The sequence below is a fragment of the Nostoc sp. GT001 genome, assembly GCF_030382115.1.
Taxonomy (GTDB): domain Bacteria; phylum Cyanobacteriota; class Cyanobacteriia; order Cyanobacteriales; family Nostocaceae; genus Nostoc.
The window spans coordinates 3,083,097-3,140,767 of the sequence record NZ_JAUDRJ010000003.1 but is presented as its reverse complement, the minus strand read 5'-3'; the positions used below and the strand labels follow the sequence as shown (position 1 = coordinate 3,140,767).

Annotated in this window: 45 protein-coding genes, 4 tRNA genes and 3 pseudogenes; 25 read left to right on the top strand and 27 right to left on the bottom strand. The window is 40.5% G+C overall.

Annotated features, from left to right (window positions below; translation table 11 throughout):
* The first annotated feature begins 183 nt into the window (after positions 1-183).
* Complete coding sequence (locus tag QUD05_RS16275; RefSeq protein WP_289796965.1) at positions 184-1,488, top strand: glutamate-5-semialdehyde dehydrogenase; 1,305 nt, start codon at positions 184-186, stop codon at positions 1,486-1,488.
* Positions 1,489-1,624: 136 nt separating this feature from the next.
* Here the strand turns inward: QUD05_RS16275 and QUD05_RS16270 are convergent, their stop codons facing one another.
* The gene (locus QUD05_RS16270) at positions 1,625-2,371 is read right to left on the bottom strand and encodes a class I SAM-dependent methyltransferase (RefSeq protein ID WP_289796964.1); all 747 of its coding nucleotides are present in this window, start codon (positions 2,369-2,371) and stop codon (positions 1,625-1,627) included.
* A gap of 135 nt (positions 2,372-2,506) precedes the next feature.
* Complete coding sequence (locus tag QUD05_RS16265) at positions 2,507-3,922, bottom strand: isochorismate synthase (RefSeq protein WP_289796963.1); 1,416 nt, start codon at positions 3,920-3,922, stop codon at positions 2,507-2,509.
* 309 nt (positions 3,923-4,231) lie between these two features.
* Between QUD05_RS16265 and menA the strand changes: the two genes are divergently transcribed.
* The 3 genes from menA to QUD05_RS16250 all read left to right on the top strand — a co-directional run bounded on the left by menA (position 4,232) and on the right by QUD05_RS16250 (position 7,583).
* Positions 4,232-5,128: a 2-carboxy-1,4-naphthoquinone phytyltransferase gene (menA, locus tag QUD05_RS16260; RefSeq protein ID WP_289796962.1), complete on the top strand. Its 897-nt coding sequence runs from the start codon at positions 4,232-4,234 to the stop codon at positions 5,126-5,128.
* Between the two features lie 65 nt (positions 5,129-5,193).
* The gene (locus QUD05_RS16255; protein WP_289796961.1) at positions 5,194-6,216 is read left to right on the top strand and encodes an o-succinylbenzoate synthase; all 1,023 of its coding nucleotides are present in this window, start codon (positions 5,194-5,196) and stop codon (positions 6,214-6,216) included.
* On the top strand, positions 6,201-7,583 hold the full coding sequence (locus tag QUD05_RS16250) for a 2-succinylbenzoate--CoA ligase (RefSeq protein WP_289796960.1): 1,383 nt from the start codon (positions 6,201-6,203) through the stop codon (positions 7,581-7,583). Before QUD05_RS16255 ends, QUD05_RS16250 begins: the two co-directional genes overlap by 16 nt.
* Here QUD05_RS16250 and QUD05_RS16245 read toward each other — a convergent pair.
* The 4 genes from QUD05_RS16245 to QUD05_RS16230 all read right to left on the bottom strand — a co-directional run bounded on the left by QUD05_RS16245 (position 7,576) and on the right by QUD05_RS16230 (position 9,547).
* Positions 7,576-8,022 carry an acyl-CoA thioesterase gene (locus QUD05_RS16245; protein ID WP_289796959.1) on the bottom strand — a complete coding sequence of 149 codons (447 nt, stop codon included), beginning with the start codon at positions 8,020-8,022 and terminating at the stop codon, positions 7,576-7,578. The genes QUD05_RS16250 and QUD05_RS16245 overlap by 8 nt on opposite strands.
* Positions 8,023-8,222: 200 nt before the next feature.
* Positions 8,223-8,684, bottom strand: a complete 462-nt coding sequence (locus QUD05_RS16240) for a type II toxin-antitoxin system VapC family toxin (protein WP_289796958.1) — start codon at positions 8,682-8,684, stop codon at positions 8,223-8,225.
* Positions 8,681-8,947, bottom strand: coding sequence for a FitA-like ribbon-helix-helix domain-containing protein (locus tag QUD05_RS16235; RefSeq protein WP_289796957.1), 267 nt, complete (start codon positions 8,945-8,947; stop codon positions 8,681-8,683). The genes QUD05_RS16240 and QUD05_RS16235 overlap by 4 nt, the downstream gene beginning before the upstream one ends.
* Before the next feature lie 159 nt (positions 8,948-9,106).
* The gene (locus QUD05_RS16230; protein WP_289796956.1) at positions 9,107-9,547 is read right to left on the bottom strand and encodes a helix-turn-helix domain-containing protein; all 441 of its coding nucleotides are present in this window, start codon (positions 9,545-9,547) and stop codon (positions 9,107-9,109) included.
* Between the two features lie 474 nt (positions 9,548-10,021).
* Here QUD05_RS16230 and QUD05_RS16225 point away from each other — a divergent pair, with 474 nt between their 5' ends.
* Together QUD05_RS16225 and QUD05_RS16220 are read left to right on the top strand one after the other, a co-directional pair.
* Positions 10,022-10,447, top strand: a complete 426-nt coding sequence (locus QUD05_RS16225) for a hypothetical protein (RefSeq protein ID WP_289796955.1) — start codon at positions 10,022-10,024, stop codon at positions 10,445-10,447.
* Between the two features lie 101 nt (positions 10,448-10,548).
* On the top strand, positions 10,549-10,752 hold the full coding sequence (locus QUD05_RS16220; RefSeq protein ID WP_289800149.1) for a hypothetical protein: 204 nt from the start codon (positions 10,549-10,551) through the stop codon (positions 10,750-10,752).
* A gap of 152 nt (positions 10,753-10,904) precedes the next feature.
* Here the strand turns inward: QUD05_RS16220 and QUD05_RS16215 are convergent.
* Together QUD05_RS16215 and QUD05_RS16210 are read right to left on the bottom strand one after the other, a co-directional pair.
* Positions 10,905-10,989 (bottom strand) — tRNA-Ser (locus QUD05_RS16215).
* Between the two features lie 131 nt (positions 10,990-11,120).
* Complete coding sequence (locus QUD05_RS16210) at positions 11,121-12,041, bottom strand: TIGR04168 family protein (protein ID WP_289796954.1); 921 nt, start codon at positions 12,039-12,041, stop codon at positions 11,121-11,123.
* 149 nt (positions 12,042-12,190) lie between these two features.
* On the opposite strand from QUD05_RS16210, the gene nadA reads away from it, so the two are divergent.
* From nadA to QUD05_RS16195, 3 genes are all read left to right on the top strand, one after another.
* Positions 12,191-13,165: a quinolinate synthase NadA gene (gene nadA / locus QUD05_RS16205; protein WP_289796953.1), complete on the top strand. Its 975-nt coding sequence runs from the start codon at positions 12,191-12,193 to the stop codon at positions 13,163-13,165.
* Between the two features lie 123 nt (positions 13,166-13,288).
* A tRNA-Tyr gene (locus tag QUD05_RS16200) sits at positions 13,289-13,374 on the top strand.
* Positions 13,375-13,455: 81 nt separating this feature from the next.
* Positions 13,456-13,527: transfer RNA gene (locus tag QUD05_RS16195), tRNA-Thr, on the top strand.
* A gap of 809 nt (positions 13,528-14,336) precedes the next feature.
* Here the strand turns inward: QUD05_RS16195 and QUD05_RS16190 are convergent.
* The 7 genes from QUD05_RS16190 to QUD05_RS16160 form a co-directional block, all read right to left on the bottom strand.
* Positions 14,337-15,275 carry a hypothetical protein gene (locus QUD05_RS16190; protein WP_289796952.1) on the bottom strand — a complete coding sequence of 313 codons (939 nt, stop codon included), beginning with the start codon at positions 15,273-15,275 and terminating at the stop codon, positions 14,337-14,339.
* Positions 15,247-15,765 carry a hypothetical protein gene (locus QUD05_RS16185; RefSeq protein ID WP_289796951.1) on the bottom strand — a complete coding sequence of 173 codons (519 nt, stop codon included), beginning with the start codon at positions 15,763-15,765 and terminating at the stop codon, positions 15,247-15,249. Before QUD05_RS16185 ends, QUD05_RS16190 begins: the two co-directional genes overlap by 29 nt.
* 279 nt (positions 15,766-16,044) lie before the next feature.
* The gene (locus QUD05_RS16180) at positions 16,045-16,854 is read right to left on the bottom strand and encodes a competence protein CoiA family protein (protein WP_289796950.1); all 810 of its coding nucleotides are present in this window, start codon (positions 16,852-16,854) and stop codon (positions 16,045-16,047) included.
* A 384-nt stretch (positions 16,855-17,238) separates the two neighbouring features.
* Positions 17,239-18,342 (bottom strand): VapE domain-containing protein, encoded by a 1,104-nt coding sequence (locus QUD05_RS16175; protein ID WP_289796949.1) that lies wholly within the window; start codon positions 18,340-18,342, stop codon positions 17,239-17,241.
* 512 nt (positions 18,343-18,854) lie between these two features.
* Entirely contained in the window at positions 18,855-20,048 is a 1,194-nt protein-coding gene (locus QUD05_RS16170; RefSeq protein WP_289796948.1) for a tyrosine-type recombinase/integrase, read from the bottom strand.
* Between the two features lie 611 nt (positions 20,049-20,659).
* Complete coding sequence (locus QUD05_RS16165; protein WP_289796947.1) at positions 20,660-21,355, bottom strand: group I intron-associated PD-(D/E)XK endonuclease; 696 nt, start codon at positions 21,353-21,355, stop codon at positions 20,660-20,662.
* A 72-nt stretch (positions 21,356-21,427) separates the two neighbouring features.
* A tRNA-Arg gene (locus tag QUD05_RS16160) sits at positions 21,428-21,500 on the bottom strand.
* A gap of 357 nt (positions 21,501-21,857) precedes the next feature.
* Between QUD05_RS16160 and QUD05_RS16155 the strand changes: the two genes are divergently transcribed.
* The 4 genes from QUD05_RS16155 to cutA all read left to right on the top strand — a co-directional run bounded on the left by QUD05_RS16155 (position 21,858) and on the right by cutA (position 24,873).
* On the top strand, positions 21,858-22,520 hold the full coding sequence (locus QUD05_RS16155; protein ID WP_289796946.1) for an Npun_F0813 family protein: 663 nt from the start codon (positions 21,858-21,860) through the stop codon (positions 22,518-22,520).
* Positions 22,521-22,660: 140 nt separating this feature from the next.
* Positions 22,661-23,512 carry a hypothetical protein gene (locus QUD05_RS16150; RefSeq protein ID WP_289796945.1) on the top strand — a complete coding sequence of 284 codons (852 nt, stop codon included), beginning with the start codon at positions 22,661-22,663 and terminating at the stop codon, positions 23,510-23,512.
* Between the two features lie 21 nt (positions 23,513-23,533).
* On the top strand, positions 23,534-24,535 hold the full coding sequence (locus QUD05_RS16145; RefSeq protein ID WP_289796944.1) for a helix-turn-helix domain-containing protein: 1,002 nt from the start codon (positions 23,534-23,536) through the stop codon (positions 24,533-24,535).
* 5 nt (positions 24,536-24,540) lie between these two features.
* On the top strand, positions 24,541-24,873 hold the full coding sequence (gene cutA / locus QUD05_RS16140; RefSeq protein WP_289796943.1) for a divalent-cation tolerance protein CutA: 333 nt from the start codon (positions 24,541-24,543) through the stop codon (positions 24,871-24,873).
* Between the two features lie 42 nt (positions 24,874-24,915).
* On the opposite strand, the gene QUD05_RS16135 is transcribed toward cutA, so the two are convergent.
* Positions 24,916-25,860, bottom strand: coding sequence for an ADP-ribosylglycohydrolase family protein (locus QUD05_RS16135; protein ID WP_289796942.1), 945 nt, complete (start codon positions 25,858-25,860; stop codon positions 24,916-24,918).
* Positions 25,861-26,253: 393 nt separating this feature from the next.
* Here QUD05_RS16135 and QUD05_RS16130 point away from each other — a divergent pair, with 393 nt between their 5' ends.
* The 5 genes from QUD05_RS16130 (at position 26,254) to QUD05_RS16110 (ending at position 33,333) form a co-directional block, all read left to right on the top strand.
* On the top strand, positions 26,254-26,793 hold the full coding sequence (locus QUD05_RS16130) for a putative outer membrane beta-barrel protein (protein WP_094348642.1): 540 nt from the start codon (positions 26,254-26,256) through the stop codon (positions 26,791-26,793).
* Positions 26,794-27,032: 239 nt separating this feature from the next.
* On the top strand, positions 27,033-28,949 hold the full coding sequence (sir, locus tag QUD05_RS16125; RefSeq protein ID WP_289796941.1) for a sulfite reductase, ferredoxin dependent: 1,917 nt from the start codon (positions 27,033-27,035) through the stop codon (positions 28,947-28,949).
* Between the two features lie 87 nt (positions 28,950-29,036).
* Entirely contained in the window at positions 29,037-29,744 is a 708-nt protein-coding gene (locus tag QUD05_RS16120; protein ID WP_289796940.1) for a 16S rRNA (uracil(1498)-N(3))-methyltransferase, read from the top strand.
* 68 nt (positions 29,745-29,812) lie between these two features.
* Complete coding sequence (locus QUD05_RS16115; RefSeq protein WP_289796939.1) at positions 29,813-30,877, top strand: tetratricopeptide repeat protein; 1,065 nt, start codon at positions 29,813-29,815, stop codon at positions 30,875-30,877.
* A gap of 158 nt (positions 30,878-31,035) precedes the next feature.
* Positions 31,036-33,333: a VIT domain-containing protein gene (locus tag QUD05_RS16110; protein ID WP_289796938.1), complete on the top strand. Its 2,298-nt coding sequence runs from the start codon at positions 31,036-31,038 to the stop codon at positions 33,331-33,333.
* Between the two features lie 34 nt (positions 33,334-33,367).
* Here QUD05_RS16110 and QUD05_RS16105 read toward each other — a convergent pair whose 3' ends face one another.
* The gene (locus tag QUD05_RS16105; protein WP_289796937.1) at positions 33,368-33,931 is read right to left on the bottom strand and encodes a hypothetical protein; all 564 of its coding nucleotides are present in this window, start codon (positions 33,929-33,931) and stop codon (positions 33,368-33,370) included.
* Positions 33,932-34,423: 492 nt separating this feature from the next.
* On the opposite strand from QUD05_RS16105, the gene QUD05_RS16100 reads away from it, so the two are divergent.
* Positions 34,424-35,059: an esterase/lipase family protein gene (locus QUD05_RS16100; protein ID WP_289796936.1), complete on the top strand. Its 636-nt coding sequence runs from the start codon at positions 34,424-34,426 to the stop codon at positions 35,057-35,059.
* A gap of 55 nt (positions 35,060-35,114) precedes the next feature.
* Here the strand turns inward: QUD05_RS16100 and QUD05_RS16095 are convergent, their stop codons facing one another.
* Positions 35,115-35,549 carry a VOC family protein gene (locus tag QUD05_RS16095; RefSeq protein WP_289796935.1) on the bottom strand — a complete coding sequence of 145 codons (435 nt, stop codon included), beginning with the start codon at positions 35,547-35,549 and terminating at the stop codon, positions 35,115-35,117.
* Positions 35,550-35,951: 402 nt separating this feature from the next.
* Here QUD05_RS16095 and QUD05_RS16090 point away from each other — a divergent pair, with 402 nt between their 5' ends.
* From QUD05_RS16090 to QUD05_RS34425, 4 genes and pseudogenes are all read left to right on the top strand, one after another.
* The gene (locus QUD05_RS16090) at positions 35,952-36,773 is read left to right on the top strand and encodes a DUF92 domain-containing protein (RefSeq protein ID WP_289796934.1); all 822 of its coding nucleotides are present in this window, start codon (positions 35,952-35,954) and stop codon (positions 36,771-36,773) included.
* A 369-nt stretch (positions 36,774-37,142) separates the two neighbouring features.
* The gene (locus QUD05_RS16085; protein WP_289796933.1) at positions 37,143-37,925 is read left to right on the top strand and encodes a peptidylprolyl isomerase; all 783 of its coding nucleotides are present in this window, start codon (positions 37,143-37,145) and stop codon (positions 37,923-37,925) included.
* On the top strand, positions 37,874-40,576 hold the full coding sequence (locus QUD05_RS16080) for a type I secretion system permease/ATPase (RefSeq protein WP_289796932.1): 2,703 nt from the start codon (positions 37,874-37,876) through the stop codon (positions 40,574-40,576). The genes QUD05_RS16085 and QUD05_RS16080 overlap by 52 nt, the downstream gene beginning before the upstream one ends.
* 613 nt (positions 40,577-41,189) lie before the next feature.
* Positions 41,190-42,362 (top strand): annotated as a pseudogene (locus tag QUD05_RS34425) (S8 family peptidase); the annotation flags it as partial.
* A 779-nt stretch (positions 42,363-43,141) separates the two neighbouring features.
* On the opposite strand, the pseudogene QUD05_RS16070 reads toward QUD05_RS34425, so the two are convergent.
* The 5 genes and pseudogenes from QUD05_RS16070 to QUD05_RS16050 form a co-directional block, all read right to left on the bottom strand.
* Positions 43,142-44,639: pseudogene (locus QUD05_RS16070) on the bottom strand (beta-barrel domain-containing protein).
* Positions 44,640-44,733: 94 nt separating this feature from the next.
* Positions 44,734-45,609 (bottom strand): SDR family oxidoreductase, encoded by an 876-nt coding sequence (locus QUD05_RS16065; RefSeq protein WP_289796930.1) that lies wholly within the window; start codon positions 45,607-45,609, stop codon positions 44,734-44,736.
* A gap of 1,084 nt (positions 45,610-46,693) precedes the next feature.
* Positions 46,694-47,782, bottom strand: a complete 1,089-nt coding sequence (locus QUD05_RS16060) for a fatty acid desaturase family protein (protein WP_289796929.1) — start codon at positions 47,780-47,782, stop codon at positions 46,694-46,696.
* Positions 47,783-48,211: 429 nt separating this feature from the next.
* Positions 48,212-49,114, bottom strand: a pseudogene (locus QUD05_RS16055) (S1 RNA-binding domain-containing protein).
* Between the two features lie 121 nt (positions 49,115-49,235).
* Positions 49,236-49,976 carry a dienelactone hydrolase family protein gene (locus QUD05_RS16050; RefSeq protein WP_289796928.1) on the bottom strand — a complete coding sequence of 247 codons (741 nt, stop codon included), beginning with the start codon at positions 49,974-49,976 and terminating at the stop codon, positions 49,236-49,238.
* Between the two features lie 277 nt (positions 49,977-50,253).
* On the opposite strand from QUD05_RS16050, the gene QUD05_RS16045 reads away from it, so the two are divergent.
* Both QUD05_RS16045 and QUD05_RS16040 read left to right on the top strand, forming a co-directional pair.
* The gene (locus QUD05_RS16045) at positions 50,254-51,237 is read left to right on the top strand and encodes a GntR family transcriptional regulator (protein ID WP_289796927.1); all 984 of its coding nucleotides are present in this window, start codon (positions 50,254-50,256) and stop codon (positions 51,235-51,237) included.
* A 54-nt stretch (positions 51,238-51,291) separates the two neighbouring features.
* Complete coding sequence (locus tag QUD05_RS16040; RefSeq protein ID WP_289799984.1) at positions 51,292-52,491, top strand: FAD-dependent monooxygenase; 1,200 nt, start codon at positions 51,292-51,294, stop codon at positions 52,489-52,491.
* A gap of 13 nt (positions 52,492-52,504) precedes the next feature.
* Here QUD05_RS16040 and QUD05_RS16035 read toward each other — a convergent pair whose 3' ends face one another.
* From QUD05_RS16035 to tig, 4 genes are all read right to left on the bottom strand, one after another.
* Positions 52,505-53,425 (bottom strand): alpha/beta fold hydrolase, encoded by a 921-nt coding sequence (locus QUD05_RS16035; RefSeq protein ID WP_289796926.1) that lies wholly within the window; start codon positions 53,423-53,425, stop codon positions 52,505-52,507.
* Positions 53,426-53,677: 252 nt separating this feature from the next.
* Entirely contained in the window at positions 53,678-55,018 is a 1,341-nt protein-coding gene (gene clpX, locus QUD05_RS16030) for an ATP-dependent protease ATP-binding subunit ClpX (RefSeq protein ID WP_104905917.1), read from the bottom strand.
* Positions 55,019-55,027: 9 nt separating this feature from the next.
* Positions 55,028-55,726 carry an ATP-dependent Clp endopeptidase proteolytic subunit ClpP gene (gene clpP / locus QUD05_RS16025; protein ID WP_104905916.1) on the bottom strand — a complete coding sequence of 233 codons (699 nt, stop codon included), beginning with the start codon at positions 55,724-55,726 and terminating at the stop codon, positions 55,028-55,030.
* A gap of 338 nt (positions 55,727-56,064) precedes the next feature.
* A complete protein-coding gene (gene tig / locus QUD05_RS16020) occupies positions 56,065-57,498 on the bottom strand; it encodes a trigger factor (protein WP_289796925.1) in 1,434 nt (477 codons plus the stop codon).
* Positions 57,499-57,671 lie beyond the last annotated feature (173 nt).

The window sequence follows — 57,671 nt, the reverse complement described above, 5'->3', positions numbered from 1 at the left end:
GCGGTAAACTTAGTACCTCTTTGTCCGTGTTTGATATTTAGAGAATAAATGTTTTCCACCCAGCCTTGCTTCACCCGATTAGAGTAATTATTGATTACCCAAACGGTTCACCCGATTGGAGGAAGACGAATGATGAACATCACCTGAGATTGATAAGATGAAGAAAAGGTAAAGATTTGTACTATGACTATTTTTGATATAGCTTCTCCCCTAATTGCGATCGCAGGACAAACCCGCCAAGCTGCAAGTAAGCTAGCGATTCTCTCCACTGAGGCAAAAAATCAGGCGATTGAGGCGATCGCTCAAGCTTTAGAATCAGCTAGAGATGAAATTTTACAAGCAAATGTTGCTGATTGTAAAGCTGCTACTGCCGAAGGTATTCCCCAACCGCTTTATAAGCGCTTGCAGTTAGATGAACATAAATTAAGAGATGCGATCGTTGGAGTCCGAGATGTTGGTAAGCTAGCCGATCCAATTGGTAAAGTGCAGATTCACCGCGAACTTGACACTGGCTTAATTCTGAAGCGCATCACTTGTCCTTTAGGGGTTTTGGGGATTATTTTTGAAGCCCGTCCAGAGGCGGCGATTCAAATTGTTTCTTTAGCAATCAAATCGGGAAATGGTGTAATCCTGAAATGTGGAAAGGAAGCTGTCCGTTCTTGTGAAGCGATAGTTAAAGCAATTAAACAGGGATTATCTCAAACTGCTGTTAACCCTGATGCGGTACAGTTGCTTACAACTAGAGAAGAAACTCTAGAACTTTTGAAGTTAGATAAATATGTAGATTTAATTATTCCTAGAGGTTCTAATTCCTTTGTCAGATTTGTACAAGAAAATACTCGTATTCCGGTACTAGGTCATGCTGATGGAATTTGTCATCTTTATATAGATAAAGCCGCTGATATTTCTAAAGCCGTTCCGATTACTGTAGATGCGAAAGCTCAATATCCTGCTGTTTGTAATGCAATTGAAACTTTGCTAGTTCACCAATCAATTGCTAGAGAATTTTTACCAAAAGTTGCTGAGGCTTTGCAAGAACGCCATGTGGAATTAAGAGGTGATCAACGCACCTTGGAAATTTTGCCTAACATTGCAAATGCGACAGAAATAGATTGGGAAACAGAATACAGCGATTTTATTTTGTCTATTAAGATTGTAGACTCTATAGAAGATGCGATCGCTCATATTAACGAATATGGTTCTCGTCATACCGATGCCATTATCTCTGAAGATCCAACATCTGTGGAAACTTTCTTTGGACTAGTAAATTCAGCGAATATATTCCACAATTGTTCTACCAGATTTGCTGATGGTTTCCGCTATGGTTTCGGCGCAGAAGTAGGAATTAGTACGCAACAAATGCCTCCCCGCGGTCCCGTTGGTTTGGAAGGATTGGTGACATACAAATATCAAATGACTGGTGATGGTCATATCGTTGCTACTTACACCGGGGCGAATGCTAAAGCTTTTACTCATCAGGATTTTTAGATGAATTTCTAACTCTGCAATTGTGCAAAAACAAATCATTTTAAATTGTATTTGACGAGTTTCAAGTACGATTTAAAGCCTCTTTTCTACAAAGAGAGAGGCTATCTATACAAATAATTCCACCAATCTTTTATGCTTATCGGTAAAAGCACAACAATTGTGTGGCATCGAGTGGATTGTTATACAGGCAATCGAAGCGAGTAAAATTGTATGTTTGTGAAATCTCATCAAGAGTTTTCTGAGTTTCAGGAAAATCACTTGAAGAAATATGATTTGCTAACATTAAATACTCTTGGGGAGTAATTAAAGACCAGTCCTTTTGTACATTATCTAAATAGCATTTAAGGTAGGTTTCTCGATCTTCTCCTTCTTTCCGGACAACATCAATGAGAATAAAAACACCTTTAGAGGTGAGAAGATGCTTAAGCTGACCAATAATCGAGTCCTTTTCTTCAAGGCTTAAATGATGGAGAACAAAAGAGCTTAAAATGACATCGAAGCTATTTTGCTGACTTGACATCAATTCAGGAACAAATTGGGAAATATTTCCTTGGGTAAAGGTTGTGTGGCATTGAATCTTTGCCATATTATTCTTAGCAATCTCTAGTGCAGGTATAGATAAGTCTATGCCTTGGTAGGAAGTAATCGTGCTATTTAACAAAGCTTGGGAAGTAAAGCTAGCATCGCCGCATCCCAAATCAAGCATCTTAAAGGGTTGTTGGAAGTGTCCAAGCAGCAACTCGCGCAGTGTAGAGTAAATTTCACGGTGTCCCATGTAATTGTTATCGAGTATTTTTTGGTAAAGTTTCCACTGCTCGTTAAAAAACTCTTGAGGCGGGAAAAGTTCTTCTTCGCTACTTTTAGAAAGCTTTATATCTAACATATTACTTATTTCCTTAGAATTTATAGTTGATAGGGGTTTCGTAAAAACCACAATATTTTCATATTATCCAATAAGTTGCTGTCTAGTACGTTGTTGCTAATAGCATTTTCTAGGTCAACTACTAAAGAATTAATTTTAAACTAATGCTTTCAGTAACGCCTGAAGTTTAAGCTGCACCTCTGCAAACTCCTTGTCAGGATCAGAGCCAGCCACGATACCAGCACCAGCATACAATCTCGCGCGATCGCCATCAATTAATGCTGAACGAATTCCCACAATAAACTCACAGTTACCCTGAGAATCTATCCAACCTAAAGGTGCAGCATATAAACCTCTCTCGAAGCTTTCGTAACGACGAATTTCGGCACAAGCTACATCTTGGGCTGCACCTGCAACGGCTGGGGTAGGATGCAATTGTCCGACAATCTTTAATGGGTGTATGTCAGCGGGAACCATAGCACTGATTGGTGTCCATAAATGCTGGATATTCGATAATTGTCGCAGTCGTGGTGCTAATATTTGCGGTAATAAACCTAACTGGCATAGTCGTTGTGTAATGAAATCAAGTACTAGGGAATGTTCGTGCTTTTCTTTTTCACTATTTAGTAAGCGATTGGCATTAGCTGCATCTTCAGCAGGGGTTTTACCTCGTGGCGCAGAACCAGCTAAAGCATCAGTGATTAACTGTTTATTATTAATACTAATTAATCTTTCTGGACTTGCACCAATAAAATTTTGTCCTTTGCCATTACTTGTAGAGAAGATATAACAATTAGGATGATTTTGTCTAAGATTATTTAATGATTTAACTAAGTTAAAGTGGTTACTTGATTTTACATCTAATATATCTGCTAGGACAATCTTACTTAAATGAGTTGACTGAATTTTTTCCAAAACAGATACTACTGAACGTTTAAATTGAGCAGAGTTGGTGACAGATTTTTTATATAAGTTTGTAGGAAAATAATCAATATTAGCAGAGTGATTTTCTAAAGTTTGGATAAATTCAATTTTATTTTGGATTTTCTCCAACCATCTTTCAATATTTACATTTGGATTGATAATTATATTTGTTACTAATATGCAACGCTGATTTTTTACAGCTACTTGCCAACGTGGAAGAAAAATGGTAGCAGATGGAAATGGATAATCTACTTGGGCATTTTTATCGAAAAAACTGAAATAACAAAAAAAGTGAGGCCTAGAAAAAGGTTGGTTTGCGTTACCAAAATTAATTATATTTTTTAGACAAGATTTGATAAAATACTCTGCTTGATTAAAACGGTCTGAGCCATCAATCTGTAATTTTGCTACAGCATCAATTGCTGCGATCGCTTCTCCTTTACCTCTGTCCTCAAAGTAAAAATTTATTTCATTTGCTTGTGTAAGTTTATCTAATACAAGTAAAGGATCAACTAAATCAATTTCTTGGGAGACACTGACAATTTGTCTGCAATTATTTTTGACGCACTTTTCTTGCACCGCTACCAGAAATTGATATAAATCTTTGTGCTTTACAAACAAGTTACTACGACATGGTGAAACTGTCATGGATCTAACGATAGTAAATTTTTTTAAGTTAACTTCCTAAAGTGTAATTAATCGTGGTCGTATTTTTACAGGTAACATATTAAGTTGCTATTTCACCAGGGTAGGGTTTGGCTTATTTGTGGTGTTCCCAGACCATGATAAGACAGTTTTGGACTGAGACTGCAACGTAAGTGTGAGTGTTAACAACACAAGGTTAACAAGCCATCATAAAAGTGACAGTTATTTGTATATCGCCCATATCTAGCGTCTCTTTAAATCATAAAATCTAAAGTGTGAGTAATATTCCGGCAATTTAATTAATCACGACTGATGACTACCAAGCAAATTTTATATCCCAACACTAAGTTATGGATGGCAGCGATTAAACCGCCAATGTATAGCGTTGCCATTATGCCCATTTGGGTAGGAACAGCAGTAGCTTATGCCGAAACTAAAATTTTCAATGCTGTAGTATTTTCTACTTTTGTAGCTGCGGCAATCTTAATTCTTGCCTGGGAAAATATCAGTAATGATGTGTTTGATTCTGAAACAGGTATCGATCAAAATAAGCACCATTCTCTGGTGAACTTAACAGGCAATAAGCCATTAATATTTTGGATAGGAAATTTGTGTTTAGGTTTGGGGTTGCTGGGCATACTAGCGATCGCATTTTGGCAACAAGACCTAACTGTGATTGGCATCATCCTACTATGCTGTGGTTTGGGCTATATGTACCAAGGGCCTCCTTTTCGCTTAGGATATCAGGGTTTAGGCGAGATTCTTTGCTTTTTTGCCTTTGGCCCCTTAGCAGTGGAGGCAGCATACTACAGCCAAACCCAAACTTGGTCAATGACAAGTTTAGCAGCCTCAGTCATTGTCGGGATTGCCACAACCTTAGTTTTGTTCTGCTCCCACTTTCACCAAGTTAAGGATGACATAGCCGCAGGTAAGCGATCGCCTATCGTCCGTCTCGGAACCCAAAAAGGGGCCCAAGTCCTAGTTTGGTTTACTGCTAGCATTTATCCCCTCACCTTGCTGTTTGTGCTATTGGGGATTTCTCCAGCTTGGACGTTGCTGAGTTGGGTGAGTTTACCCTTCGCTGTCAAATTATGCCGCCATGTCCAAGAAAATCACAACCACCCGGACAAAGTTAGTAACTGTAAATTCATCGCCGTAGCCGTGCATTTCTGGGCTTGCTCGTTGTTCGGCTTGGGATTTATTCTTTAGTTGGGCATGGGGCATGGGGCATGGGGCATTGGGCATTTAAACCAAGGGAAAATAACTAATGACTAATGACTAATGACTACAGATTTGAATTTCGTCCATATCAACGAAGATTTTTGCGATCGCTAACTACCAATCATGGGAAGTGGGATATTCGTGAAGGTATTATTCTTCGCCTTACCGATGAATCAGGTAAAGTTGGCTGGGGAGAAATTGCCCCAATTAGTTGGTTCGGTTCCGAAACCCTAGAACAAGCCTTAGATTTTTGTCGCCAACTCGCAGGAGAAATTACAGACGAAACGATTTTTTCGATCCCAGATGAGTTACCAGCTTGTCAATTTGGCTTTGAGTCAGCATGGGAGATGGGAAGCAGGGGAGCAGGGGAGCAGGGGGGCAGGGGAGCAGAGGAGAAGAATTTAAATTTATCCTCTGCGCTTCACTCCTTCTCCTATAGCGGCTTATTACCATCTGGGGAAGCGGCTTTAAATCAATGGGAAACTTTGTGGCAGCAGGGATATCGCACATTTAAGTGGAAAATTGGAGTGTATGCGATCGCTGATGAACTAGAAATTTTTGAGTCATTGATACACACCTTACCAACCTCTACGAAACTACGATTAGATGCCAACGGTGGACTCAGTTATGAAGAAGCTAACTTATGGCTGTGGACTTGCGACAATCTCAAGGAAAATCCAGAACTACCCCTAGAAATTGAATTTATCGAACAACCGCTACCCGTGGAGCAATTTCAGCAGATGTTGGAATTGAGTACGAGTTATAAAACTGCGATCGCTTTAGATGAATCTGTCGCCACGCTTAAACAACTCGCTGTTTGTTATCAACAAGGTTGGCGAGGGATTTTTGTGATCAAGCCTGGGATAGTCGGATCGCCATCTCGTCTGAGAAAGTTTTGCCACCAGCATAAAATTGATACTGTATTTTCATCAGTATTTGAAACTGCGATCGCTAGACTTGCAGCACTCCAACTAGTAACAGAATTATCCCAAAATAACCGGGCAGTTGGTTTTGGCATCGACCATTTTTTTGAACAAGAAGAAACGTGGCTTCAAAGTTTATGGAACGACCTTTAGACTGTCTTAATAACCTAGCTCAAAATGATTGGCTTATCGGTTATAGCAGCCATCAATTTAATCAAATAGCTCAAGAATTATATTTAGAACTAACACAATTATCAGCGTGTGGAACACCACCAAAAATCATCTTAGCTGAATGTGAACCATTAAAGTTTCTAGCAAGTTTTATTGCCGCTTGTGCAGCGAATTGTCCAGTTTTTCTTTGTAATCCCGATTGGGGAACACAAGAATGGCAACAAGTCTTTGATTTAGTACAGCCAGATATTATTTTGGGAATGGGGAATAGGGAATGGGGAATAGGGAATGGAAATAATTACCAATGCCCAATTCCCAATAGCATCATGATTCCTACGGGTGGTTCATCAGGAGAAATTAAATTTGCCATTCACACTTGGGAAACTCTCATCTCATCGGTACAAGGATTTACACAATACTTTGAACTAAAACAAGTCAATTCGTTTTGCGTGTTGCCCTTATATCACGTTAGTGGTTTAATGCAATTTATGCGCTCATTCACTACCGCAGGTAAACTATCTATTCAACCATTTAAAGCTGTAGAATCAGGTCAAATATTAAATATTAAACAATCAGAATTTTTCATATCTTTAGTACCAACGCAGTTACAACGCCTCCTACAAAATCCAGAATTAACTGAATGGCTATCCCAATTTAATACTGTACTTTTGGGAGGTGCGCCAGCATGGAACGAACTACTAGAAAAAGCCAGATTTCACCACATCCGATTAGCACCTACCTATGGTATGACAGAAACCGCCTCTCAAATTGCTACCCTCAAACCGGATGATTTTCTGAGTGGTAAAATTAGCAGTGGTCAAATTCTCCCCCATGCAAAAGTAACTATTTGCAATCAGCAAGGCGAAATTTTAAATTCCAATCAAATCGGAAATATCACCATTCACGCTCAATCTTTAGCCCTTGGTTACTATCCTAAAAATAGAGAAAATAAAACTGATTTTCAAGTAGATGATTTAGGTTTTTTAGACGAACAAGGTTATTTAAATATAGTCGGACGTAACAGCGACAAAATTATTACAGGTGGAGAAAATATTTATCCAGCAGAGATTGAATCAGCTATCCTATCAACTCAAATGGTTGCCGATATTTGTATCATTGGCCTCCCAGATAAACACTGGGGACAAGCTTTAACAGCGATTTACATTCCCAATAAATCAGATACCTCTGCCTTAAAAATCCAAACCCTACTTAAAGACAAACTCAGCAAATTTAAAATCCCTAAATATTGGATTCCACAGGAAAACTTACCCCGTAACTCTCAAGGTAAGATTAACCGCCAAAAGTTACAACAAATAGCCACAGAATTCCTCCATAATTCCATCACATAATCTCTCTCGACTTTCTTCTTTCTACGCCTTCAGCATCTCTGCGGTTAGTTTCCAACCATTGGATTATCTCTTCAGATAATTCCTGCTTACTTCTACTACTCACATCAATACAAACATGACGGGTAATAGCCTTAGCAACTACCACCTCACCCACTATAATCTCGTAAGTAATTTCAAACTTATCAACACCTATTTTTTGGGGAATTAAACTAATTAGCAACTTGTCCCCGACAAACATAGGGCGCAAAAAATCAACACTAGCATGAACAATCGGGAAAGCTACAGATGGATTAGTAAAAAAATCTTTGAGATTAATACTTGATGCTTCTAAAGATTCTTCATAAGCTTCATGGCAAATACTCAAAACGTTAGCAAAATAAACTACCCCAGCAGCATCAGTATCTTGAAAACGAACCGTGCGGTTATAAGTAAAAGACATTTTTGACAATTGAATATTAAAAAACAGCAGGTTTATTCCCTGCTTTACAAACTAATTTTATTGCAACTAAGATAAGTCAGTGATAAAAATTTAATTTCCCCAATTCTGAGTTTGTATCGATTTGTTTAGCCTCATTCAATGCTTTGGGGTTAAATATATGGCGAGGAAAGCGTAGGCATAGCCCGTCGAAGACATCGCTTCTACATTGACTCCAACGGCGGAACCTCGAAGTCATTAAACGAGGAAACATTGTAAGACGAACCAGCTAAAGCCTTTACCAGGTTGCCGTCTAGAGTCAGCAAAGTAGCGCCTACCTGCTGTGAAAGTGCGACATAAGAGCCATCGTAGGCGGAGATTCCATAATTTAATGCGATCGCAACTGCATCCGCCATCAAATCAGCCGTAGAGACAACACGCAAGGGGAAGTTTTTGAGAGTTGCTAAATCTGCTGGCACATCAGCAACAGTATAAAGTTTGGCGCGGACATACTTCCAAATGATGTTGCCACACTCAATGTAAAACAGGTCTGGGACATAGATCGCAGTTTGAGGATTGGCAAGATGAGCAAACAGTTGATTAACTTTCGGAGTTAGTGGATCATCTGGTATAAATTGCTTAATAGCTACACTTGCGTCTACAACACACCTGAGAGGGATAGTCATCTGTCTCGGTCTTCTCGGATTAACGCAGTACTATCAGGCCATTCCACATCAGTCTGGCGACTCTCACGACGAAGGCGAATTTCCTCTAAGAGTTTTGGGACATTTTTTCGCTTTTCCTCTTCGGTATGCTGTGCTTCAGTTTTTAAAGCTTGTTCTAACAAAGTTATAACTTGGGCGTTAATGGAACGGTGTTCAGATGCCGCTAACTCTTGCAGTTTTGCATACAAATCATCGGGTAAATTTCTTACATAAAGGGTAGCCATCGCTTTACCTCAAAGTAGGATTTTTCTTTATGCTAGCACGATGCAAGCAATAGGAGAGAGGAGCGATCGTACGACGCAATGAAAGATCAGTTTTATAGCGAAGCAATACTTATAAAATTGGTTTTGACAAAATTATATATGTGCATCACAGTAGAATATCTAAGACTCAATTGTTTCAGTCTCAGCTTCTATTTCTGAACCAACTGATGTTTTTGTAGAATTTCCTCCAATAGCTTTACGGATTTCGTCTAGCTCTTCTTTAGGAACCCAATCACTAACAGGTGTAACTCTATACTCATCTGTGCGCCCTGTACGCTTAGTTTGGGTAACAAAATTAGCCTTGATTAGAACTTTAATGCCCTGTTGAGCCTTGCGTGTACTCATTTTGCAAATCTCTGCTGTTTTTCGGAGACTTGCAAAGCAAACACCTTCAGGTTTGCCTCCAGTTCTGCGAACTATATGAGCGTACAGTCGAAACTCATAAGGGTCTAATCCATACTCATCAAGGAAATTATGGACAAAAGCCACCGAAGAGGGGAGAGAGTTCTCAGCAGCAGATGATTTAGATTGTTTGGATGAAACCCCTTCTTTCGTTGACATACTACAATACTGCACCTGGATATAACTGGACGTAAGCTACCCATGCATGAGAAGGGTATAGCTCTGTTATATATTATAGTTATTATTTATTTGTATTTTTTAAAGGTATTCACTTGCACCGCAATCAAAAAATAAAAAAGTTGTTATAACACCTGTTGTTAGACTATCCAAGACGATATAGTTTATTTGTACTAATCAAAAATTTGTCTTCCCCCCTGTACCAAATTCTAGATTTGTATATTACTATGAGTAAAGTAGGTTGTCTGATTCTATTACCTTAGAAAAGAAGCCTTAAAAAAAATAACCCGGACTACCTGAGCTAGGACACCAGATTCTCTCAGATGTCAAAGCTCTTAGGATCGCCGAGCTAGTTAATTTATTTATATATTCTTAGTTTATCATACTCTGAGAATTTGGTGTCTTGGCTGGGTACGACGGGTTCAGTTATCCAATTAAATAATTGAAAAAAACAAAATGCCAAGTATCCACCAGTTTGACGAAGCTGATCGCGGTTTAAACCAAGAAAACTCACACTTTTTTGCTATTGAGGAACCTGTAGAAGAAGAGATAGTTTATCGAGAACATAACGACAGCAGTCTAGTTCTAAGATTCGATTTAGACAGTGAAGACTTGCAGCTTGCTAACAGACTGAAATCGAGCGAAGAAACGCAAATCGAGTATCCAGAACAAAGCAACGATAATAGATTACCAATACTTAAACAAAATTGGTTAGAGCAATGGATGAAGCCGATTCTTCCATTCTTAAAACCAGGAGGTAAAACTGTTGCCTTGATTCTGGCACTTGGTATTGTTTCCATTCCACTTCTGATGATAAGCGGTAGTGTCTGGGTAGCTACCATCCTTGCCGTCGGATGTACAACTGTTGCTATTTTTAAATAGTTCTATCCCATTAACCACCCTGTAAACTTTAGCTTAGGGTGGTTTTTTTAACAAAAAAGGCACTTTTTTAGTCTGATTTGTGATAATGTGCTGGCGATCGCATGGCCCGACAACCACACGATCAATTTGCTAAACAATATTTAGAAGAGTTACTTTCCCCTTCTGGAAAGGTAGAAGTAAGTCGAAATGTGACAGATGAAGTTCGCCAAGTAGATATCTTGTTTTCTCCTACACCTTGTGGCAACTTAGTGAAAAAGGTCAAAAATGTGGTCTTAATCTTCTGCAAAAATAACCCCCTTGGTTGACTGCTTAAAGCGATCGCCAGTATCAAGTTTGAGTAAGATTACAGTATTTATTACTCTAATTGAAGTGAAGAATTACTGATTCTTCACTTCAATTCAGAATTAATATTTTGCCTGTGATTTTTACCAGCAACTAGCACATATTAATTCCTAAACGGAGAGGGGGAGATTCGAACTCCCGGAGGTTTTAGCCTCATCCGATTTCAAGTCGGACGCAATCGACCACTCTGCCACCTCTCCAGTAAATCTGTCAAACTTGTGCTGATCCTAGTTTCAGACGCTATTTAGGCGCTTTTGTTGGTTAGCACTAAACTTGACAGATAATACTATACCCTATTATCTACGCAGATTGCACTACTAGATGCGAATGTCTACGACACAATACGCGATCGCTCATACAAAATTTCCTCCTTAGCCACCTGGAAGTCATTCCCCACCCAAACTAGGGAAACTTGCGAAACCACACCCGCCTCTAAGGAGACAATAGAAAAGTTACGCAACTTCTCGCTGTCATTTTCCACAATCCTGGGGACACTAGCCGCATTTAAGTAAATTGTCCCCTCTGGACTTCTAAAGATGGGTTTGCGTTGCACCTTCTTGGTATGGCGTAAATCTCGGTGCATGTGACCAAATGTCACCAGAGGAATGGTTTTACCAGCAGTCAAGGCTTGAGAAATCGCCTCGCCCAAATCTGGATCGCCAAAATCGCCGCCAATTGGGTGCCAGTCTTTGCCGCAGGGGTCTTCGGGGCGATCACCTAATCCACTAGGCCCATTGTGACCCAAAAATATAATCGTCTCATAAGCGGCGCTTTTGATCGCTTTCACGATGCGATCGGCGGATTCTTCCAAACTTGTCACACCGTAACGTTCTTTACAGATTTCCGCGAATTTCCACTCTGGGCCACCCCAAGTAAAGGGACGACCCCCCACTACAGTTAAATTCCAAGCGGGAAAATCCAACTTACCGTAACCGACATGGGACGGGCCTAATAAATCGAGTTGTTCCTGTACCCAGTCTTCCTTAGAGCGGTCATAAGGAGCCTTTTTGCGTCCCCATTCGGTGGCGGTATACCAAGCATCGTGGTTGCCCATTACGGCTGCTTTGGGAATATCGAGAGATGCGATCGCTCTGACCACTTCCACCGACTCGTTGCCAAAATCCCCGACAAACAGCGCTAAGTCAACACCCAAATGCTTGAGTGCAATACCATCTTCCACTTCCCATTGGTCGTGAATATCTCCAACTACAGCAATTTTCAGGGTTATCGATTGAGTTTTCTGACTGGTCATGCCACTTTCCTTGCCGTCTATCTCCAGGATATGAAACTCAGCCGGATTTGGACACAACCCCAAAATATCAACCGTCCACTATTTTTGGTAAAAACTACTATAATTGATTCCACAGGACATAAATTTGCAATTTAAAGCACCCCCTAACTGTGTTTACTACTGCACTAGCTCAACGAGAAAAAACCCAACCGGGTGAACTACCACTAGATTTGTTTGCCGCGATTCAGAGTCTCAAAAAAGAACTCAACGCAGTTATCCTGGCGCATTATTATCAAGAGCCAGATATTCAGGATATTGCAGACTTTATTGGGGATTCATTACAACTAGCAAGAGCCGCCGAAAAAACCAATGCGGATGTGATCGTCTTTGCTGGTGTTCACTTCATGGCAGAAACAGCAAAGATACTCAATCCCGATAAATTAGTACTTTTACCAGATTTGAATGCTGGTTGTTCTTTAGCCGACAGTTGTCCACCAGAGGAGTTTGCAGCTTTTAAAGCAGCGCATCCAGATCATCTGGTGGTGTCTTATATCAACTGTTCTGCTGATATCAAGGCGATGAGTGATATTATTTGCACCAGTTCCAACGCTGTGAAAATTGTGCAGCAGATACCAAAAGAACAGCCGATTATTTTTGCCCCAGATCGGAACTTGGGGCGGTATGTGATGGAACAGACTGGACGAGATTTGGTGCTATGGCAAGGTAGCTGTATTGTCCATGAAACCTTTTCGGAAAAGAAAATTATCCAATTAAAAATTGCCCATCCCGAAGCAGAGGCGATCGCACACCCAGAATGTGAAAGTAGTGTATTGCGCCACGCTAGTTTTATTGGCTCCACGGCCGCCTTACTCAAGTATTGTCAAAGCAGCCCCACTAAAGAATTTATCGTTGCTACGGAGCCGGGAATCATTCACCAAATGCAAAAACTAGCTCCTGACAAACACTTCATTCCTGCACCACCGATAAATAACTGTGCTTGTAACGAATGTCCGTTTATGCGGTTAAACACCCTAGAAAAGCTCTACTGGGCAATGAAAAATCGTACTCCCGAAATTACCATGTCAGAGGATATTCGCCTTGCTGCACTGCGACCAATGCAACGAATGCTGGAAATGAGCGTGTAACCAGTATTTTTATCCAGATGGTAGAGACGCAGTTTTGTTGCGATCTCTACCCAAAAGTTATTTTTTCTAATCACTTGCAATTTATAAAACATGGTGCTAAGATTTTAAATCGTGAGACAAATCGGGTCGGTGTCCGAGTGGTTAATGGAGACGGACTGTAAATCCGTTGGCTTGCGCCTACGCTGGTTCAAATCCAGCCCGGCCCACCACTTACGAAGTTATAAGTTATAATGACTGGGAAAGCATCAAAACTCCCAGCATTTTAACTTCTAGCTGAAAAATCAAATTTCGCCCGTGTGGCTCAGTGGTAGAGCACACCCTTGGTAAGGGTGAGGTCACGAGTTCAATCCTCGTCACGGGCTTTTTAAATTAACGAAAAATCAACAGTTTGCAGCTACTTGCATAAATTGGCTGTACTCTATCAGTATCGCTTGAGACAGAAGTACTTGCATAGAAGTTGCATAACATAATTACTTATCGGAATGTTGCAATATATAAGCTAATTTTATAAAATAGTACTCAAAAATAGTACTCGTTTTCTAGCTTGATAGTAGTTACTAAACAATTAGCCCTGCTAAATTAGCCAATAATGCCTCTATTTTCAGTCTCAGGTAGAATGTAAGCTTAAGTCTTATATCGCTTGTTATGGGGAATTATAGAGCTAGGTATTAAAGCTTAAATGCTATCAAAGCTAATCATTCAACAATGGAAACGTAAGAAACAACCATTCCCCAGTTTTATCGTTTTGATATGTATTAAGCATAAAGGCAGCAAGAAAAAACGAGTTAAATCATATAACAATATATTAAATAACACGATAAAGTAAGAAAAAACTAAAGGCATCTAGAGAAACTAGAGGTTTAATTAGTAATAACTTAGCTAAAGTAACATTACTTAAGGTTAGTTAACTTATAGAAAATAAAACTTAAAAGAATTAATAGTATTGAGCCGCAAGTACACTAAGCCAAATCAAATATAGTTTATTAAGACGAATATCACATACATCATATACACATTAATCTATATATTTATAACTGCAATAACCTATTTTTCTTACTGTAGCTAATCTAATATAACTATCATAGTTAACTTATCATCTTAAGCTATAAGATAGTTAGAGATAGAAACAATACCAATCTTATTTATAGAAAACCGCGCTTGGTGTTAAAATTTACTTTAGATGACCCAATTCTGGTTTAATAACCAAGTCGCGTATTTTGATGTATTGATTAACATCTGTTTTGAGTGATTTAAGCAACTCAACAGCTTGAGATTTGTTGAGATTTAACTTAGTGAATATGTACTCAGTGATTAACAAAGCTAATCTACCAATCTCACTATCGTTACAACTTGGTTGATATTGTCTTACAAGAGATCGCGCCGATTGTGTATACTTAGCAACATCGTAAGTAGCTTTGTGTATTTGAGCATCAGAGTTATTGATTACATAATTCTCAACTTTTTGTTTAACTTTCTTGTAATTAGCTTGCAACATCTTTTTGGTGATATCGTTACGTAGTTGATCTAACCATATACATTCTGGTTTGGGGTGATTATGAGTAACACAGTACTTTTCATTAAGATAACTTTTAACAAGTACTTTGTTACCTATCACATTTTTCTTACATAACACTCTGTCACCTATTGATAGTGTTTCATTGGTAAGAAAAATTCCTCTGTATTGCTGTTTTATGACCTCTGGCAACACAGTACTCTTATTTAGATACTTAACTATGTGTTCGTATTGTGGTTGTGTTGCTGACCATTTAGATATAGGTATTTCAGATAATTCTATAGTACCTATAGTTAGTAATTTTGTTCTTTGTTGTGTGAGGTTAGCACTGAATGATTTTTTACTGTGACACGCTTTAATAGCTTCACTACGGGTAAATGATTTATCTAGCGTATATAACACTAGAAGTTGATTTTCCATAGCTACTTGACACTGTACAGGTTGAGTACCGAGTTTATCTGCTAAGTATTGACCGGGTTCTAATTGTAAGAAAAATGGTTGACTCCAATTACCCAATAAACCAGTGTTGATACGATTTGTTGTAGTGGGTTTAGGTTTAACAGTTTCCTTAGTTAGCTGTCTTTTTTTTAGCTTCATTAAGCTTAAACTGTGCATAACGATGATACTTATCAATCGTTGTATTTGGTAGTATTATAGAGCATTCTAGTGACTGCTCATAAGCTTCTATGAAAGCTTCCATTACAATTTGATTTTTGATTTGATTGTATGTACCTTTTTTAATATGTGTGGTACTTGTCATTAAAATATTATCTAACTGTGTACGCCGTTTTAATGCTAACAAAATTAAAACTGTATCATCGTAAGTATGTAATACCCGTTTTTTACCTTTGTGGTCGATGTATGTTTTGATAAATTCTACTTTATTATCTTTAATCATTCGTTCTACTAAGCTTGCTAATTCATCTCTTTTTGTTATATGAGGATACTCCATTAATTTACCATTTTTAGCAAAGAGTAGATCCGAATATTTTTCTACAGTGAGGCTGAAATCGTACCCAAATGAATACACTACAGCAGGTAAATAATTTTCAGTAGTTACTTTAACGTTAACGTTTTGACTTGTCATAAATGAAAAACGTAACGCTGTCTTATCATCTGGATTAACTTCGGTGATTAATTTACAATAAACAAAAACTTTTTGACGTGATGGTAATCCAGTCTCCTTATCGACATTGCCGTATTCCCATGCTGAGAAAGTTAACTGTAAATCTAACTTGTTTTCAAGTGCATGGCGTTCGGTTGCATTAATTTGATTAATGTCGATATCAATGCTTCCAGATCCAATCCACTTACTATTGACCTTAACTTGTTCTAAGTCATATAGTTGAGAAGCATTCTGAATATTTTACGAGGATATTTGTAGAGGTGATGAAGTAGATGAGATTCTGTTTTTATTAATTTTGATAATATTCTGTTGTGTTTTGTTATTAACCCCATTAATTTTAGTATTTTTAAATGCTAATATCCAAGAATTACGCATAATAATTCTTACTGTGCCTTGACAAATTTTTTCTATGTCTTGTGTTTTAAGATTTTGTCGAATTAATTTGTGTTCTTCATATTGATAAATTTGATACATACTGTAAAACAATAGATATCGCAAATTGTAATTAAATTTTGCGTTGTCGCACAAATAGCTCATTACTTCTAAAGATATTTTCTGTTGCAGTAAAATTTGTTCATTTTTAATTTTAGTTGTATGAATAATATACTTGGCTTCCATTAATTGCCGATTTTCTAGAAAATAATCAATACATTTTCTAATAATGTCATTGATTATTTGATTGCTTTCATCTTTTCTTGAATTAATCCAGTTATTAAACTTTGCATCCTCAATAATTTTTGAATTTTCAAAATAAATCAAACTTAAAAAGTGCTGTTGAAATATCTCTAATCTTTGTCCCCTATTTTCAATCAAGCTACTTATTTCTGTACTATTACCATCGGCTGATACTCTCAGTTCACATTCTTTTACTTGTCTAGAACTGGTGGCATGAAAATGAGCAAAATAGGGTTCTCTAATATCACCCTTTCTTAAATAAACTTCTTGTTTGCAAATAGGACAAATTAAACCTAGATCGGAATAGGAATTAAAATCACATTGCTCTGGATAAACTCTTTCACTTGGTTTATATATTGAGATTGCATATTCCATATTCAATTGATCCTAGTGATACTCTCATTATTATGAGAATAACTGTTAATACTTACAATATGCATGAGTGAAGTTACTTATTATACTTGCATCTACCAACATATTTCTTTTAGTGGTTGTAACTGATGTAACTACAATGTAACTCACTAGAATTATAATAATGGCTGAAAAGCTTGCAATAGTTAGGTTTCAGATTAATGTGTAACTGTAACTGATGTAACTGACTTTTATTAAACTCTTTAGTAAATATGGATGAATCAAGAGTCAGTACAGATATTGAAGAAAAAGTTTATAAATTATTGGTTACATGGTTACATGGTTACAAGAAAGCTGAAACCCTTATATAATAAGAGTCTCAGCCTGTAACTAAGTGTAACTGAATTATTAGCTGGCTACTTTATCTAAGATATTATTGGTAATTGGATAATAATATTTACCCCCCTTACCGTTAACCCTAGTAGTATTCTTAGGTTTTGAAAAACCTAAAGATTGTAGTATCCCAGTTACTCTATTTTCATCTGAACGTTTCCAGGTTTTAGGTTCTTTTTTGAGAGCCATAGTTAGAACATCAGATAGAGTAAAAGGTGTTGTTTGATCTAGCGCCCAATTAGTTACTATCTCTGTCCACATATCTTCAACTTGATACTTATTAGAGTTAATAGAATTACTTAGTTCTTGTTCAATTTCGTTTAAATAAGTAGAATAATTATCTTTATATGCTAATACTGCTGCTGCCCAAACTAAATCTCTATTTTGCTTAATCCAATCAATATCTATTTTTTGATTAATTTCAATAATCCAAAATCTTCTATTGCCAGTAGGGTCGTGTAAAATCTTATCTTTATTAGTAGTGCCGACAAGGATAAATTGTCTTTGTAGCGTAACATTAGTTGGGGCATAAGGTTTTCTAAATGAATCTGATGTTTTGGTAATAAATGCTTTAAGTTTAGACATAGCATAAGGTTTAATAGTCTCTTCACATTCCCCTAATTCCAGAATCCATTTACTATGACATACCATTAATTCATCCTTGTTATAACTAGCGAAATTAGTAGTTTGAAACCAATCTGTACTAGCTAATTCTCTAAAGAAAGAGGTTTTGTAAAATCCTTGTTTTTCACTGTGAAGTATCAACACAGAATCATGTTGACATCCAGGTTCATATATTCTTTTGACTGCTGCTACTAAAGTTTTAGGTAAGTATAGTGCCTCAATTGAATCAGGGTCAATATGTAAAACTTGTTCATTTATGTATCTGAATAATTCCTTGTAGCTTGTGTCATTATGCTTACAAAAGCACTGATTTAAATAATCCTCTATGGGAGAAAAGGGATTATTAAGACTGGAAAGATGGGTTAGCTCATGAATGTATTTATCATTATCTAAGATTATATTATGTTCCTTTGCGACTTCGGCACGGAATTTGGCAATATCAAATAATTTCCCATCTAAATTGACTAAGGTAGTTATTTTAATTGCATTAGTCATATTTTTCTTACTCTATACAACTTATTATGTATAGTAATAAATAAATACAGGAATTAGCCTATGTTATTTATCTAGTTTGTTATTAATGCAACTAAAATCATTTATGCAATTATATTAAGTATTTGCAGACCTTTTACTGAAAGTAGAAGTAAATATATTAGTTAAGGTGACTGTATATATAATCATAGTCAACTTAAGTTTATTCAAGATAATTATATGAAGTATTACTTAAGATACCTATCATATCTATTGCTGATTAAACTAGTGCAAATAAGTTAAATGCAATTATCTATTAAACTTAGTTGTCCTAAAGTAACTTGTTTATAGTAATTTAGTTAATGTTCAGAGTGCCGTTAGATGAAATAACTATTAGATGTTATATGAGGTAAGAAAAAAGGATAGTATTGTGTGTTTACTATCCCTTGCTGCTATATGTATTATGAGTGCTATTAGTCCAAGTTTGAGGAATAACTCACAACTTTGGTACTTGTACTTGTGTCATTGCTATGACTCTAAATCTTTGGTAACTGAACATTATTATTGATAATGTCATCATCTGGACTCCAGTAATGTTGGTTAATCATTTCTTCTGATGTTTCCATAAGCGCCGCCACTGTAGCTATATCGACACCTTGACGTAGATAATGAGTGATACTTGTGTTCCTGAGGTTGTAAGTAGGTAAGTACAGTTTGACCTTACCTTCATTGACTAAATTTTCTACAATCCTCTTAGTGTATCTTTGTGTAAAGTTTCTGAGGTTTATGTAGCTACCATTCTGTGCTGGAAATACTAATTTACTAAGTATGGGAGAAATATAAGTTGAGCACCTATCTAGTAACTCCCTAATTTGTGGTGTGATCGGAAACATACGAGCTTTATTGTTTTTGGTAGTTTTTAACACACCACAGCAATATGCTTTATCAAAAACAATTACTTTCTCTTTGATAGAATCCCAAGTCAATGCGATCGCATCTTCAGGACGGCAACCAGTAAGAAACAAAAACTCAACCAAATCAGCATACCAGCTATCCTTGAAAGCTGACTTGATGTTGCAGTACCAATCACCTCTGAAGGCTTGAATTATAGCGTTGACTTCATCTCGTGAGTATGCCTTTTTTGTTCTACTGCTTTGAGGCTTATCAGGTAACTGCTGTTTCAATCTTCTCCAAGGGTTAATACTAATTAATCCAGTCTCGAATGCCCAATTACTACAAGCGTGTATATCGTTGATGATTCGCTCAAGCGTAGTAGTCGAATAGGTTTTAAGTAACTCTGGTATCAACAACCGCGCATTCTCTGGACTTAGCATCTCAGGTAACACCTTTGCGAAGCACCTATCAATCTGTGACCATTTCTCTTTTTGAGTGGTTTCAGCGACACTTGCTTGTTTTGCTACCTTATAGTGTTGCCACAATTCCTTGAGGTTTGGCGCTATGTTCTTACTGATTGAAACAACGTTATCGGGCTGTTTAACCTTTGGTTGATATTTTTCTAACGTGGGGTCAAAGTAGCCAGCAAGAATGTCTGTCTTGATTTGACTAGCTATTCTGTCAGCGTTTGCGATCGCTAGTCTATCGCTATATTTACCACCTGGAGAGAGTGAGTATTGCTTCCCTTGATATTGAAACCTAATTATGATTCCGCCATTGTTGTTGCGTGGGGTAATCTTGGGTACTCTAGATGACGACTTACCAATCTCGAACATTCTCTAAGTTGCATAGTTCTTGCATAACCCAACTATGCAAATCGCTCAAAGTCTTGATAATCAGTTATTTTGAACACCCTTGGTAAGGGTGAGGTCACGAGTTCAATCCTCGTCACGGGCTTTTGGTATTAACGAGATAATCAACGTAAATTCAAGGGTTTCAGGCTTATTAAGAGATTTAGATGTTTAAAAGCTAAGTCTCTTACTTGCATTTGTGGCTATTCTGACTATGATTTGGCTATGATTTGGTAGTTTTTGTATGTAGGGTGCGTCAGTCAGCCAAAACCTTAAAAAGCAGCACAATTATTGTTACAGAACCAGCATACAAATATGATAGTACCGCCTCTTATAGCTTTGCCAACAGGGCAAACGCATCTAAATTACTCTTGATCACAACGAAGGTTAAGAACCAACGAAAAAATCTTTCCTTTCGCGCTTGATTATTTTTTCAGCCCCAAAGCGATGCCTGCAGCGGGCTACGCCAACGCCTAAAATTTTCGCAATAAGCAAGAGTTAATGACATTATTTTTAGCTATATTGAGAATAGACTTTGCTTATTGACATGATGCGGCCGCCCTGATCTTGCCAAGGCTAGAATTTTTATAAAAAAGCTAAAACTCTATCCTAGAGAACGTTTCGTTATGGGCTATTAACTGTTCTTCTACTTTTCCATAAGCCTTTTTCACCCAATAACCTCTAGGTGGCTTTTGTATCCCATAAGCCTTACACCACTTCTCTACAGCTTTATCAGACAGGCCAAAATCTCTCCCAATTTGTGCGGTTGGCTTTTCCCAAACTAGTTTTTCCAGTTCTTCTTTAGATGGTCTTTCAACTTTTCTGGTATGAATTCTAGAGTCTGGGTTAACCTTTCTGGTTGTTAAATCAACGCCAAACTCCTTGTAGGTTCGCTTAAATGCTACTTCAGTAAAGTCTATAAAATCCTCCCACCAGTAAAAAGGATTGGGTGATTTAGGTGGCGTTGTCCTGATACCGCAACCGCCAAACCTAATTGATGGATACACTACTTTGTTTATATCTGGCAAATAAAGGCCATAGAAATCAAAGTCATCAGATTTGTACTTTTTCTCATGACAACCATTCTTGTCTGCCCAATTGCTTTTATTTTTCAGTGTGCCATCACAACTGTATTTAGCTTGAATTCTGTAACATTTGCCATCTTTGTAGGCAATCAAATCAAAGGGTGCGTGTTCAGTTACTACTGGTACAAAAACCGAATATTCTTTCTCGACTAAATCTGCTATCACTTTAGCAGCTGCTAGATCACCCTTATCTTTTGTGTGGTGCATTTATATGAACTCTCAAGCCTATTTGGTAAATTACCATGAAAAGGCTTCTTTAGGGTTCATATTAAGTTAAAACGAGCGCGGCAGGGTTCGAACCTGCGACCAACGGATTAGAAATCCGTGGCTCTATCCACTGAGCTACGCGCCCAAAACAAAATAATGGCTCCCGAAAGAGTCACCTAAACTATTATATCGTCTTCACCTACCAAGAAGCAATCAAAAATTGCAGATTTACCACTAGCAAGGCTAAGATGCTAGTCGCTAGTTAGTTCATCTACACCCAAAACGAAACAGATGGGGTATTGGTTTAGATATATTGTGTTGTCAAGGGGTTATTTGCCCGNNNGCGCCAACGCTCTCTGGGCGGNNNCCTTCGGGAAGGATTTGGCGATCGNNNGGCNNNTTTNNNAAGTATGCTAGGTAATTTCAGCCTTGGCGATACTGCCAAATGCCANNNTATATTCCATATTAAGAGTGCCCCTGTGAGGAGNNNTTTGCTAGTGCCATGTTTATTCTCAAACGGCAGGATGTTGAAATATCAAGCATTCAGCACCCAAAAAAGGATCAGCAGGTGCCGATTCTCAATTATCAAGGGCAGACTTTTCGCTTGATTAGTGTTTTCAAAGCTAGTCAAGAAGAAGAAGCTAGAGCCTTATGGAGAGAATTAACGGATAACCGGGGTAAAGCCTGTGTTTTGCTCGAGGAACCCGAACGGTTTAGCGTCTGGGGTAAAATCCGTTTAGAGCAACTGGATAGTGACACAGGTGGTCATGGCAAAACGGCGATTTTAATCCAAGCTGGTATTTTGCTGTTGCAGGGTGTTGCTATCGACATTGAAGAGTTTTTAGGTGCTAGACAAGCTGCATTATTTGAAAAAGATATTGCGGAAGTATTACAGCAAAAGCAATTTCCTCAGGCATCTTCCCTAGAAGCAGTGAAATATTTGGTATCTACCAATCCNTTTGCTNNNGCAGCTAAAATACCTGATTGGCAAGAAAGTCATGTAGTTATCCTCTTACAAGAACTTCATCGATTAGGGAAAGCCTATTTTGGCAATGCCAATTTTACCAAACAAGTGATTTATAAGCTAGAAGATATGCCAGAAGCCGAGCGATCGCTATTTATCACTTGGCTAAATCAATCGCCACTGGGTAAGCTATGGCAGTAGTATGGAAATTATTTAACAAAATTCCTGCCACTGGCACTTGCTTTTGGTGTCCGATTGTGTACTACTTGGCAGACACACTGCTACATATACAGTCCATTAACTCAAAATACTGCCAGAGTGCATCTACATAGTCAAGTCTTATGAATAACTCTTACGAGAATTCGTTCCTTTCTAAATCCATTTTCAATACTCAGAACATTGTCTTAGCTAATATTGGCTGGGCCGTACTGGCACTGCTATACTTTTTGTTGTTTAGCGCCAAAGTTCCTGGAGCCGATGGCATAGAAAGCCGAGCCGAGTGGTATGTGATTGGCACAAATATTTTTGAAGCTTTAGCTTATTTGGGTGCCAGTATCTTATGCTTGAGGAACTGGCTAAGTCAGCAAATCGTCAGTGGCCGGAATGTTTGGCTCTTAATTGGGTTAGGCATGCTTTCCTATTTTGTTGGAGGGATAATTTTCGGCTATACCGAAATAGTTTTAAAAGATGAACCGGATGTGTCTGTAGGCGATATATTCTTTGTACTTAGTTATCTATTACTTGGCGCAGGCATGATTTTAGCTGTGGCTTCCAGGCGAATTAATCTGGAAAAATGGCAGTGGCTAATTGTGTTAGCAATTGCAGTGTTCGGTAGTTTGTTGGCATGGTGGATTTCTATGCAACAGGAAACACCCTCAGAACTGCTAGTCGCTATTTTGAATTGGTTTTACGTAGTTAGCGATGTAGTTTTGTTAATTATTGCTACCACTCTGCTACTAGCCTTNTTGGGGGGAAGAGTTTCCCAGTCTTGGCGAATGATTGCGGCGGCGGCCTTTTCGCTCTACATTGCAGATATGTGGTTTAAATACGCCCAAGGCCCCAATTATCAAAGTGGGGAGATATTAGAAGTGTTTTGGGTGTTTAGTGGAGTGTTATTTGGCATGGGCGCTGTCTTAGAATATGACGCATCACTAAGACGAACGCGGCGTACCAGCGGACGGAAACGAGCTTAGTAAGGATTTTTGGTATCTACCGTGAGAAAATTAACAGACTCTGACAAGCAAGAAATTCTGAAGTTATATCGAGAGACTGCCGAAACAACCTCAACTTTGGCAGACCGCTATGGTGTGAGTAACTCGACAATTAGTCGCCTACTCAAAAGCACTTTGCCAGAGGACGAGTATGAATACTTAGTCTCTTTAAAGCGGGCTGCGAGAACTCCTGAGGGAAGGGCACAGGTAAGCTACGAGCAGTTACCGCTGCTGAGTCAACCAGAGCCGGAAATAGAAGTTCCACCCAGTGAAAGCCAACCCTTGGAATTGCCAAAGGTTGAGCCACAGCCACGTAAGATAATTCGTGTACAGGAGCAACTTTACTCAGAGGAAACAGCGGAGTCAATCGCCGCTAGTAGACGTGTGCGGCGACGCCCCTCGGCTGCGGAAAAACCCAAACTCCGAGTCACAGAGAAATTAGAAACTCCAGAGCCAAAACCGCCGGAAATAGTCAGCATTCCTATCCCACCGCTAAAGAATGAACATCCAGGAGCGGCGGTCATCGCGCACATGCTAGGCGAAGATTTGCTTGACGAATCCGAGGATTTGGACGATTTAGAAGATGATGATTTAGAGGATGACGACTTTGAGGAAGAAGACTTTGATGACGATGACCTTGATGACCAAAGACCTTTAGTCACAAAACGCAGACCAGGTGAAGCATCAGTTGAAGTTTTACCACTGTCGATAGCCAATTTGCCCAAAACTTGCTACTTGGTAATTGACCGTTCCTCAGAATTAATTACGCACTCTCTGAAGGACTTTGGTGACTTGGGACAAATTCCCAGCCTGGAAACCCAGCAAAGAACTCTGCCGGTATTTGATAACCATCGCGTCGCCAAGCGTTTTTCTACTAAACGCGATCGCGTGATTAAAGTTCCAGATAGTAAAATGCTTCATAAGGCTCGGACTCATTTGCAAGCTAAGGGCATCACACGACTGTTAATTGATGGTCAGGTCTATTCCTTGTCTACGACGGTTTAGAGGTCATGGAGACACCTGCTGGCTATAGTGTGGTATTGGTGACAGTTGGCAACGTGCAGGAGGCAGAAGCAATTGCTAATGCTCTTGTGGAAGCGAAACTCGCTGCTTGTGTCAGTCTATTACCAATCCACTCAATTTACACTTGGCAAGGGGAATTGCATAAAGAGGAAGAATGGCAATTACTGATTAAAACTGATTTGGCGCAATTTCCGGCAATGGAGGCCAAAATTAAGGAACTGCACTCCTATGAAGTGCCAGAAATTATTGCTTTACCAATTGTTGTTGGTTCTCAAGCCTACTTACAGTGGATTTTTCAGCAAGTTGAGAGTAAAGAGTAAGGATTTTCATAACTTCTCACTCTTTACTCTCAACTAACAACTCTATGCGTAAACAGCCCTGGCAAAACGCTCTGCTAAGTAAATAATGTCTTGTCTCCGAGCAATTTGATTCATCCATTTTTGAGGAATATTTTCCACCCCGTAATAAATTCCCGCTAACCCACCAGTGACGGCGGCGGTTGTATCGGCATCTCCACCTAAGTTGACAGCTTTCAGTACCGCCTCAGAATAAGACGAGCTATTTAATAAACACCACAGGGACGATTCCAAGGTATCAATCACATAGCCACCAGAATTAATCTCTTCAACTGGTAACTTGGCAATCTCACCACTGAAAATTCTGCCAAAATGCGGCTTTTCTAACAAAAATTCTCGGACAGAATATACTGTTTTGATGTCTTGCAATCCTTGTAAATAAGCTGTTTGGGGGTCTGCTCCTTCTAAAAGCGCCACTGCAATACTAATATAAATGCCACAAGCCATTTGCGATCGCGCATGAGCATGGGTAATCGCCGAAACATCATGCACCCGCGCCAGCAATTCGCCTAAAGTGAAGTTTCTGTGACAATAAGCCATTGGCAAGATTCTCATCAACGAACCATTGCCATTACTATTTTCAACCTTACCACCCGCCTGATGGGGAACAACTCCCTGCTTGAGCCGCATAATTGCTGTGTGGGTAGTTTGACCAATATCAAAGACATCGCCACGAGGAGTCCAGTAAGCCTCCTTGTACCAGCGCCAGAAGGAATTAGCTATGGCATCCAAGGAATACCCTCTACAAAGGCATTCTGCCAAACAAAAGCTTAAGGAACTGTCATCTGACCAAGTTCCTGGTGGTTGATTCCATGTGCCATAACCCAACATCGTTGTCACTGGAGATTTTACTCGTTCAGCACGGCTAGTAAACTCCACNNNAGCNACACCCAACGCATCACCGACACATAAACCCATCAAACCAGACAACGTTTTTGCAGCGGTTAGCATTATTCAATCTCCACGAGAATTGCTCAAAATTAACTTTATAGATTCCCTCTATAGCTTGTTGCAACAGATGTTACAGCCTACTTTTTCATCATCTTTGAAAAGCTCGGCAAAAATTATTAATCGGGTATTTTATTTACCATATCCCGACTTAGTTTTAGTTCCAAATATTGTGACAGTTTTAAAAGCGTCTATTGGGGGAACAAACAGCCAGAATGGAAAGACANNNGATGTAATTATAACAGCTTATTTATCAATTCAAGGGATAGTTATCCTGTAAGCGTTATACATTAACAACAACAGTTTTTTAATAAAAGTTGGCAATCATTTGGAACATTATCACTTTATTTTCGACCTGGAATATACAAGTAAAAAATACAAAATTTGGTAAAAATTATGAAACGCTTACTCAAGTCTTTCGTGACAATTTCTGCATTGTCTTCCTTAATAGTTGCTCCTTTTGTTCTATCAGCTGGTCAAGCTTCTGCCGAAACTAAAAAGGGTACTGATGCTAGTTATGTTGGTGCTGGTGTTGCTGCTGGCGTTACCAGTGGCGGACAAGGCATCAACGATGATGCCACATTTGGTGGTAACGTCACAGGCCGCGTGAAATTAGGAACTACGCCGTTTTCTGCACGTGGTAATGTCCTTTGGAGTGATAAAACAAGTGCCATAATTCCAGAACTTTCTGTGGATGTGCCTATTGCTAATAGAACTAACGCCTATTTAACTGGTGGTTATTCTTTTGTAGAGAAAGATGGCTCACCAACTCCTATAGGTAATAGAGATTCTGTAGTTGTAGGTGCTGGCGTCGAATCGGAAGTTGCTAATAACTTCCTCGTCTACACTAATGCCAAAGTCGGACTTGGTGCTTACCAAAATAGCGATGCTTCTGCTGTTAGCATCAATGGTGGTATCGGTTATCGCTTCAAATAAAAGATTATTGAGTCCTCAGTCAGTTTATACTTTACTNNNNTACTCAGGACTCAGCACTAAAAACTCACTACTCCCAAAAGCTGGTTTTGCTAAGTATTACATCACTAACAAAGCTAGCTTTTGCCGTGTTAAAATTAAATCATTCCTCATTATTCCGGCCGGATTACCGGGGATCAAGTAGCCGAAGGGTGCTGATTCGGCGTCTACTAATGCTTTATTGAGAATACTATACAAGTCTAATGGTTAAATCTGCTCCTTCCCCAATCGCTAGCCGTAAGCCTTCCAAAGTAGAAGGGATCAAGGAAAATAGTAATTTTTTGCGTGAACCTGTAGCAACTGAGATCCTTCAAGACACTACCCATTTTACTGAAAATGCGGTACAGCTTTTGAAGTATCACGGTTCTTACCAGCAGGATAACCGCGACAACCGCACCAAGGGACAGGAAAAAGATTACCAGTTTATGCTGCGGACAAAAAATCCGGGTGGTTTAGTACCGCCGCAGCTGTATCTGGCTTTAGATAAAATAGCTGATGAGTATGGCAACCACACATTACGAGCAACTACCCGTCAAGGTTTCCAACTGCACGGAATTTTAAAAAAGAATCTAAAATCAGCAATTGCTACCATTGTCAAGAACCTGGGTTCGACTTTGGGAGCTTGTGGTGACATTAATCGAAATGTGATGGCACCACCAGCCCCCTTTAAGAATCGCCCAGAGTATCAGTATGCTTGGGAGTATGCCCAGAATATCGCTGACTTGCTGACAGCGCAAACAGGTGCTTATTACGAAATTTGGTTAGATGGGGAAAAGGCAATTAGTGCTGAAGAAGACCCAGAGGTGAAGGCAGCCCGACAGCGCAATGGAAATGGGACAATTATCCATGACAACGAAGAACCGATTTATGGCACGTACTATATGCCCCGCAAGTTTAAAATTTGCGTGACAGTGCCAGGGGATAATTCGGTAGATTTGTATTCCCAAGACCTGACGTTGGTAGTGATTACCAATAAGAAGAAGCAATTAGAAGGATTTAATATTTTTGCTGGTGGTGGCTTAGGTAGAACCCACGGTAAAGAAGAAACCTTCGCTAGGTTAGCAGATCCCATTGGTTATGTAACGAAAGATGACGTTTACGACATAGTGAAAGCGATTGTTGCTACCCAGAGAGATTATGGCGATCGCACCGACCGTCGTCATGCCAGATTAAAATATTTAATCAACGATTGGGGCGTAGATAAATTCCGCACCCAAGTTGAAGAATATTTTGGTAAACCAATTGAAGCTTTCAAGCCACTGCCAGAGTTTAAATATCACGACTTCCTCGGCTGGAATGAACAAGGTGATGGCAAGCTCTTCTTAGGAATTTCCATTGACAATGGTCGGGTCAAGGATGAAGGTTCGTTTCAACTGAAAACCGCTTTGCGGGAAATTGTTAAACAGTTCAACTTACACATCCGTCTGACAGCCAACCACAACCTGATTTTTTACGATATCGAACCAGATAGCAAGGAAGCTATTCAAGACATTCTCAGCCGTCACGGTGTCGGAGACGACCCTAGTAAAATCGAACCTTTAGTACGGTATGCAATGGCTTGTCCGGCTTTGCCCACTTGCGGCCTGGCAATCACGGAATCAGAACGGGCAATACCAGGCATTTTGGAGCGGATTCGCGCTCTGTTGGATAAATTAGGTTTACAAAAACAACATTTTGTGGTAAGGATGACAGGATGTCCCAATGGCTGCGCTCGTCCTTACTTGGCAGAATTGGCCTTTGTCGGTAGCGCTCCAGAATCTTACCAAGTATGGTTAGGAGGTTCGCCAAATCAGACTCGACTAGCACAACCTTACACAGAGAAACTACACCACAATGACTTAGAAAGCTTCTTAGAGCCGATTTTTGTTTACTTTAAGAAATCTCGGAAATCGAAGGAAAGCTTTGGTGATTTTTGCGATCGCGTTGGTTTTGATGCCATCCGCGAATTTGCTGCTAGCTACGAACCACAAACAGCTAATGGTGCAAACAAATCGCGCCATCGGGTCAATTTGAAAGAAGAGGTTTATGGTAAGTTGAAGGAAGTAGCAGAAAGTCAAGGTAAACCCATGACTCAGTTAGTTACTGAAGCGCTAGAGGCTTACTTCCAGAATCTTTCGTAAGTCAAATAAATAACTAAACCATGATGGACACAGATAGACTTATCTGTGTCCATCTTTGATTTGATATCCTTAAAATTCCCAAATCTCATGTCTCAACTGCAAAGAATTGCGATCGCACCCTCCCAACTCCAACAAGGACAAATTTTGCTCACCAAAGAACAGCAGCATTATTTGGGGCGTGTGTTGCGCTTGCGTGAAGGCAATCGCTTTATTGCAATGGATGGTAAGGGAAAATGGTGGTTAGCGCAGTTAGCAGGGGAACAAGCAGAGGTTTTAGAACCGCTTTTAGTAGAAACTGAATTACCTGTATCGATTACGCTGATGGTGGCGTTGCCCAAAGGTAATGGATTTGATGAAGTGGTGCGGTGTTGTACAGAGTTGGGAGTAGCTTGTATTGCACCAGTATTGAGCGATCGCACTTTACTTCATCCTAGTCCTCAAAAGCTCGAACGTTGGCGGCGCATCGCAGCGGAAGCCGCCGAGCAGTCAGAACGCTCTTTTGTGCCGACAATTTTAGAACCTGTTGCTTTTAATACTGCCGTCACAGCGAATCAGACAAGTCACCGTTACATTTGTGAGGCTCGTGGAGAGTATCCCCATTTAAGCAAGGTGCTAAATAGCATTTCTGAGGAGATTGTCATTGCTACTGGACCAGAAGGGGGATGGACAACAGAAGAAATTGACAATGCGAAGTCAGTTGGATTTCAACCTGTTTCCCTTGGTCGCCGCATCCTGAGAGCAGTTACAGCCCCAGTAGTAGCATTATCCTTGATTACCGCAACTTGTGAAGTATAAATGATTTATAGCTCACGCAAAATTACTTTTGCGCGAGACATCACTCCAACGTGTATTTAAAGTAAGTGATGATTGAGCAAGTTGCGATCGCCTTTGAGCATAAAGACTATCAAACAGCAGCTAAATTACTCAAACAGCTGCAAAAAGAATCACCCGAAAATCCTTGGGTACAATATTATCTCGGTCGGCTAAATGAAGTATCAGAAAAACACCAAGATGCAGAAAAAATTTATCGGCAACTGCTGCGAGATACAAGGAACGCCAAAATAGTAACGCTCGCACGCCAAGGTTTGCGACGGCTACAAGAAATTGAACTAGAAGAAAGACAAAGAGCTATTTCCCAAGCAAAATCTGAACCAAATAACACCGAACTTAGCGTACTAGTTTTAGAGCCACTCAGTACCGAGATGAAAACAGAAGCATCTCGAAAATTTGCTCAGATTATGCAGCTAGACCCCTACACTGCACGGCTGGTACTGCCAAGTCGTGGCTGGAGATTGTACCGCACTGGCCAAGTAGGAGAACTAAAATTTTATGGGAAACAGCTACAGCAGGCTGGTATTCCTTGCTTTTGGGCAACAATAGCGGAAATTCAGCAAATTCAAGTTTATCAAGTCAAACATTTCCAAGCATCTACCCCACAAGCTACTGTTGTTTGCCGAAACGAGGTAAATCAACTTGGTTCTCTCACTTTTGACTGGTCAGAAGTCACAGCAAGAGTAGTAGGACTTTTGCCCATTTTTGAACAAGTTGTAGATGTTGATGCCCGCCGTAAACTGGAATGGAAAACTCAAACACAAGACTATGCTCAGTTTTGTGATTTACACATACCTGGTAGACGTTGCATTCTTCGACTTTATGATAACGGTTATGAATTTCAGCAAGGTTTAGAAATCATTCCTCAAGCTAGCCAAAATACAATCAGAATTAATTGGAATAGTTTATCAAGTTGGATTGACCAGCAACTACCTCAAGTCAAAATCTGGTCAGATTTCACATCTTTTGCAGATACAACATTAGATCAAACAGAAATGTTGAGTCATATCAAGTCTCACATCGAGCTGTTTCGTAGGGAACAGACTAATTGGGATTCAGCTTTTCATTTGTATAGTGGACTGGTGTTTGTTAAATAATTCGTAATCTTTCGGCTCCTTTCGACTTCGCTACCTCGGCTTCGCTCGGCACAAGTCAAGGCAAGACGCTCAATACAAGTTCGTAATTCGTAATTCGTAATTAAGTTACTTATTACCTACTTTAAGAAGTAAGTTTACAGATCAAATAGGAGTGTTTGATGAATACAGTAAGTGCTAAAAATCTAAATTTAGGCGGTTTGTACGTTCAATCGCCTCAAGGAGAACAACTAGTTTTTCCACTCAAGCATACAGAAGTTCTCGCAAAAATTGCCGGTAATTTATCACGAGTTGATGTCATCCAAAGCTTTGAAAATCCCTTCACACAGCCTTTAGAAGCAATCTATATCTTTCCGTTACCTGATGAGGCGGCGGTGGATGACATGGAAATCAAAATAGGCGATCGCATCATCAAAGGTAATATTAAAAAACGTGAAGAAGCTGTAGCCATCTACGAAAAGGCAAAACAAGAAGGACGCACCGCCGGACTTCTCGAACAGGAACGAGATAACATCTTTACCCAATCGCTGGCTAATATCAAACCTGGCGAACAAATTGATGTCACAATTCGTTACACCGAAAGTTTAAAATTTGAGGCGGGAAACTACGAATTTGTTTACCCGATGGTGGTGGGGCCAAGATATATTCCGGGAACGCCGATAGATGGTAGCGGTGATACAGACCAAGTTCCTGATGCTTCTCGCATTACACCGCCTGTAGTCTTAGAAGGAACGCGCTCGCGTCACAATATTAATGTCACAGTCGAAATTGATGCAGGTTTGCCTATTTCTGAAGTGCGTTCTCCTTCCCATCAATTAAAAATTGAACACTCAGGTCAAATTGTGCGGATTCAATTAGCTGGAGAAGATACAATTCCCAACAAAGATTTAATTCTCCGCTATCAAGTTTCTGGTAAAGAAACTCAATCCACAGTATTAAGCCAAGCCGACGATCGCGGCGGACATTTTGTAATATATCTGATTCCAGCTTTGGAATATTCCACTGATGAGATTGTGCCTAAAGATGTTGTATTTTTAGTGGATACCTCTGGCTCCCAATCTGGCGATCCGTTATGGAAGTGTCAGGAATTGATGCGACGATTTATCAATGGGTTGAATCCCAACGATACTTTCACAATTATCGATTTTTCCGATAGAGTCAGACAGTTATCACCAACACCTCTGCCGAATACAGCAGAAAATCGTACCCAAGCGATCGCTTACATTAACAATTTACAAGCTGATGGCAGCACAGAAATGCTCAGTGGCATTCGTACAGCCATAAATTTCCCTACACCAGTCGGAAGATTACGCACCGTTGTACTCTTAACTGATGGCTATATCGGCAACGAAAATGAGATTTTAGCAGAGGTACAACAGCACCTCCAAGTGGGAAATCGCCTTTATAGTTTTGGTGTTGGTAGTTCAGTTAACCGTTTTTTACTGAATCGCATCGCCGAAATTGGCTGGGGAATATCCCAAATCATTCGTCATGATGAACCCACAGAAGAAGTAGCCGAAAAGTTCTACAGGCAAATTAACAATCCTGTACTTACGAATATTCAAATCTTTTGGCAAGGTGACACAGAATCGCCTGTGATTTACCCAAAGGTAGCGCCTGATTTATTTTGCGAACAACCATTAGTTTTGTTTGGTCGCAAACAAGATAGAGTTGGAGGTAATCTACAAATCTCCGGCATTGCTGCGGGCGGTAAGCACTATGAAAAAATGTTTAACCTGATATTTGAGGAAACAGGAAATCTTGCTGTGGCGCAGTTGTGGGGACGCGCTCGCATCAAATACTTGATGAATCAAATGGTGAGTTTTGAAACTAAAGCTGGTGTAGAAGCAGTTACAAAAACAGCCTTAACTTATCAACTTCTTTCTCAATACACCGGTTTTGTGGCTGTCAGCGATGACGTGCAGGTTGAACCAGGAAGCGAATATCTGTCTATGCAAGTGCCAGTGGAAATGCCCGAAGCAGTTAGGTTTGGTAAAGCTTCGGCTGCACATAAAATATCACTCTCAATGCCATCAGCGCCAGCTTCAGAAGAAGCTCCAGATTTTCTTCGGCAAAAGCGATCGCCACAATCTCAAATACCCAAAGAAGTCGAGACATCGTTGAGCTTTGATTTCGAGGAGATGGAACAAGACGAAATATTAGACGCAGCCATCAACCATCAGTTAGAGGTCATCAGCATCACTGGCTTGGATAATACAGAAATTGCTAATCTAACCCGACACCTTCAGCAACTAAACTTTCCTTCAGGCTTCAGCGGTGAAATCGTCTTTGAGTTCACCGTCAACAAAGGTCGAGTAGAACGGGTAATGTTAGACGAGGAAACCTCTACCCTAAAAGATCCAGTTGTAGTGGAGAAAATTAAGCGATCGCTCTTACTTTGGAGAGTTTCCTCATCTACAACTGGCAAAGTTATCTTAACCTTGCATCTTCACACTTAATCTATAGAGACCGTAAATTTACGGTCTCTATGAATTATTTAGGTGTTTTAATCTGACGTGCCATGTCTAGATAAGCACTCATATTCGCTCCTGGACGACGACGACCATTAGAGCTAGTAGCCGAAGGAGCCAGATATTTTGGTGCAAAGGTTGTTTCAGTTGGCTGCTCTTTAAGTACTTTGGCTGCTGCGGCTTTTTCCTTTTTGCCCGGTTCAACTTTAAGACCCTCAGCAGTCTGGACTAGTTGAACATCAGCTGGTTTGGGATTTTTAGCTGATTTTTCCTTAGTCTTAGCCTTAGTAGCAGCGGTTTTTGTTCCATTCAACGAATCTGGCTTAGATGGAGTTGGTGCTTCTGATGTAATCGTCTCTGCTACTTTCTTAGCATTCGATGCAACTGTCGATGTAACTGTCTCTGCTACTTTCTTCGCGCTCGATGCTACCTCTTTAGCAGCATCTTTGGCAGCATCTTTGGCTTCGTCCAATTCTAAGAAGTAGCCGTTGCTTTTCTTCTTCCCCGGTAACAGTCCGGTAAAGAAGCCCAGAATACCCCCAAGGAAACCCTGAATACCCGAAATTAACTTTTTGATAAAATCCATTACAATTACTCCTGCCTTTTACCTTTTATATTTGTAACTCGAACGTAATTGTTAAAAATTACGACAAAATGTTACATTATCTACTTAGTGTCACCTCGCTCTGGTGACAACCCTTATAGGCTTGTGCTTAATTAACATTGTAGTAAAACCACAGGGCAAAATGTTCTATTGCAAGCATTTGCAACCTGCATACACCGAGAACTAATTATTAAATTTTACTGTAGCTAAGAGCAAGATTCTGAAAGCAAGCTTTACAATAATTAACATTTCTTTGTTTGGTAAATACCCGAATTGAAGTTAAACAAGCAGTTTATTCTCAACCAGTGGTAAGAGTGTCATAGGCTATTGGCAGACGAACAGATTAATTTGTAAAACTTTATACAAATTCTCTTTGGATCTGTTAAAGAATCCGAAAAGCAATAGCTTCAGTTTGTAGAGCAGTAAGTGTGTACAAAAGTGAAATACACCCTTTAATTTAGTTAGATTTTGTAAATGAACATTGAAAATCAACAACGCAATCCCGTTTTGTTAATACACGGCATTGACGACACAGAGGCAGTTTTTCATAAAATGAGGGCATACCTCATACAACAGGGTTGCTCTGTATATAGCCTGAATCTAGTTCCTAATAATGGTGATGTGGGTCTTGATGAATTGGCAAAACAAGTAGCCGATTATGTTACAGCGACCTTTGCACCAGAACAACGCCTAGATTTAATCGGCTTTAGCATGGGAGGAATTGTCAGCCGTTACTATGTTCAGCGATTAGGAGGAATTAACCGCGTGCAGCGGTTTATTACCATCTCTTCGCCCCATTATGGAACTGTAGTTGCTTATGGTTCCCGCCGTCCTGGTTGCCTACAAATGCGCCCCGACAGCATTTTTCTCAAGGATTTAAATTCGGATGCTGTAATGTTGGGGCAGATAGATTTTACGTCTATCTGGACACCTTATGATTTAATGATTGTCCCAGCAAATAGTTCACAAATGTCCGTAGGAAGCCAGGTAATAGTACCAGTTACTCTACACCCTTGGATGCTGACAGACCCCAGGAGTTTAGCGGTAGTCACAGCAGCTTTAGCAAAGCCTATTCAGTTACCCTTCCTTAAGAAAGTATCCAGTCAGTAGCCAGAATGCTTGCCACGCTTGATTTATTCATCTTTAATTACGAATTACGAATTACTTAAGTCCTATCCCCAATTTGCGTATGTTCGTAACTCCCAAAAATCGCCTCTGGGTGACGATAATACTTGAACTCCATGAGATTATAAAAGGGATCTTCTAAAAAGAAAGTGCGATGCTCAAGAGGAGAACCGACAAAACGATTTTTAGTTTCTTCACGAAAAAGTAGCTGTTGTTGTTGTTGTGCCCTTTCTAGTAAGTCTTGCCAGTCACGTTCTTGGGTAAAAATTAGCCCAAAGTGTCTGGGATAGATAGTTTGTTGCGGTGTCAAATGTTCTTTTGTGACATGAGCCACTAATTGATGACCGTAGAGATTGAGAATCAGGGCATGGTGGTTTTCACGACCAGGAATGCAGCCCAAACCATCTACATAATATGCTTTTGTTTGGGCAATGTCAGTTACAGGGAAAGCTAGATGGAATAAAGTTTGGCTCATAGCTGGTATTAAAAAGACTAGTAGTTGATGCTATCTACAATTTATGCTATTAAGTTTTGATTGTGGTTAACTTGAACACAGTTTTTATTGACATTAACTTATATTCTTTATCCTTATTACTAAGATTGGGGATTGAGTAATACTTCAGCCACTCTAATCTGCGGTGACGGAGAAGAGTCTACCTAACTCAAAAGAAGTTTTGCATTTTGTTTAATCATTGCAGCGTATATCTAAGACACCATTGATGGTTTGACACTCAGCTTTCAGAGTGATGCCTACGCAATTTAGTTAATAATACAAACATATTACTTTACCTAGAGAGGTTGCAAAAATAAAGCACTAAGCATCACAAATTCGTTATTCTGTTGATATTCAGACAAAATTACTCATGATTAATTGCTGATGTCATCCTCAATAGATTCTGTAAATCCCTGGTTAGTAGCAGTAGTATTAAACACAATTTTATTGGGTTTAGCTTGGATTGCTCCCAAAAAGCTACTTACCCCTGCTGGATTATTCCACGCCTGGTTTTTGGCCATCTTAATTTGGGTAACTCTAGGCTGGCAAGGATATGCAGTAGTAATGTTCTATTTTTTGGTTGGTTCTGGCGTTACCCGCATTGGGATGGCGCAGAAGGAGGCAGAAGGAATTGCCGAAAAACGTTCTGGGGCAAGAGGCCCAGAAAATGTTTGGGGTTCGGCTTTAACTGGGGCACTGTGTGCCTTGGGAGTAGGAATAATAAATTCGGGATTCCTCGTATCTAATCCCCAGTCGCTAATCCCCAATACTTCGGCAATGCTCAGTACAAGTCCCCAGTCCCTACTATTACTAGCCTATGTAGCGAGTTTCAGTACCAAGCTAGCTGACACCACTGCTAGCGAAGTCGGTAAAGCTTATGGTAAAAGCACCTTTTTGATTACCACACTCCAACCAGTGCCTCGCGGTACAGAAGGAGCGGTAAGCTTGGAGGGAACTTTAGCCGGGATTGTGGCTTCTGTAGCGATCGCACTTTTGGGTTGGGGAGTTGGTTTAATCGATACATTGGGAGTAGCTTGGTGTGTGCTGGCAGCATTTATTGCTACTAACCTAGAAAGTGTGATTGGGGCAACACTGCAATCTAAGTATACTTGGCTGACCAATGAAGTAGTCAATATTTTTAATACATTAATCGGTGCGATCGCATCTGTGCTACTTGCTTGCACATGGATAACTTTCATTAACTAGGGTGACGAGAATAAACAATTACAATTACTCGTCTAAGTGGGGCATTTAGACCGTTACCAGTTCGAGATTCCCCACTTAGACGCTATCCATTTACAGCACTCAGCACTCTTGAAAGGCATTGTTAAAAAATAACTATTTGCCTTGCGGTTGCGCCACCACTAATATTTTCAATCCTGATTTTGTCCCCACTAGACTGTAAAAGTGATCGTGGCAAATTATTTTATTTACTAGCTATATAATTTTTTGACCATTTAGATGTAATTAGTTCATTGAATCTTTATCGTATTTATCCATGAATAACCAGATGATTTCTATATGATTTAATTTAAAAGTTCTATAAGTGTTTAACCATTTTCACATAATTAGTTCATGGAATCTTTATCATTTTTGACAATTAATGACCAAATAATTTCTATAGAGCAAGCAGTAAAGTATCTGCAAGCCTCTGGAAAATTAGGACAGTTCATTGGGGATATTCTCCGGCAGTACGTAATTGAGGAAGAAATTAGAACACGAGATGATATTGAAATTGGCACCGCAATAACTGAACAGTCAATTATTGACTTTAGGCTGAAAAATCAACTCACTGACCCCCAAAGTTTTCAAGAATGGTTAAAGACAAATAACACAGATTACGCTACTTTTCACACATCGGTTGCTTTTGGTTACAAGTTAGAAAAGCTGAAAGCTGTAGTGACACAAACAAAACTCCCAGAATATTTTATTGAACGCAAGATTTTTTTGGATCGGGTAGTGCTTTCCCGGATTGTTGTTGATAATCGTGAATTGGCAGACGAACTCCAAACCCAAATAGAAGAAGGAGGTAGTTTTGAGCAACTAGCTAAAGAGTATTCCCTTTCAGATGACCGAATTGTGAATGGCATGATGGGAATTGTCAGCCGAGGTAGTATGCCAGATATATTACGGGCAGCTATTGATGTGGCCAATCCTGGACAATTGATAGGACCAATAGAAATCGTTGGCAAAGACTCTCCCCAAGGAGAAGGGCCTTATGGTTTGTTTCGAGTAGAACAATTTCTACCAGCGTCTTTAGAAGATACTCAACTACAGCAAGCACTACAAAATGAGTTGTTTGAAAAATGGCTAGCAGAGAAAATTCAAAAACTGACAGTCAAGTTACAAGTGAGTTAAAAACTCTGGATAATGAATCTTTACGATTAAAAGTGCTAGCTTCTTTGCCTTGGAATCAGCCACCGCTATCCTGGCTGACTCCCGAACAACAATCCCGATTGGAAAATGAGTGCCAAACCCGCCAGTATCGTCTTGGAGAAAAAATCTGGTCAAACGATGTCGGTGGCTATCAATTTTTAATTGTGGCTGGGAAAGTCCGCTTGCGAGAAGAGGGTGTTGGCAAACCAATAGCCGCTCTAGATGCAGGGGATTGGTTTGGCGATTTCCAAAAGCTGTCTGCGGATTTTAAAGCTGTAGCTGCTAGTAAAGAAGTGATAGTAGTTTGTTGGGAAACTGCACTATGGGCAGAATTTTCTCACCCACAAATTCAGGAATTTTGGCAAGCGTTACCAGTAGAGATGGAAGGACAAAGGGAGACATTTTCCTTCTCTAGCACTCCTTCAGTAACTTCAGCCTCAGACGGGACTTCCAGCCCCCACAGCCTCCAACCCCAAAAAGGACTCCCAGCCGCCAATCTAATCACTTCAATTTATCCGTTTGTTGCCAGTTGGAATACCGCTGCTGCCTGTTTAACAATGGTGGCGCAACAACTAGAAAATTCTGTGCAACTGGAATGGGTGCAGCGTCAACTCAGAGGACAACGCCCAAAACAGGTTGTGGAAGCAGCAGAAAAGTTAGGGTTAGTGTTGCGGCGGTTACAAGTGAGTTGGAGTGAGTTGCGACAGTTGTCATTTCCAGCTTTATTGCTGTGGAATTCTGACTCACCCCAGAGTCCATCCTGGGTGGTGGCTTATGGAGTTAAAGGCGATCGCTTAATTATCGCTAACCCCCTAAATCCCGAACGGACTTGTGAAAGCTTGCCGCAGTCAATAGTTGAGGTGTCTTGGGATGGACAATTGTGGCAAGTAGAACTCATATCCCAGCAAGAAAAATTTAACCTCAGTTGGTTTACCCCAGCAGTTTGGAAGTATAAGGGATTGCTCACAGAAGTATTGTTAGCATCTTTTACCTTGCAGCTTTTGGGGTTAACAACACCGCTAATTACCCAAGTCGTCATTGATAAAGTGATGGTGCAGGGGAGTTTGCCGACTCTTGATGTAATGGCGATCGCACTTTTATGCGTAGCCATATTTGAGTCCGTACTTGGGATACTGCGCCTATTCATCTTTACCCATACAGCTCGCCGTTTGGATTTGAGTTTATCAGCGCAGCTATTTCGCCATCTGATGCGCCTGCCTTTGGCTTATTTTGAGTCGCGCCGCGTCGGAGACACAGTAGCAAGAGTCCAGGAACTCGAACAAATTCGTCAGTTTCTCACAGGTACAGCATTAACTGTGATTCTAGATAGCATCTTTGCTGTGGTGTACCTGGCATTGATGTTTTACTATAACGTCCCACTCACCTTTGTGGCTTTAGCTGTACTGCCACTATTTGCCACATTGACGATAGTTGCAACACCAATTCTGCGTAACTGGCTCAACGAAACTTTTAACCGGAGTGCTGATAGTCAATCGTTTCTAGTAGAGACAATCACCGGAATTCACTCTGTTAAAGCCCACGCAGCCGAACCAGTAGCCCGCGATCGCTGGGAAGGCTTATTTGCCCGCTTCATTCGCACTGGCTTTAAAGCTTCTACTACCTCCAATATCAGCAGCAACATTGGTGACTTTCTCACTAATTTGTCCACAATGCTGATTCTCTGGTTTGGAGCCAAGTTAGTTATTGAACAAAAGCTCACAATTGGACAGCTAGTTGCATTTCAAATGCTGTCTGGTAGAGTCACAGGCCCGCTTTTGCGCTTAGTACAGTTGTGGCAAAACCTTCAACAAGTGCTACTTTCTGTTGATCGCATTGGTGATATTCTCAACGTCTCCCCTGAAGCTGAACTGGGAACTGGCTTAGTTTTGCCACCCCTGAAAGGACAAATTACCTTCGAGCAAGTATTTTTCCGCTACCGTCCCAACTTTGAAGCAATTCTGCGTGGAATCTCTTTCAGTGCCGAACCAGGGCAGTTTGTTGGCATTGTCGGACGTAGCGGTTCTGGGAAAAGTACCCTATCTAAGCTATTGCAACGCCTCTATCAAATTGAATCAGGACGCATCCTGATTGATGGTTTTGATATAAAAAGTGCCGATTTAGCCTCACTGCGGCAACAAGTTAGTGTAGTTCTCCAAGAAGACTTTTTATTTAACGGTTCTATTTTGGAAAATATCACTCTCGGTAGCCCTGACATTACCGCAGAGCAAGTAGTAGAGGCGGCAAGATTAGCCGTAGCACACGACTTCATTAGTCAATTACCCTACGGTTACGAAACCAATGTTGGCGAACGCGGTACAGCTTTATCTGGTGGACAAAGACAACGTATTGCTCTGGCAAGGCTATTTCTTTCCCAAGCGCCGATTTTAGTTTTGGATGAAGCTACCAGTGCTTTGGATAGTGAAACTGAACAACAAGTACTGCAAAACCTGCAAAAAATTTCCGCTAACCGTACCGTGTTCCTGATTGCTCACCGCTTTGCTCCCCTCAAACGTGCCAACTTGATTTTAGTATTGGAGCAAGGCGTGATTGCCGAACGTGGTACTCACTCACAATTGTTGCAACAAAAGGGTTTGTATTGGTCACTATATCAACGGCAGCAAGCAAACATTTAATCATTTAATAGATTTAACTAGCTCAAAACTTGTGACTAGATAAAAGATAAACCTTTGCAACGCGGCTTAAACATAGCCTTTGGCGAATGGAGCATAACTCCGTTCGCCATTTTAATTTTGCTGATTTCAATAATTACCCTTGCTACAGTCTGGGTAGTGTAAATATTTTTATAGCCCAATACAGTTCAGTTAGGCCTAAAACTTTAAACTGCGTAGGTTGGGTTGAGGAATGAAACCCAACATTTTTAGTGCTTTGTTGGGTATCACTTCGTTCAACCCAACCTACGATTATCCTTAACTGAACTGTATTGTTTTATAGTCGGCGATCGCAGCATTTCTAAGAGTAATAAAAGGAGTCATAACGTACCTATTATAATTTTGGCATTAGTCTTCATTAATACACTTCAAATATTTAAGATTTACTCGATAAATTGACTCTGAATAAAAACCGTAATTATCAGAAGCTTTTTTGGTAATAAAATTAGCATTTTATTATTAAATTCCATAGTAATTATTGAGAATAAGGCTTGCTCACACATTGAAATCTTTTTATTGTCAAGGTTTCAAGGCTTTAAACTGTCAAAAAACGGTTGCTATCTTTGAGAAAAAATTTATGCACATTGATGATGTTAATAACAATATATTGTCAAAAAAACAGCTAAATGCCACTTCAATATCCTCATTAGATAGCTTTAATACAAAAGATAACTATAGCCTCAACTTCAGCAACCGTAGTAGCTATAACTTCGATGATGCTGATGTGCAGTTGCTAAATAACGATGAATCTAAAAATAGCAATAACGCTACTAATAATACTTTTAGCACTCAAAATTATAACTCCACTAATGGTTATGGCTTAATTAATGGAGCAGCAGCAGTGGCTAGAGCTATTGGTCAAAATACCTTTGCTGATGTTCCCGATATTGGTGGCAATAATTGGGGAGCAGACATGGTTAAAACACCGGAAGTTTGGGCACAGGGATATACAGGTAAAGGCGTTGTTGTCGCTGTTGTGGATACTGGAGTTGACTATAACCACGAAGATTTAACAAATAATATTTGGACGAATACCAAGGAAATTGCGGGTAACGGTATAGATGATGATGGTAATGGCTATGTTGATGATAATTACGGCTGGAACTTTGCTGATAATAGCAACAACAGCCTAGACGACAACGGTCATGGTACTCATGTTTCCGGCACGATCGCAGGGGAAAATAATAACTACGGTGTCACTGGTATTGCCTACGATGCCAAAATTATGGCTATCAAAGCTTTAGATAGCTCTGGCTCTGGTTCCTATAGTTCCATATCTAAAGGTATTCGCTACGCTGTAGATAATGGAGCTAATGTAATTAACCTCAGTTTAGGAGGCGCATCTTCTAATCGCACTCTAGAGTCAGCCATTAACTATGCCAGCAGTAAAGGAGTAATTGTCGTCATGGCAGCAGGTAATGATGGTGACTCATCACCAGACTATCCCGCCCGCTATGCATCGAAGTCAGGAATTGCCGTTGGGGCAGTAGATAAGAATAATAATTTGGCCGACTTCTCTAACCGCTCTGGAACGAATCCAATCGCTTACGTCACAGCTCCAGGAGTCAAGGTTTATTCATCAGTTCCAAATAATCAGTATGCAACTTATAGTGGCACTTCTATGGCTACTCCCCACGTTGCTGGTGTAGTTGCTTTGATGCTTAGTGCTAACCCTAACCTGACTGATGCCCAAGTACGTCAGATTGTCACAGAAACCGCCGGAAATAGTACACAAACTACAAGCTCTAGTTTTAACATTTCTAATGTCAGTTCTCTAGCGAGTCAAGTTATTGCAGAAACCGCAGGAAATAACACACAAATTACAAGCTCTAGTTTTAAAATTGCTAATGTCAATGCACTAGCGAGTCGGGTAATTGCAGAAACCGCAGTGAATAACACACAAATTACAAGCTCTAGTTTTAATAATTCCAATTTTGGTTCTCTAATCGGTCAGGCAATTACAGAAACTACAAGATATCTAACCCCAGAAAAGATTGCTAGTTTTAATAATTCCAATTTTGGTTCTCTAATCGGTCAGGCAATTACAGAAACTACAAGATATCTAACCCCAGAAAAGATTGCTAGTTTTAATAATTCCAATTTTGGCTTTCTAATCGGTCAGGGAATTACAGAATCCACAAGATATCTAACATCAGAAACAATCGCTAGTTGGAATGATTCTGATTTTAGCCCTGTGATTGGTCAGGCAATTACAGAAACCACAAAATATCTGATATCAGCCGAAGGTAATAGCATATCAACAAATCCAGAATTATGGTCGCAATTTCAAAACTATGAAAAGATTCTGGGCAACATCAATGTGAATAGCAATCAGGATGAGAATAATCCAGATTTTGTCAAACTACTAGAGGGAATGCAAAAACAAATAGATCAGTATAGAAAATTTTTGGGTATGGCTTGAAAATTATAGCGATTTGCAGTTAAGTTCAATACTGCTCGTCTGTCGTGAATAAATGTAGGGGTTTAACAATGCTAAACCCTTACTTGTGGCTAATCTAAGAGACTTTCCTACCTAACAGAAAATGCCTCACTGAACCGCCGTGTCACAGGCTCAGTGATGAATGTCAAAATTGACTTTTTACGAGTGACAATTTCACCTGTAGCAGCCATCCCTGGTGTAAATTCTACTTCTTGACCTCGAACATTCACTGCGTGTTTATTTAGCTTAATTCTCGTCGGAAAAACTAAACCCAATTCTTTATCAGCAATTGCATTTGGACTGACTTGCATAACTTCGCCATCCACAATGCCAAATTCTTGGAAGGGAAAAGTCGCCATTTTGACTTTTGCCTTCATTCCTTGACGAATAAACCCAATATCGCGGTTGAGAACTTTTACCTCTAGAAGCATTTCTTCCCCTTCCGGCAAAATTGACAGCAATTCTTCACCCGATTGTACTGGCCCCTTAGTGGCTTTAACTTTATAAATTGTACCTAGCTACGGGAGCCTCAATCGTTTCTAAAGCTTGTTGCTTCCTCGCTTGCTCTAATTGACCTTGAACAGTTGTTAGTTCTTCTTTACGCTTATTAAACTGCGTCAAAATTTCGCTTTGGCGTTCTGATGCTACACGCTGAGCCTGACTGCGTGCAGCGTTGTAAGCTTGTTCTGCTTGGCGAATTTCTTGGACTTGAGCATCAATATCTTTTTCTAATGATGTGACTTTATCTTGAGCCTCTGTGATTCTATTCTGGGCGTTGATGACTTCATCTTGCGCTCTGGTGATTTCTGTCTTTGCACGAGTTAATCTTTCTTGGGCATCCAGGTAATCGACACGAGGCACAGCGCCAGGAGTAATTAGAGTACGTAGGCTTTTTTCCCTTTCTTGAGCCAGGGCTAAATTACTTTCAATTTTAATTCGGATGCTATCTGCATTGGCAAGGTTGGTTTGAGCATTCCCAAAGCTGCTTTTAGCATTAACTAAGTTATCTTGCAATCTGCTCAAGCGGACTTTAGCTTGATCGATAAGTGCTATTTGGCGATTTGCTTCTGCTTCCGCCGCTGCTTGACGAGATTGGAAATCTTGCAGGCGGGAGCTTAAAAGTTCATCTTGCATTTTCGTGCCAGTAGTTTTGCCTCCAACACGTTCTGCATCCAAACGCTGTAAATCGTCTTGAATCAATCTAGTAGATTTGGCTAGGCGGGAAACGTCAGTTATTTGCAAGTCTGGATCTTTTTGAATCAGAACTTGACCTTTAGTAACGCGATCGCCTTCTTGCACTTTAACAGCGACAATAGATCCTCCACCCAAAGATGTTACCGGTCTTACCTGTGTAGAAGCAATTAATTCCCCCGGTGCTGTTGCTACTTCATCTATTTGGGAGAAGTATGCCCAAGCGATCGCCCCAAATACGATGGCGCTCATCGTTCCCGCTAATAATCTAGTGTACAGGGGCGGCAATTCCTGTACTGCTTTCCCTAATTCATAAGTAAGTTGTTCCTCCGGTTGAGCGAATCGCTCTTTTGTCTGACGTGCTTGAGCAGCATTTGCAGCTAGAGAAGATTTCATTTGTGTCCTTTATCCTTTGTCCTTTGTCATTATTCATTTGTCCTTTGTTATTCACTAATGACAAATGACTAATGACTAATGACTGATGTTTAATTCAAACTGCTAAATAACGCCGCAAAAAATTTTCTAATGTCTCTAATTGGAAGTTAAAAATCGCCTCTAAATTGGCAATTTCATCTTTTGTGCAGAAAAATTCATTTGCTAGCAATGTGCGATAAGTTCCCAAAGCTTTTTGGATTTTGGGATTAAATAAACCCAATGCACCCTGTAACCCATCAATGACAAATAGGGGTGAGTTAATTATTACTGGTTCTTTGGCGAAAATCCGACCAAAAATCCGGGGAATATCTTCTCGCAATAAAATCTCCGGCCCTCCGACGGGTAAAATCTGGTTGCGAGCGCCTTCAACTGTCACAGAATCCACAACCATCCTTGCTAAATCATCAGTACTGACAATTGAGGTACGGTTTTTGCGATCGCCAACCAGCAGATACAATCCCGTTTCCCGAAATCGTTCTACTAGTGGCAGCAAGTTAGATGCTAATCCAGACGGGCGCAAAATAGTGTAATTTAAGCCACTAGCTGCCAAATATCGCTCTACTGCTCGTTTGGCTTTGAAAACGGGAGCATCTTCATAACCGCGATCGGCTCCCAGTACGGAAATGAAGACAAAATGCTCTACGCCATTGGCTTTTGCTTGCTCAATTAGTTCAATATTGGCGCGGTAATCTAAAGATAGGGCATCGCTATCAGAACCGTGGGCGCTGATAATATACCGCACACCCTGACTAGCTTTCTGGATATATTTTTCCTCTAGCAAGTCACCAATGAAAATTTCTGCACCTCTGTGTTCTAACTCGCTATAGCGCGAAGTAAGGCGGACAAATGCCCGCACCGACTGTTCTCGTTGTCGTAGGAGTCGTACAACTCTGCGACCAATTCCTCCCGTTGCTCCAGTTACCAGAAACATACAAATACCTAAATTGAATAGTTACAGAGTTTATAGTTGTCAAAATGCTCGATATATGATCAAAACCCATTGAGCAATACTTAAATAGAGATATGAGCATATTTTTATATTTTGTTACCATGCTCAAGATAGTCTCACACCAATAAGGAATAAGAATTAAATAACATCGACTTTTGTAGGTTTGGTTGAGGCAGGAAACCCAACATCTCTGGGGCGTTGGGTTTTGCAGACTCAACCCAACCTACACAAGTTATTAAATCCACGATCCTAAGTCACACCTTATTTATTTTAATACTCTAAAAATGATCCCCCATATTTTTGTAGATGTCGGGGATAGAGTAATAGGAGGGTGCAACACGAAAAAGAGGGATGTCGGGGATGCAGAGGAGGCAAAACAATAGACCTCTTACAAAAGCCCCTGACACCCCACCCCGCAAGCGGGGAGGAGAGACAAAGCGTAGCTTTGGCGGGGTGGGGTTCTTTCTTATTTTTGATTTATGCAAGAGGTCTAATGAATAAAGAAGCAATTAAAGAAAAATCATAAGAGTTTTGCCGTCGTGCAATTCAAGAAGCATTAGATAAAGATAAAGAAAAGTAATCTTAAAGAAATAGTTGTCATAACTGTGAGAATTACTGGTATGAGTCAGCAATCAAGCATATTGCTTTCTTAGTATGCTTGATTACTTGCGGAAAACACCAAAATGAGAAAGCAAACTGGGGTTTGAGTAAGTCAAACGTCATTTTACTTGCGGAAAACACCAAAATTAGAAAACAAACACAGCTTTAGAAAACAAACACAGCTTTTGAGTAAGCAAACTGGGGTTTAAGTAAGTCAAATACCATTTTGCTTATTAAATTCGACTTTATATATTTTTTCGATTAATTAACTAGTACAACATGGCGGAAATAAACTATCTATTCCAAATCAATGAAATGCTTATGCTATATTCATTTTTAATTCCGCCTTGCGGTGCTAGTTATTGTCCATCGTGACTTTTTCGGCTTATTGCCTGGCTTGGACTGTGGTCGATATTTATTGCAAAATCCTCAGATTTAGCAGCATATTCATTTGCAATAAACCTTTTTAACTGTCGCTTGTAGGACAAGGAACAGACTTTTTACCTGACCAATCTGTAAGAGTATTTTCATCTTTATAATGCCGGGGAGTTTTCAGCAGCAAATACCAAGCTTTTCCAGCATCCAATAAATTAAATTTTTCAGAATAGTGAGTTTCTAACAAGTCCCTAACCATAACATAATAGTCCGAGTTCATTCCTGGAAAAATATGATGTTCAGTGTGATGAGAAAAATTTAAATGCAACAAGTCAAATATTTTGTAAACCCGGAGAGACATACTATTAATTAGTGGGTCATTAACGCTGGTCATCCGACAAAGTAAATGATTTGTATAAATATAAAAAATCACTCCAGCATAACCAATTGCAATCGGTAAAAAGTAACCAAGTATGAGCTTTATGGGGTCAAATTGGAGATAGATGAGGATACTCAGATGAATCACGATCATCATCAATAATTCCCATGCGATCGCTCGACGATCTTTAGGACTGACTGTAAATGCAGCAGGAACATAATCGACGGATTTATGATTGAAAAACAGCACAGATGTCAGATTGCGAAAAGTATGTACTCCCCAAGCAGAAGTCATTCCCACTATGAACCATACAGGATTGACTTCAGTTGAAGGTACAAATAAGTCCTGAATCCATTTTCCCCAGGTTGAAGATTGTTCATACAAGTAATTACGATCTGGGTCGCCTAAATCATTAGTGTGATTATGATGTACTCGGTTATGAACTGCTTTCCATAACGTTGGTGGCATCCATAACATTGTTAGCCCTAAAAGACCAATGATATAGATTAATCGAGGATTTTTAATTACGCTACCATGCATCAAATCGTGGGTGCTAAATAGTAAGACAACCACGCTATTGCCCATAATTATGCTTAAAGGTACATAAAGCCATAAAAAATATGGCGACCAAGAATCTAACCGCGCCGCTATCATCCAACCTAGTATCAAAATTGCCAGATTAATGAACAATATAATTAACTTACTTGGATCGGGAATAAATGCTTCAGGTGGCATCAGAGAACGTAATTCTTTCGCATATATTTTCTGATGAATCAGTTTTGGCTCGGTACTAACATTCATAAATAATTGTCACGTAGAGAATTTAGCTGAGTGAAATTTTGCGGTAAATCGTAACGTTTTTAAAATCGGACGATTCAATTCACAATAGGTAAAGCTCTAAATATACCACACAATATTTTTACAATAGACCTATTGGAAAATTTTGGCATCGCCCACAAGTAAACCTCAGAATAAATTCTGAGGCTTACAATTTAAAGCTGGCTAAAATTATTGCCAGAGGCAAGAGGTCTAAATCTATGGAAAGCTTTTTTAAGTTACAATTCCCCTACATATTGGTAGATGCAGGGGGATAAAATAACCCACTATTTGGATTATCGATCAATTTTTGGGCGCTATTCCCGATTAATCCTACCTACCGCAGATGCGATGCCTACGACGGGCTACGCCTACGCACTATTTATAACTTTGTGCAAGCAGCCCACCTCAAAACTATTCAGATGCTTTATTATTAGCTCTATTAGCACGCACCTCAGCCGAAGCCATAACCTCATCGAAATTTTCTAGTACTTCGCCAGGGAAGTTTTCCAAAACTCTGGTAGAAAGAGCAACCCGCCCTTTACCCTCATCCAAGTCAATAATTACAGCTTTAATTGGCTGACCAACTTGAAATACTTTTTCTAAAGAATCAATAAATTTTTGACTTACTTGCTTGATATGAAGTAAGGCACTCATCCCACTTAAATCGACAAATACACCAAAAGGTTTGATGCCAGTAACTTTACCTTCCACCAGCTAGCCTAGTTCTAATAAGCTGAAGTTGCTAGAACGAGTTGCTAAACGTTGAGAAAGAATGAGTTTGTTGGTGTTTTTATTAATTTCCAAAAAACCCACAGTCAGATTTTGACCTTTGAGTGCATCTAAATTATCACGCTCTGCCAGGTGCGATCGCGGGATAAATCCCCGCAAAGAAAGAATATCGACGGTGACACCACCTTTATTCACACCCATAACCCGTACTTGCACAGTCTGAGCGTTTTCCTGCATTTCGGTCAGTCGTTCCCAGATGTGCTGAATTTCCAACTGCTTTCGAGAAAGGGTAACTTGCCCTTCTGCATCTTGATCTCGGATAATCAAAAACTGCATTTCCTCTTGCAATGGCAGCACTTCCGATAAATCGGTAACTGCTCTCAAAGAAGCCTCATCGCGCGGCAGAAAAGCTGACGACTTGCCACCAATATCAACATAGGCTCCATCATGGTCAAGTTGGAAAACTTTGCCATTTACGAGCTGTCCCTTTTGAAATTGGTAGTCGTGTTTTTCTAGTGCTTTGGCAAAATCGTCCATTGTAAAGGGCGAATTGGCTGTTTGAGAAAGTTTCGATTCGGAATTCATGACTTTTGAAGATTAGTTTTTATTTGATATGGTGCAACTGAAGTTTAAATTGTCATTTGTCATTTGTCATTTGTTATTCACCAATGACCAATGACCAATGACGAACTTGGGTGCGTATGCTTCAGTTTAGTTGACCAAAGAGTTGTTTTACTTGCTCCCAAGCATCGGCCGCAGCTTTAGGATTATAACTGGCACGGTGGTCGCAGAAAAATCCGTGATCAGCTCCATCGTAGCGAAACACACGATGAGGAATTTTATATTTTTCTAACTCTGTTGCAATCTCATCTACTTGTTCGGCTGGAATGCTAGCATCTTCTGTGCCAAAGAAGGCATAGAGAGTACCTGTTATTTCTTCGGTGCGGGTGACAGTAGGAGCGCCACCTCCCGGTGTGCGAGTGGTAATTCCAGCACCGTAGAAGGAAGCGGTAGCTTTAATATCTGGCAAGGTGGCTGCAAGATATGCGACATGACCCCCAAAGCAGAAGCCAATACAGCCAAAACCATCTTTTTTTACTTGAGGCAGATTTTTGAGGTAGTCAATTGCTAGTTGAATATCGCTTAATAACTCTGAGGCTTGAGTTTGCATGGCGTAACTTCTGCCCGTTTCAATATCTTCGGGTCTGTATCCGGTTTCAAAGCCAGGGGCAATCCGTTGAAAAAGTGCAGGTGCGATCGCTACATAACCAAGTTGGGCAATCCGTTCTGTAACTTCTCGAATGTGAGTGTTGATACCAAAAATCTCTTGCAATACTACGACTCCTGGGTAAGATCCAGGTTCTTTTGGTTCTGCAAGATAAGCAGACACTTGAATATTATCTTGCAAAAGATTAATCGTTGTGGTAGTTGTTGCTTGCTCTGTCATAATAATTTTTACCAGTGCTATGTGATTAGCCGTGTGTTTATTTGATATAACTATGCCAGTATGCCTAGCTTTTTTCTAATTAAATTATCAATAACCAATAGTGAGCGCATTAGAAATTTGTATCAGAAAAACTTTATATGTAAATAAACATATTTGAGACGTAGCAAATGTAGCTGGTAACAGAAGGAGGGCTGAGTTAAAAGTGTTGAGTATAAAAGCAACACTTAATACTCAAAACTCAGCATTCATTAGCACTTAGTATTCAGGAGGTTTGGTGATGATTCAATTCCGTATTCAGCCAGACAGCGAAATTCCCGCATCAACCCAGCTGTTTAATCAAATCCGATTTGCGATCGCTTCTCGGCAATATCCTCCTGCTTACAAATTACCAAGCACACGGGCGCTGGCAATGCAAACAGGTTTACACCGGAATACCATAAGTAAGGTTTACCGTCAACTAGAAGAAGACGGATTTGTTGAAAGTATGGCTGGTTCGGGTATTTATGTTCGCGCCCAAGGTCATGAGGGCGGTAGTAGGCTGCAATCACCAATTCTCAAACAAAATCCTGATGCATATCAAGTTGTCCAGCAAGCACTTGATGAGTTGCTTTCTCAAGGATGTTCGCTAAATCAAGCTAGAGAGCTATTTTTAGCGGAAATTGACTGGCGCTTGCGTTGTAGTGCGCGAGTATTGGTTGCAGTGCCGTCTTATGATATGGGTGCTGGAGAATTGATGGTGTATGAATTAGAGCGATCGCTAAAAATTCCAGTCCAGTTGGTAGCAATGGAAGAATTAACAGCTGTGTTAGATAAAACTACCTCTGCGACAGTCGTCACAAGTCGATATTTTATCAGTAATGTGGAAGCGATCGCAGCTCCAAAAGCTGCACGAGTAATTCCTCTGGATATCTACGACTACAGCAAAGAACTCAGCATCTTGAAAACCCTACCAAAAGAAAACTGTGTTGGGATAGTTAGCCTCAGTTCCGGGATTGCGCGAGCAGCAGAAGTCATCCTCCACGGTTTGCGGGGCGATGAACTATTGGTGATGACTTCGCAACCAAAAGATGCTTACAAACTTCAGGCAATGGTTAAACGGGCTGAGGTCATCATCAGCGATCAAGCCAGTTATGCAGCAGTGCAAGCAGCCGTACAAGCCTCTGATGAAGATATTATTCGTCCACCAAAGCTGATTAAGGTGGAAAATTATATCGGCGCTAACTCGATTAACTTGCTAAAACGAGAGCTGGGTTTAAGTTAATCTCAAGATAATTTGACCAACATCTTTGAGAGCAACTGATACCGGAGGGATGGGATAGTGCAGATTGTGATTGTGGGTGCAGGTCCAACAGGTGTAACCCTTGCCCTGCTCCTTGTAAAACGTGGTATTGCTGTAACGTTAATTGAAGCAGCAAAAGACTTTCATCGTGTATTTCGCGGTGAAGGATTAATGCCCAGTGGTTTAGAAGCCCTAGAGGAAATGAGTCTATCGGCGTTGTTGGAGGATATTCCCCATCGGCAAATCGACGCATGGGAATTCATTATCGGGGGCAAGCAGTTGTTTCGAGTTGATGAACCAATGGGGGCAACCCGACCCTGTACACTGGTTTCACAACCACCACTACTAAAAGCACTGATTTCGGAAGCTCAAACCAATGATGGATTTGAATTTATCCAAGGTGTTACTGTCAAAGATTTACTGTGGAGTAATCAACGTGTTGCAGGTGTAGTACTAAGCGATGGGAAAGAACTTACTGCTGACTTAGTGATTGGGGCAGATGGTCGAAATTCTCTTGTGCGACAACGTATAGGGTTGGAATTGGTACGTCAGCCCAAAAATATTGATATTCTCTGGTTTAAACTTGCCGCCAGTCCTGAGTTTGCAGCCGATAATGTGTTTCGTACAATTGTAAATGGCGATCGCATATTTAGTATCTTTCATGGAGCAGAATCAGGAAAACTGCATCTAGCTTGGGTGATGTCCGCAACCGAAAACACTGACCCCAAGCAAGCCAACTGGGCAGAGATTTTTGCCTCACTATCACCCTCATGGCTAGCAAAGCATTTCCGTAATCATGCAGACACAATTGAATCCCCCATTCGGCTTTCTGTTGTGGTTGGTTATTGTCCAAAATGGCACGTACCAGGAGTACTGCTTCTGGGTGACGCTGCACACCCAATGTCTCCTGTCCGCGCTCAAGGAATTAATCTCGCATTGCGTGATGTGATTGTCGCTGCTAATCATCTTGTGCCGTTGTTGCAAAAAGAAGCTAGACACCAGGATATTGACATGACACTATCGCACATCCAAGCAGAACGCGAGCCAGAAATTATCCGCGCCCAACAACTCCAGTTAGCGGAAGCTAGACAAGGCGAACTACTGCGAAAAAATGCACTACTGCGATTGCTGTTGATTCAACTTGCTCCCTTGCTCCGTAAAACAATTCAAAAGTCTTGGTTAAAGCGCCAATATAAAATGCGTCAAGGTATCACACAGGTACACTTAACTGTCTAAAAATCGCCAGCAGTTATCCCACTTGTGGTTTTGGCGTGTTAATTTGCAAAAACTCTTGTACCCGTTGCAGATAAGTTGGGGCATCTTCCAACATTGGGAAATGCGCTGTGTTAGGAATCATCACAAACTCCACTTTGTCATTCAGTGACGCTGCTTGACGCCCCATCTCGGCTGGAATAATCTTGTCATACTCCCCAGCTATAAGTAGAGTCGGCACTGTCAGCTTAGCAAACTCTTGCGGCATCACTTCAGATTGAGCCTTACTGACTGAAGTAAAAATTGTCCCTATTGCTGCATCGTAATCTGCTTCGAGAAAATCTTCTAAAAAAGCTTGCCGCTCAGAATGTGGTATGGAACTATATAAAAATCTAGCCATAAACATCCGGTCAACAAATGGGATTTTGCTTAACCATTTGGGACGGAATTTCACTACATAGCCACCGAATTTATGAAAAGCACTAAAAGATTTTTCGTCGTACTCGAAAATGCCGCTACAAGTTAAAATTCCTCGTTCTACTCGTTCGGGATAGCGGTTAAAAAATAAAGTGGCAACAGAAGCGCCCATCGAATGAGCATTGATATAAACACGCTGAAGATGCAACCCATCTAACAAGGCTGCCAAATCATCAGCGTATTCCTCTAATTCATAGGTTAACTCTCTGATTGCCTCTGATTCTTCCTGTGGGGATTCAGATTCGGCAACAGCTTCACTTGCTTGGGCGATAGTTGGCTTTCCACCAGAACGGCCAAATCCCCGCATATCGTAGAGTAAACAATCAAATTGCTCTGATAAAGTATCAGCAGTATTTTGCCAATATCTAGCCGAACCAGCCCAACCATGCATAAAAACCATCACTGGTTTTACCAAAGAACCGGATGGTTTTTTCACCCATTCGTAGTAATGCTCAACGCCACGAACGTTAATATAAGGCATTAGTCATTTGTCCTTTGTCAGTTGTCATTAGTCCCTGGTATATGGTTATTATTCCTTATTTTTTGACCAATGACTAATGACTAATACAACTCTTGGAGAGGCTGCACTTCTCTTCGAGACGCTGCCCGTAGCTTGCTTCCCCGGAGGGGTACGACTACGCTCAGTGGCCACGCCAACGACTACGCGGTAGTTGAATCTCGACTTCGCTCGATTACCGCGCAGTCGAAACTCAGTACAAATGACTAATGACTATTAAGCTGATTCTGGCTTCGGTAGTGAAGATGGATGTACTATCAGTTCAGCAGTAGATCGCTTCTCGACCATTTCTCTTGTAACTGTACAGCGTGTCACATCCTTACGGGATGGTAACTCATACATTACATCCAACATCAATTCTTCGACAATACCACGTAATGCTCTAGCACCAGTTTTACGGCGGTAAGCTTCTTGAGCGATCGCTCGTAAAGCATCTGCTTTAAAATCTAGCTGGACATTATCCATCTTCAGCAGCTTTTGGTACTGCTTCACGAGGGCGCTGCGTGGTTGAGTAAGAATCGCCATCAGCGCTTCTTCATCTAGCGGATCTACTACTGCTACCATTGGCATCCGCCCAATAAATTCTGGAATCAGGCCAAATTTTACTAAATCATCCGGTTCTAGATGGCGAAGAGTGTCTGCTGCTCGTTTCTCCTTCGATTGACCTTCTCCCGGTTGCACAAAGCCGATTGCTTTTTTGCCAACTCTCTGGTCTACAATCTTTTCTAAGCCTACAAAGGCACCACCACAGACGAACAAAATATTACTCGTATCAATCTGGATGCAGTCTTGATAAGGATGCTTGCGCCCTCCTTGGGGTGGTACATTAGCGATCGTTCCCTCTAACATTTTCAGCAAGGCTTGCTGCACGCCTTCGCCAGAAACATCGCGGGTAATTGACGTGTTCTCGCTCTTACGAGCAATTTTGTCAATTTCGTCAATGTAAATAATTCCCCGTTGGGCTTCCTCTATATCCAAATCTGCCACCTGCAACAGTCGCAGCAAGATATTTTCCACATCTTCTCCCACATACCCCGCTTCCGTCAGCGTCGTCGCATCGGCTACGGCAAAGGGTACATCCAGGATTTTTGCTAAGGTTTGCGCTAAGAGAGTTTTGCCGCAACCAGTCGGGCCGATTAACAAGATGTTGGACTTTTGCAGTTCTATGGCATCATCTGACCCAGGTTTGCCACTGGCTTTAGACTGAATGACTGCCAGCCGCTTGTAGTGATTATAAACAGCTACTGACAGAACTTTCTTCGCTTCGTCTTGACCAATAACGTGTTCGTCTAGATACTTTTTAATCTCTCTTGGCTTGGGTATTTGATTAAACGAAATACTAGCAGAGTGAGTACGCCGTTTTTCAGGTGGCTCTGCTCTTGGTGCTGGTTGTGCTGCCGCACCATTAGTATCGAGTAACTCCTCGTCTAGTATTTCATTACACAAGTCAACGCATTCATCGCAGATGTAGACTCCCGGCCCTGCGATTAATTTACGCACCTGCTCTTGAGACTTGCCACAAAATGAACATTTTAAATGGGAGTCGTACTTAGACATACCAGCCTCTTATTTCAGAATGGTGACGTTTTCCCCTGCTACGGGAAGATTTTGCCTGGAAATGACCTGATCAATCAAACCGTAGTTTTTTGCCTCTTCTGCCGACATAAAAAAGTCGCGCTCAGTATCTGCTTCAATTCTTTCTAAGGGTTGACCAGTATGGTGAGCCATTAACTGATTCAACTTAGCCTTAACGTAAAGAATTTCTCTGGCTTGAATTTCAATGTCAATGGCTTGACCTTGAGCGCCACCAAGTGGTTGGTGAATCATAATCCGGGAGTCGGGCAGAGACATTCGCTTACCAGCAGCTCCTGCTGTCAACAAAAATGCCCCCATGCTCGCGGCTAATCCAAAACAGATGGTAACAACATCAGGGCGAATTTGCTGTATTGTATCATAGATTGCCATCCCTGCGTAGACGGAGCCGCCAGGAGAATTAACATACAGTTGAATGTCTTTTTCTGAGTCTTCGGCGTCTAGGAATAACAACTGAGCCACAATTGAGTTGGCTACGGCATCGTCTATTGGCGTTCCTAAAAAGATAATCCGCTCTCGCAGCAGGCGGGAGTAGATGTCGAAAGCTCTTTCTCCCATGCCAGATTGCTCTATCACCATTGGTACGATGTTGCTAGGGCTGCTTAACTGGGAGTTAATGTTTATTCGACTTAAGTTGCTGATTGGGGAATTTCCCGACTGCGATTCAAGCATACAAGCTTTCTTTGACGATTATTTAGGACAAATGTTTCAGCAGCGGATACTGCCTTTTCAACGAATGGAATTTTTATAAGCTACGTGTTAACCATTATGCCTCATATAATTTCCTCTCGTGTAACACAGTATCAAGCTCAAGTGATAACAGGTGTCACTATTTGCCGAAAATTCATTAATTCNTTTAATTATTTTGACTTCATCCCTGAGTTANNNGGCATTGGGCATGGGGTATGGTGCATTGGTTATTTCCCTCTACTTCCTCATCTCCCTTACCTTACCCATTTCACCAGTACTTTAACTCAGAACTGGTGAACTCATGGTTGTGGGATTTTTTATTATCCTTCTGTAACTTCTGTAGAAGCCTCGCTGTTTTCTTCCTCTGTCTGAAGTGCATCAGCATCAGATTCTGTGTCTTCCGTTTCCTTTGCAGGACTCAAGGAACCTTCGGGTACAAGTTCAACTGAGGAGTGTTCTAAGAGCCAATCGATGATTTTTTCGGTTAACAGTTCGTTTTCCACGATTGAGCGCAGTTTATCTTCATCAACGTCCTGTTCCTCTGGGTACTGCTCTAAAAGTTCTGTGACTCTGGCTGCGATTTCTTCTGGTGTTACCTCGATAGATTCGCGTTTCCCGATTTCCCGCAAGGATAAGGAGCGTTTGATACGTTCAATTGCTTCAGTACGCGATCGCTCCCGCAATTGCGGAATAATATCTTGAGTAAACAACTTTCTCACATCCAATCCCTGCTGAGACAGCCGGATTGCTGTTTGCGTTAGCATTGCATCCACTTCTTGCTCAATCAAAGTTGCTGGTAAGTCAACTTCTACGTGCTTAAGCAGTTCCGTTAACAAGGCTTCCTGCTTATTGGTTTTTGTTTTGTCGTCCGCCTCTTTTTGATATTGCTCTACCAAAGAAGCGCGTAACTCCTCTAGGGTTTCAAAATCGCTGACTTCCTGGGCGAAATCGTCATTGACTTCTGGTAGCTCCTTTTCCTTTAATTCTTTGAGCGTCACGGTGAAAGTTGCTGCTTTTCCAGCTAAATCTTCATTAGCATACGGGTCTGGGAACTGCGCCGCAATTTCTTTGGTTTCTTCAGGATTCATCCCGACTATTCCCGAAATGAAGCCTGGAATAAACTTATCTTCTTGCAACTCAACTTGAAAATCAGTTGCTTCGGCTCCGGGAATCGGTTCTAGTTCAGCGGTTTCGTCCTCGCCCTCAACTCTAGCGAATGAACCTTTAAAATCGACTACGGCAATATCGCCGATTTGGGCTGCACGTCCTTCCACAGGAATCAATGTCGCCAATTCTTGACGTTCCTTGTCAAGGTTAGCGTCTACTCGTTCTGGATCGTACTTAACTTCTTCAGCTTTGACTTGCAAATCGGTGTACTGAACTAAATTTACTTCTGGTTCTACATCGACAGCCGCCGAAATCGTCAGGGGTTTTCCAGGTTCATAATTATTAATCAAATCCTCAAAGGAGGAGCGCAATTGCGGCTGACCGATTGCTGGGATGGCTTCTTGTTTGACTGCTTGCTCAATACCATCTTGAATTAGTTCTTCCAGCGCCGCTGCCTTGATTCGAGTTGTACCCAGCCGTTGTAGTAATATCGGCCGAGGCACCTTGCCTTTACGAAACCCAGGAATATTGGCAGTACTCGCTAAGTTTTTAATGACCTGTTCGTAAGTTTGCTTGGTAATTTCCGGCGTAATCTCTATTTCCAGGCCAATTTGGCTGGCGGGAAGTTTTTCCTGGGTGACTTTCATGCTTTGTCTCTAGTTTTCTGGTATTTTATACTCCGAGTACACACAAAACGCAAAAAATAATTGTTTGCGTTTATGGCTTGATGTCTCTTAGGGGTAATGGGAGTTTGCCAAAAGGTCTTGTGACATCCAAAGATGGATGTTTGTCCTGGGGCAAAGATCCAGTTTACTGCCAA

Coding starts and splice junctions, on each gene's coding strand:
- QUD05_RS16275 (WP_289796965.1), top strand. CDS start 184: ATGACTATTTTTGATATAGCTTCTCCCCTAATTGCGATCGCAGGACAA.
- QUD05_RS16270 (WP_289796964.1), bottom strand. CDS start 2,371: ATGTTAGATATAAAGCTTTCTAAAAGTAGCGAAGAAGAACTTTTCCCG.
- QUD05_RS16265 (WP_289796963.1), bottom strand. CDS start 3,922: ATGACAGTTTCACCATGTCGTAGTAACTTGTTTGTAAAGCACAAAGAT.
- menA (WP_289796962.1), top strand. CDS start 4,232: ATGACTACCAAGCAAATTTTATATCCCAACACTAAGTTATGGATGGCA.
- QUD05_RS16255 (WP_289796961.1), top strand. CDS start 5,194: ATGACTAATGACTACAGATTTGAATTTCGTCCATATCAACGAAGATTT.
- QUD05_RS16250 (WP_289796960.1), top strand. CDS start 6,201: ATGGAACGACCTTTAGACTGTCTTAATAACCTAGCTCAAAATGATTGG.
- QUD05_RS16245 (WP_289796959.1), bottom strand. CDS start 8,022: ATGTCTTTTACTTATAACCGCACGGTTCGTTTTCAAGATACTGATGCT.
- QUD05_RS16240 (WP_289796958.1), bottom strand. CDS start 8,684: ATGACTATCCCTCTCAGGTGTGTTGTAGACGCAAGTGTAGCTATTAAG.
- QUD05_RS16235 (WP_289796957.1), bottom strand. CDS start 8,947: ATGGCTACCCTTTATGTAAGAAATTTACCCGATGATTTGTATGCAAAA.
- QUD05_RS16230 (WP_289796956.1), bottom strand. CDS start 9,547: ATGTCAACGAAAGAAGGGGTTTCATCCAAACAATCTAAATCATCTGCT.
- QUD05_RS16225 (WP_289796955.1), top strand. CDS start 10,022: ATGCCAAGTATCCACCAGTTTGACGAAGCTGATCGCGGTTTAAACCAA.
- QUD05_RS16220 (WP_289800149.1), top strand. CDS start 10,549: ATGGCCCGACAACCACACGATCAATTTGCTAAACAATATTTAGAAGAG.
- QUD05_RS16210 (WP_289796954.1), bottom strand. CDS start 12,041: ATGACCAGTCAGAAAACTCAATCGATAACCCTGAAAATTGCTGTAGTT.
- QUD05_RS16190 (WP_289796952.1), bottom strand. CDS start 15,275: ATGAAGCTAAAAAAAAGACAGCTAACTAAGGAAACTGTTAAACCTAAA.
- QUD05_RS16185 (WP_289796951.1), bottom strand. CDS start 15,765: ATGACAAGTCAAAACGTTAACGTTAAAGTAACTACTGAAAATTATTTA.
- QUD05_RS16180 (WP_289796950.1), bottom strand. CDS start 16,854: ATGGAATATGCAATCTCAATATATAAACCAAGTGAAAGAGTTTATCCA.
- QUD05_RS16175 (WP_289796949.1), bottom strand. CDS start 18,342: ATGACTAATGCAATTAAAATAACTACCTTAGTCAATTTAGATGGGAAA.
- QUD05_RS16170 (WP_289796948.1), bottom strand. CDS start 20,048: ATGTTCGAGATTGGTAAGTCGTCATCTAGAGTACCCAAGATTACCCCA.
- QUD05_RS16165 (WP_289796947.1), bottom strand. CDS start 21,355: ATGCACCACACAAAAGATAAGGGTGATCTAGCAGCTGCTAAAGTGATA.
- cutA (WP_289796943.1), top strand. CDS start 24,541: ATGGAGACACCTGCTGGCTATAGTGTGGTATTGGTGACAGTTGGCAAC.
- QUD05_RS16130 (WP_094348642.1), top strand. CDS start 26,254: ATGAAACGCTTACTCAAGTCTTTCGTGACAATTTCTGCATTGTCTTCC.
- sir (WP_289796941.1), top strand. CDS start 27,033: ATGGTTAAATCTGCTCCTTCCCCAATCGCTAGCCGTAAGCCTTCCAAA.
- QUD05_RS16120 (WP_289796940.1), top strand. CDS start 29,037: ATGTCTCAACTGCAAAGAATTGCGATCGCACCCTCCCAACTCCAACAA.
- QUD05_RS16115 (WP_289796939.1), top strand. CDS start 29,813: ATGATTGAGCAAGTTGCGATCGCCTTTGAGCATAAAGACTATCAAACA.
- QUD05_RS16110 (WP_289796938.1), top strand. CDS start 31,036: ATGAATACAGTAAGTGCTAAAAATCTAAATTTAGGCGGTTTGTACGTT.
- QUD05_RS16105 (WP_289796937.1), bottom strand. CDS start 33,931: ATGGATTTTATCAAAAAGTTAATTTCGGGTATTCAGGGTTTCCTTGGG.
- QUD05_RS16100 (WP_289796936.1), top strand. CDS start 34,424: ATGAACATTGAAAATCAACAACGCAATCCCGTTTTGTTAATACACGGC.
- QUD05_RS16095 (WP_289796935.1), bottom strand. CDS start 35,549: ATGAGCCAAACTTTATTCCATCTAGCTTTCCCTGTAACTGACATTGCC.
- QUD05_RS16090 (WP_289796934.1), top strand. CDS start 35,952: ATGTCATCCTCAATAGATTCTGTAAATCCCTGGTTAGTAGCAGTAGTA.
- QUD05_RS16085 (WP_289796933.1), top strand. CDS start 37,143: ATGGAATCTTTATCATTTTTGACAATTAATGACCAAATAATTTCTATA.
- QUD05_RS16080 (WP_289796932.1), top strand. CDS start 37,874: ATGGCTAGCAGAGAAAATTCAAAAACTGACAGTCAAGTTACAAGTGAG.
- QUD05_RS16065 (WP_289796930.1), bottom strand. CDS start 45,609: ATGTTTCTGGTAACTGGAGCAACGGGAGGAATTGGTCGCAGAGTTGTA.
- QUD05_RS16060 (WP_289796929.1), bottom strand. CDS start 47,782: ATGAATGTTAGTACCGAGCCAAAACTGATTCATCAGAAAATATATGCG.
- QUD05_RS16050 (WP_289796928.1), bottom strand. CDS start 49,976: ATGACAGAGCAAGCAACAACTACCACAACGATTAATCTTTTGCAAGAT.
- QUD05_RS16045 (WP_289796927.1), top strand. CDS start 50,254: ATGATTCAATTCCGTATTCAGCCAGACAGCGAAATTCCCGCATCAACC.
- QUD05_RS16035 (WP_289796926.1), bottom strand. CDS start 53,425: ATGCCTTATATTAACGTTCGTGGCGTTGAGCATTACTACGAATGGGTG.
- clpX (WP_104905917.1), bottom strand. CDS start 55,018: ATGTCTAAGTACGACTCCCATTTAAAATGTTCATTTTGTGGCAAGTCT.
- clpP (WP_104905916.1), bottom strand. CDS start 55,726: ATGCTTGAATCGCAGTCGGGAAATTCCCCAATCAGCAACTTAAGTCGA.
- tig (WP_289796925.1), bottom strand. CDS start 57,498: ATGAAAGTCACCCAGGAAAAACTTCCCGCCAGCCAAATTGGCCTGGAA.